Source organism: Rothia nasisuis (genome assembly GCF_928381405.1).
In the GTDB taxonomy this organism is placed as follows: Bacteria; Actinomycetota; Actinomycetes; order Actinomycetales; family Micrococcaceae; genus Rothia; species Rothia nasisuis.
Window position 1 is genome coordinate 57,672 of sequence record NZ_CAKMSB010000009.1, and the last position, 53,697, is coordinate 111,368.

Annotated in this window: 42 protein-coding genes, 1 tRNA gene and 1 pseudogene; 16 read left to right on the forward strand and 28 right to left on the reverse strand. The window is 59.4% G+C overall.

Features of this window, described 5'->3' with window-relative positions; translation table 11 throughout:
- Positions 1-48 precede the first annotated feature (48 nt).
- Positions 49-123, forward strand: coding sequence for a 50S ribosomal protein bL37 (locus L6966_RS12250; RefSeq protein ID WP_371518435.1), 75 nt, complete (start codon positions 49-51; stop codon positions 121-123).
- An 86-nt stretch (positions 124-209) separates the two neighbouring features.
- Here the strand turns inward: L6966_RS12250 and rsrA are convergent, their stop codons facing one another.
- Together rsrA and L6966_RS08445 are read right to left on the reverse strand one after the other, a co-directional pair.
- Entirely contained in the window at positions 210-485 is a 276-nt protein-coding gene (gene rsrA / locus L6966_RS08440) for a mycothiol system anti-sigma-R factor (protein WP_083093736.1), read from the reverse strand.
- 21 nt (positions 486-506) lie between these two features.
- Positions 507-1,166, reverse strand: a complete 660-nt coding sequence (locus tag L6966_RS08445) for a sigma-70 family RNA polymerase sigma factor (RefSeq protein WP_083093738.1) — start codon at positions 1,164-1,166, stop codon at positions 507-509.
- Between the two features lie 241 nt (positions 1,167-1,407).
- Here L6966_RS08445 and L6966_RS08450 point away from each other — a divergent pair, with 241 nt between their 5' ends.
- From L6966_RS08450 to hisN, 4 genes are all read left to right on the forward strand, one after another.
- Positions 1,408-1,941: a DoxX family membrane protein gene (locus L6966_RS08450; RefSeq protein WP_083093739.1), complete on the forward strand. Its 534-nt coding sequence runs from the start codon at positions 1,408-1,410 to the stop codon at positions 1,939-1,941.
- Between the two features lie 123 nt (positions 1,942-2,064).
- The gene (aroA, locus tag L6966_RS08455; protein WP_083093741.1) at positions 2,065-3,444 is read left to right on the forward strand and encodes a 3-phosphoshikimate 1-carboxyvinyltransferase; all 1,380 of its coding nucleotides are present in this window, start codon (positions 2,065-2,067) and stop codon (positions 3,442-3,444) included.
- Positions 3,444-4,532, forward strand: coding sequence for a ribosome small subunit-dependent GTPase A (gene rsgA / locus L6966_RS08460; RefSeq protein ID WP_237233201.1), 1,089 nt, complete (start codon positions 3,444-3,446; stop codon positions 4,530-4,532). The genes aroA and rsgA overlap by 1 nt, the downstream gene beginning before the upstream one ends.
- Positions 4,533-4,547: 15 nt before the next feature.
- Positions 4,548-5,342: a histidinol-phosphatase gene (gene hisN, locus L6966_RS08465; RefSeq protein ID WP_237233202.1), complete on the forward strand. Its 795-nt coding sequence runs from the start codon at positions 4,548-4,550 to the stop codon at positions 5,340-5,342.
- A gap of 67 nt (positions 5,343-5,409) precedes the next feature.
- Here hisN and secA read toward each other — a convergent pair whose 3' ends face one another.
- From secA to L6966_RS08515, 10 genes are all read right to left on the reverse strand, one after another.
- Complete coding sequence (gene secA, locus L6966_RS08470) at positions 5,410-8,061, reverse strand: preprotein translocase subunit SecA (protein ID WP_083093746.1); 2,652 nt, start codon at positions 8,059-8,061, stop codon at positions 5,410-5,412.
- Between the two features lie 232 nt (positions 8,062-8,293).
- A complete protein-coding gene (hpf, locus tag L6966_RS08475; protein ID WP_083093747.1) occupies positions 8,294-8,938 on the reverse strand; it encodes a ribosome hibernation-promoting factor, HPF/YfiA family in 645 nt (214 codons plus the stop codon).
- 181 nt (positions 8,939-9,119) lie between these two features.
- Entirely contained in the window at positions 9,120-9,944 is an 825-nt protein-coding gene (locus L6966_RS08480; protein WP_237233203.1) for a ComF family protein, read from the reverse strand.
- A gap of 70 nt (positions 9,945-10,014) precedes the next feature.
- Positions 10,015-11,706: an LpqB family beta-propeller domain-containing protein gene (locus L6966_RS08485; protein ID WP_237224843.1), complete on the reverse strand. Its 1,692-nt coding sequence runs from the start codon at positions 11,704-11,706 to the stop codon at positions 10,015-10,017.
- Complete coding sequence (mtrB, locus tag L6966_RS08490; RefSeq protein WP_083093752.1) at positions 11,699-13,360, reverse strand: MtrAB system histidine kinase MtrB; 1,662 nt, start codon at positions 13,358-13,360, stop codon at positions 11,699-11,701. The genes L6966_RS08485 and mtrB overlap by 8 nt, the downstream gene beginning before the upstream one ends.
- 3 nt (positions 13,361-13,363) lie before the next feature.
- A complete protein-coding gene (mtrA, locus tag L6966_RS08495; protein ID WP_237224844.1) occupies positions 13,364-14,047 on the reverse strand; it encodes an MtrAB system response regulator MtrA in 684 nt (227 codons plus the stop codon).
- A 67-nt stretch (positions 14,048-14,114) separates the two neighbouring features.
- Positions 14,115-15,221 carry a uroporphyrinogen decarboxylase/cobalamine-independent methonine synthase family protein gene (locus tag L6966_RS08500; RefSeq protein WP_237233204.1) on the reverse strand — a complete coding sequence of 369 codons (1,107 nt, stop codon included), beginning with the start codon at positions 15,219-15,221 and terminating at the stop codon, positions 14,115-14,117.
- Between the two features lie 36 nt (positions 15,222-15,257).
- Complete coding sequence (locus L6966_RS08505) at positions 15,258-15,638, reverse strand: chorismate mutase (RefSeq protein ID WP_237224846.1); 381 nt, start codon at positions 15,636-15,638, stop codon at positions 15,258-15,260.
- Between the two features lie 5 nt (positions 15,639-15,643).
- A complete protein-coding gene (gene mnmA, locus L6966_RS08510; RefSeq protein WP_237233205.1) occupies positions 15,644-16,903 on the reverse strand; it encodes a tRNA 2-thiouridine(34) synthase MnmA in 1,260 nt (419 codons plus the stop codon).
- Between the two features lie 208 nt (positions 16,904-17,111).
- Positions 17,112-18,344 carry a cysteine desulfurase family protein gene (locus L6966_RS08515; RefSeq protein WP_237233206.1) on the reverse strand — a complete coding sequence of 411 codons (1,233 nt, stop codon included), beginning with the start codon at positions 18,342-18,344 and terminating at the stop codon, positions 17,112-17,114.
- A 145-nt stretch (positions 18,345-18,489) separates the two neighbouring features.
- Between L6966_RS08515 and L6966_RS08520 the strand changes: the two genes are divergently transcribed.
- Entirely contained in the window at positions 18,490-18,957 is a 468-nt protein-coding gene (locus L6966_RS08520; RefSeq protein WP_237233207.1) for a tRNA (cytidine(34)-2'-O)-methyltransferase, read from the forward strand.
- Here the strand turns inward: L6966_RS08520 and L6966_RS08525 are convergent.
- Positions 18,954-20,366, reverse strand: a complete 1,413-nt coding sequence (locus L6966_RS08525; RefSeq protein WP_237233208.1) for a S1C family serine protease — start codon at positions 20,364-20,366, stop codon at positions 18,954-18,956. The genes L6966_RS08520 and L6966_RS08525 overlap by 4 nt on opposite strands.
- A gap of 276 nt (positions 20,367-20,642) precedes the next feature.
- Here L6966_RS08525 and L6966_RS08530 point away from each other — a divergent pair, with 276 nt between their 5' ends.
- Together L6966_RS08530 and L6966_RS08535 are read left to right on the forward strand one after the other, a co-directional pair.
- On the forward strand, positions 20,643-22,646 hold the full coding sequence (locus tag L6966_RS08530; RefSeq protein WP_237233209.1) for a TPM domain-containing protein: 2,004 nt from the start codon (positions 20,643-20,645) through the stop codon (positions 22,644-22,646).
- A 132-nt stretch (positions 22,647-22,778) separates the two neighbouring features.
- Positions 22,779-23,492, forward strand: a complete 714-nt coding sequence (locus L6966_RS08535) for a PspA/IM30 family protein (RefSeq protein WP_237224851.1) — start codon at positions 22,779-22,781, stop codon at positions 23,490-23,492.
- A 126-nt stretch (positions 23,493-23,618) separates the two neighbouring features.
- Here the strand turns inward: L6966_RS08535 and udk are convergent, their stop codons facing one another.
- The gene (gene udk / locus L6966_RS08540) at positions 23,619-24,245 is read right to left on the reverse strand and encodes a uridine kinase (RefSeq protein WP_083093765.1); all 627 of its coding nucleotides are present in this window, start codon (positions 24,243-24,245) and stop codon (positions 23,619-23,621) included.
- A gap of 405 nt (positions 24,246-24,650) precedes the next feature.
- On the opposite strand from udk, the gene L6966_RS08545 reads away from it, so the two are divergent.
- The 3 genes from L6966_RS08545 to L6966_RS08555 all read left to right on the forward strand — a co-directional run bounded on the left by L6966_RS08545 (position 24,651) and on the right by L6966_RS08555 (position 27,077).
- Positions 24,651-25,073, forward strand: coding sequence for a hypothetical protein (locus tag L6966_RS08545; protein ID WP_083093767.1), 423 nt, complete (start codon positions 24,651-24,653; stop codon positions 25,071-25,073).
- Between the two features lie 1,482 nt (positions 25,074-26,555).
- Positions 26,556-26,801 (forward strand): type II toxin-antitoxin system RelB family antitoxin, encoded by a 246-nt coding sequence (gene relB / locus L6966_RS08550; protein WP_180377918.1) that lies wholly within the window; start codon positions 26,556-26,558, stop codon positions 26,799-26,801.
- A gap of 3 nt (positions 26,802-26,804) precedes the next feature.
- Complete coding sequence (locus L6966_RS08555) at positions 26,805-27,077, forward strand: type II toxin-antitoxin system RelE family toxin (protein ID WP_083093771.1); 273 nt, start codon at positions 26,805-26,807, stop codon at positions 27,075-27,077.
- A gap of 275 nt (positions 27,078-27,352) precedes the next feature.
- On the opposite strand, the gene L6966_RS08560 is transcribed toward L6966_RS08555, so the two are convergent.
- Positions 27,353-27,751, reverse strand: coding sequence for a hypothetical protein (locus tag L6966_RS08560; RefSeq protein ID WP_237233210.1), 399 nt, complete (start codon positions 27,749-27,751; stop codon positions 27,353-27,355).
- A gap of 357 nt (positions 27,752-28,108) precedes the next feature.
- On the opposite strand from L6966_RS08560, the gene L6966_RS12255 reads away from it, so the two are divergent.
- Positions 28,109-28,480 carry a helix-turn-helix domain-containing protein gene (locus L6966_RS12255; protein WP_473828094.1) on the forward strand — a complete coding sequence of 124 codons (372 nt, stop codon included), beginning with the start codon at positions 28,109-28,111 and terminating at the stop codon, positions 28,478-28,480.
- Here L6966_RS12255 and L6966_RS08565 read toward each other — a convergent pair.
- The 3 genes from L6966_RS08565 to L6966_RS08575 form a co-directional block, all read right to left on the reverse strand.
- Positions 28,437-28,513: transfer RNA gene (locus L6966_RS08565), tRNA-Met, on the reverse strand. The genes L6966_RS12255 and L6966_RS08565 overlap by 44 nt on opposite strands.
- Positions 28,514-28,660: 147 nt before the next feature.
- The gene (locus L6966_RS08570) at positions 28,661-31,696 is read right to left on the reverse strand and encodes a UPF0182 family membrane protein (RefSeq protein WP_237233211.1); all 3,036 of its coding nucleotides are present in this window, start codon (positions 31,694-31,696) and stop codon (positions 28,661-28,663) included.
- 187 nt (positions 31,697-31,883) lie between these two features.
- Positions 31,884-32,972: a YlbL family protein gene (locus tag L6966_RS08575; protein WP_083093793.1), complete on the reverse strand. Its 1,089-nt coding sequence runs from the start codon at positions 32,970-32,972 to the stop codon at positions 31,884-31,886.
- Positions 32,973-33,131: 159 nt separating this feature from the next.
- Between L6966_RS08575 and L6966_RS08580 the strand changes: the two genes are divergently transcribed.
- Complete coding sequence (locus tag L6966_RS08580; protein WP_237233212.1) at positions 33,132-34,511, forward strand: zinc-dependent metalloprotease; 1,380 nt, start codon at positions 33,132-33,134, stop codon at positions 34,509-34,511.
- A 15-nt stretch (positions 34,512-34,526) separates the two neighbouring features.
- On the opposite strand, the gene L6966_RS08585 is transcribed toward L6966_RS08580, so the two are convergent.
- The 3 genes from L6966_RS08585 to nudC form a co-directional block, all read right to left on the reverse strand.
- On the reverse strand, positions 34,527-35,093 hold the full coding sequence (locus L6966_RS08585; RefSeq protein WP_237233213.1) for a M48 metallopeptidase family protein: 567 nt from the start codon (positions 35,091-35,093) through the stop codon (positions 34,527-34,529).
- Positions 35,093-36,919, reverse strand: coding sequence for an ATP-dependent helicase (locus L6966_RS08590; RefSeq protein WP_237233214.1), 1,827 nt, complete (start codon positions 36,917-36,919; stop codon positions 35,093-35,095). The genes L6966_RS08585 and L6966_RS08590 overlap by 1 nt, the downstream gene beginning before the upstream one ends.
- Before the next feature lie 90 nt (positions 36,920-37,009).
- Positions 37,010-38,263 (reverse strand): NAD(+) diphosphatase, encoded by a 1,254-nt coding sequence (gene nudC / locus L6966_RS08595; protein WP_237233215.1) that lies wholly within the window; start codon positions 38,261-38,263, stop codon positions 37,010-37,012.
- Positions 38,264-38,301: 38 nt separating this feature from the next.
- Here nudC and L6966_RS08600 point away from each other — a divergent pair, with 38 nt between their 5' ends.
- A complete protein-coding gene (locus tag L6966_RS08600) occupies positions 38,302-39,285 on the forward strand; it encodes a phosphotransferase (RefSeq protein WP_083093802.1) in 984 nt (327 codons plus the stop codon).
- 64 nt (positions 39,286-39,349) lie between these two features.
- On the opposite strand, the gene L6966_RS08605 is transcribed toward L6966_RS08600, so the two are convergent.
- Both L6966_RS08605 and L6966_RS08610 read right to left on the reverse strand, forming a co-directional pair.
- Positions 39,350-43,063, reverse strand: a complete 3,714-nt coding sequence (locus L6966_RS08605; RefSeq protein WP_237233216.1) for an ATP-dependent DNA helicase — start codon at positions 43,061-43,063, stop codon at positions 39,350-39,352.
- A gap of 80 nt (positions 43,064-43,143) precedes the next feature.
- Positions 43,144-46,659, reverse strand: coding sequence for a UrvD/REP family ATP-dependent DNA helicase (locus L6966_RS08610; RefSeq protein WP_237233217.1), 3,516 nt, complete (start codon positions 46,657-46,659; stop codon positions 43,144-43,146).
- Positions 46,660-46,785: 126 nt separating this feature from the next.
- Between L6966_RS08610 and L6966_RS08615 the strand changes: the two genes are divergently transcribed.
- Entirely contained in the window at positions 46,786-47,484 is a 699-nt protein-coding gene (locus L6966_RS08615; RefSeq protein ID WP_083093807.1) for a 3'-5' exonuclease, read from the forward strand.
- Positions 47,485-47,620: 136 nt separating this feature from the next.
- Positions 47,621-48,958, forward strand: a complete 1,338-nt coding sequence (locus L6966_RS08620) for a threonine/serine exporter family protein (protein ID WP_237233218.1) — start codon at positions 47,621-47,623, stop codon at positions 48,956-48,958.
- 169 nt (positions 48,959-49,127) lie between these two features.
- Here the strand turns inward: L6966_RS08620 and hemL are convergent, their stop codons facing one another.
- From hemL to L6966_RS08645, 5 genes and pseudogenes are all read right to left on the reverse strand, one after another.
- A complete protein-coding gene (hemL, locus tag L6966_RS08625) occupies positions 49,128-50,453 on the reverse strand; it encodes a glutamate-1-semialdehyde 2,1-aminomutase (RefSeq protein ID WP_237225267.1) in 1,326 nt (441 codons plus the stop codon).
- 63 nt (positions 50,454-50,516) lie between these two features.
- Positions 50,517-51,551, reverse strand: a complete 1,035-nt coding sequence (hemB, locus tag L6966_RS08630; protein ID WP_237233219.1) for a porphobilinogen synthase — start codon at positions 51,549-51,551, stop codon at positions 50,517-50,519.
- Positions 51,552-51,559: 8 nt separating this feature from the next.
- The gene (locus tag L6966_RS08635) at positions 51,560-52,375 is read right to left on the reverse strand and encodes a uroporphyrinogen-III synthase (protein ID WP_237233220.1); all 816 of its coding nucleotides are present in this window, start codon (positions 52,373-52,375) and stop codon (positions 51,560-51,562) included.
- 4 nt (positions 52,376-52,379) lie between these two features.
- A complete protein-coding gene (gene hemC / locus L6966_RS08640) occupies positions 52,380-53,396 on the reverse strand; it encodes a hydroxymethylbilane synthase (protein WP_237233221.1) in 1,017 nt (338 codons plus the stop codon).
- Between the two features lie 86 nt (positions 53,397-53,482).
- Positions 53,483-53,697, reverse strand: a pseudogene (locus L6966_RS08645) (ferrochelatase); the annotation flags it as partial.

A 53,697-nucleotide genomic window follows, 5' to 3' on the forward strand; every position in this document is an offset into this window, starting at 1 on the left:
TGGTGCCCCGGCAACCGGGGCGCTCTACCTTTAATCAAGGAGGCTCCCATGAGCAAGCGCGGTCGTAAGCGTAAGGATCGCCGCAAGAGCGGCGCTAACCACGGTAAGCGTCCTAACTCATAAGGCGGCAACAGGGCCCTCGCTCGAGTGACGAGCGAGGGCCCTGTTTCTATACCCAATTATCACAGGCGGTACCGAGATTGTTGAAGCTAGTTGGAGTGCTCTTCGGTGTGGAGCTCGTCAATGCAGGCGCGAATACGGCTTTTGAGATTGGTGGGCGCGGTTTCTTTGCAGGTGCGGCGCACAGCCTGGCGGATAATGCATTCTAAGTCATATTCTTTAGCGCAGGTACTACATTCGGCCAGGTGGGCCTGGAGTTCTTCAAGGTCCTGGCAGCTGAGCGGGTCATCGATGTATTCGTAGATGCGAGCCAGACGCTCAGCGCAGGGGTCAGTGGCGGATTCTTCGGGCGCGGTGGCGGTCATAGGAGCTCCTTTCGGGTCGGGTTACTTGCTGGTGGTGATGCCGCGTTCGGTTGCGTAGTCGGTGAGCTTATCGCGCAGGAGTTTACGGCCCCGGTGCAGGCGTGACATGACGGTGCCCATGGGGGTATCCATAATTTCTGAGATTTCCTTATAGGAGAAACCTTCAACATCTGAGTAATAAACGGCCATGCGGAAATCTTCTGGGATTGATTGCAAGGCCTCTTTGATGTCGCTATCGGGCAACCGTGCCAGGGCCTCATTTTCAGCGGAGGGTAGGCCCTTGGAGTCGTGCTCTCCAGCTTTAGCTAGCTGCCAGTCTTCGACCGTGTCGGTGTTAGCCTGATAGGGCTCTCTTTGGCGCTTGCGGTAAATGTTGATGTAGGTGTTGGTCAGAATACGGTAGAGCCAGGCCTTCAGATTGGTTCCCGGCTTGTACTGGTGGAAGGCTGAGAAAGCCTTCATATAGGCTTCCTGCACTAGGTCCTCTGCGTCCTGCGGATTACGGGCCATGCGGAGGGCGGCCGCGTAGAGCTGGTCGACGTAGAGCAGGGCCTCACGCTCAAAGCGGGATTTACGCTCTTCTTCTGTTTCGCTGGAGCGCACATCGTCTGTGGGGTTTGCGGTATCGGGGTGGACGCTGGTGCTCGGCTGCGCAGGCACTGCGGCGGTGGTGGCGGTCATGTCCCTCCAGGTGTGGTGGTCTTTGGTCTCCTACTGTACCGCCCCTACCCAGGGTGAGCGGTAGACCCGAGGCCCATATAGGTAGAACACACAGGTTTTTGTTCTATTCCCGGTACCGTATTTTTCTTACCTGAGCGGGGTGTTTATGGGTACTCCCACGGTTCTATATGTATGCTGAGTAACGTTAGGTATCTGAGATACACCGTGATGGGTCATAGCACCCCGCCCAAGGAGTAAAACCATGTCTCTGGTTCGCCGTTTTGCCCGCCCTCTGTTGGCCTCAAGCTTCATCGTTTCTGGTGTTGACCGTCTGCGCGACCCCGAGTCGTCCAGGCATCTGGCTAAGGCCGTCAACCTTGCTGCCTCCTCAACCCCGCAGCTTGCGGTGCTACGTGGGCAGGAGAAGTTGGTTGGTCAGGCTTTGGCTGGTTCCCAGGTAGTAGCAGGTACTCTCTTTGCCCTGGGTAGGCTACCCCGTTTCTCGTCTGCAGTCTTGTTGATGACCGGGGCTCTCAACTCCTACGTGGAGTATCGAGCCACCGAGGCTGAGACGAAAGAAGCCAAGACTGCCCGCCGTAACGCCGCACTGGTCAATGGTTCCCTGCTGGGGGCTATCGCTATCTCAGCTGTTGATACCGATGGCAGCCCGTCGCTGGCCTGGCGCGCTTCTAAGCTCAGTGACCAGGTCGCTAAGAAATCCCATCGTCTGGCCGCCGATGTACACGAAGCGGCCACCGATGCTCAGAAGAAGGTGGAAGATCTCTTCTCTGCCTAGAGGGATGACCCTACAACTTTTGCCGAAAACCCCGCGCCCCCGCGCGGGGTTTTCCCGTTTGACCAGCCAGCAACCTAAGATAGGTAGGGAGTACGCCTTCTATTGACACTGAGGTAGGTTTTTGTGGTTGAAGCGACCAAACTACAAACTGATACTGAACGGGACTGGCTGGCGCCCACCGTGCAGGTTCCTGCAGGGGCTGGGGCCAGGGTCGAGATTCCTGGGTCCAAGTCGCTGACCAACCGCTACCTCCTGCTGGCCGCATTGGCCGATAGCCCCTCTGTGATTCACGCTCCCCTGCACTCACGCGACTCGGCGCTGATGATTGAGGCGCTCACTGCCCTGGGTGCCCGATTCGAACCGATTGAAACCGGCAAGGCCTTTGGCCCTGACCTGCGCGTTATACCCCTTGATCTTTCTGCCCGAGCCAGGCGTGAGGCCTCCATCGATGTGGGTCTCGCCGGTACTGTCATGCGTTTTGTTCCCCCGGTCGCTACCCTACTCCCGGGCACCTTCCACTTTGATGGTGACGAACATGCTCGGGTGCGGCCGATGGGCCCGACTATTGAAGCACTCCGCGGACTGGGTGTGCAGGTTGAGGACGCCGGTACCGGTGCCCTGCCCTTCACCCTGGTCTCTGAGGGGGCTGTTACCGTACGTGCACTCACCCTGGATGCTTCGGGATCCTCGCAGTTTGTCTCGGCTCTGCTCCTGGCAGCCTGCCGCTTTGAAAACGGCTTGACTCTGCACCATCAGGGCGGGCCTATCCCCTCCATGCCCCATATCGAAATGACCTGCCAGACCATGAGCGAACTTGGCATTGACGTGAGCTTCGACGGTCACGCTACCTGGCAGGTAGCCCCCGGTAGCTTCTCAGGCTTTGAGGTCACTGTTGAACCTGACCTGTCGAACGCAGGCCCCTTCCTAGCCGCCGCTGTGGTTACCGGCTCAACCGTCACGGTGCCCAACTGGCCAGCAACAACCACCCAGGGTGGTGACTACTGGCGCCAGATTCTGCCTCTCTTCGGGGCTACGGTAGAGCTAAGCGACGGCGAACTCACGGTGACCGGCCCTCACGGCGGCGCCGCCTCTGGGCTACCCGGTATTGACCTCGACCTGGCTGAAGCGGGCGAGCTGGCCCCCACGGTTGCCGCGCTTATGGCCCTCTCACCCAATACCAGCGTCCTGCGCGGTATCGCCCATCTACGCGGCCACGAAACTGACCGCCTAGCTGCGCTCACAGCAGAGATTAACCGTCTAGGAGGTGCCGCTGAAGAAACTGAGGACGGTCTTCGCGTTACCTCGCCCGTGCACCGAGGCGGGCGATTCCGCACCTATGCTGACCACCGTATGGCTACGGCAGCTGCTATCATCGGCCTGCTCATACCCGGTCTCATGGTTGAAAACGTAGAGACCACCTCCAAGACCCTGCCCGGCTTCACCGGGCTCTGGCAAGACATGCTCACCGCCTGGGGGGCTAGCGGTACAGGCGGTGAGCGCTGATGCCCCGCACCTGGGATGAAAGTGACGTGCGAATCCGTCCCAATAAGAAGGGCACCCGCCCCCGAACCAAGGATCGCCCCGCTCACAAGGACGCCGAGGTAGGCCGCATTATCACCGTAGATCGTGGCCGCTACACCGCCGTCCTCGACGAAGGTAATCCCAGTGAGCGCTCAGTCACCGCAGTACGCGCCCGCGAGTTGCGCCGCAGCCCCGTGGTAGTCGGCGATAGGGTTTCCCTCGTGGGCGATACCTCCGGCAAGCCCGGCACCCTGGCCCGACTTGTGCGTATTGAGGCCCGCACCAGCCTGCTACGCCGCTCAGCCGACGACACTGACCCGGTTGAACGCGTGGTTGTGGCGAATGCCGACCAGCTCGTTATCGTGGTTGCCTCAGAGAACCCCGAGCCGCGCACCGGCTTCATTGACCGTTCCCTAGCCGCCGCCTTCGACGCCGGTCTCACCCCGCTCCTGTGCATCACCAAAACCGATCTGAAGCACCCAGCTTGGCTACTGGACTATTACAGGGACGTGGAGCTGACCATCCTGCTGTCGAAAGCGCAGGAGAACCGTACGCCCGGTAAAGAAGACTCCGTTGGGCTCGATCCCAGCCTGGTCGACCAGCTCTCAAAACACCTTGACGGGGCTGTTTCGGTTCTGCTGGGGCACTCGGGGGTAGGTAAATCTACGCTAGTCAACGCACTTACCGGTGCTGAACGGGCCACCGGCCACGTGAATGCCGTGACCGGCAGAGGCCGGCACACCTCGTCCTCAGCACTGGCCCTGCAGCCCCGGGAAGGGAGACCCGGAACGTGGATTATCGACACCCCCGGCATTCGCTCCTTCGGGCTAGCCCACATTAGCCCTGATACCCTAGTTGCCTCTTTTACCGACCTCGCTCCCGGCTCAGCCGACTGCCCCAAAGGCTGCACTCATTCTGCTACCGCCGAAAACTGCGGTATCACCGCCTATGTGGCGGCAGGTAGCGCCGGAGCTGCTGGCCCCGAACGACTCAACTCTCTGCGCAAACTCCTGCGCGTCGACGAAGAAACCGGAGACACCGAAAAAGAACTCGGCGTCGTAGACTCCTAACCCAAGGTATACACCATGACCAACTACACCGATGACCTGCGTTTAGCCCACATCATGGCTGATGCCGTTGACCGCCTCACCCTGACGCGCTTTAACGCCCATGACTTCAGCCTTGAAACTAAGCCCGACCTCACCCCCGTCACCGATGCCGATCGAGATGCCGAACAGCTCATCCGCTCCCAGCTCTCCCGCGTGCGTACCCGTGACTCTGTTCTCGGTGAGGAATTCGGTGAGACCGGCTCCTCACCCCGCCAGTGGGTGATTGATCCCATCGACGGTACCAAAAATTTTGTGCGTGGTGTACCGGTCTGGGCCACTCTCATTGCGCTGGTTGACCGCGGCAAGCCCGTTGTCGGCGTCGTTTCGGCCCCAGCCCTCCAGCGCCGCTGGTGGGCTGCCGAAGGCACCGGTGCCTACACCGGTCGTTCCCTAGCCAAGGCCACGAGAATCTCCGTCTCCTCCGTGCGTAGGCTCCAGGACGCTTCGCTCTCCTACTCCTCATTAACGGGCTGGCGCGACCTGGGCTTGCGTGAAAAGTTCATTGACCTGACAGACACGGTCTGGCGCACCCGAGCCTACGGTGATTTCTGGTCCTACATGATGGTTGCAGAAGGTGTAGTGGACGTAGCGGCTGAGCCCGACCTCGGTCTCTACGATATGGCGGCCCTGGTCCCCATACTCACCGAGGCGGGTGGGCGCTTCACCTCCCTGGCAGGTGAGGACGGCCCCCACGGCGGCAACGCTTTGGCAACCAATGGCAGGCTACACGAGAGCATCCTGAGCTACCTGGGAACAGAGCAGACCCTCTAACCAGGAGTCACGGAAAAGGCTGAGGCCCCGGACCCCCGTGAGGGGCGGGGCCTCAGTGCCAGGCTCGCTACTTCTTGCGCCGGTTCAGAATCGAAATTTGCTCGTTAGAGCGGTCATTCACAGGTTCGGTGCGCACCTCGGTCGAACCGCTCTCCGAGGGGGCAGAGTACTGTAAGAACTTGGGCTGGGCCGGAATTTTCAGCTGGATCTTGGACTGCTGAGTGCGCTGCTTGGAGAGGTCAACGCTGAAAAGGAGGGACACGGTCTCCTCTCGAACGCCACCCAGCATGCCCTGATACAGGGCGTACCCCTCACGCTGGTACTCAACCAGGGGGTCACGCTGGGCCATGGCGCGAAGGCCGATGCCCTCTTTAAGGTAGTCCATCTCATAGAGGTGTTCAGGCCAGCGCTTGCCAATCACTGACAGCACCACACGGCGCTCAATCTCTCGCATAGATTCCTCGCCCACGGATTCTTCACGCTCTGAGTACTGCATCTCGGCGTCAGCCAGCACTTCACGCACCATCAGGTCACGGGTAATCTTGGTCTTGTCACCCGCCTCTTCAGCTAGGTCCTCGGGGGTGATGGTCACAGGGAAGATGGTCCGCAGGTTTTCCCACAGCTTATCGAAGTCCCAGTCCTCTGCGTGCCCCTCGGCGACCTGAGCATCAATGGTAGAGGTAATCACCTCGGTGCGGAACTTCTCAATCTGTTCTTTGAGATCATCACCGGCTAGAATCTGGGCGCGGTCGGCGTACATGGCCTCGCGCTGACGGTTGAGAACATCGTCGTATTTCAGCACATTCTTGCGTTGTTCCGCGTTACGGGCTTCAACCTGCCCCTGTGCGTTAGCAATAACGCGGGAGACAATTCTAGCTTCCAGTGCGGTGTCATCAGGTGCACCGGCCATCAGGCGCGCTGCGGCCTGGCCGTTGAAGAGCCGCATCAAATCGTCGGAAAGTGACAGGTAGAAACGGGACTCACCGGGATCCCCTTGACGCCCAGAACGGCCGCGGAGCTGGTTATCGATACGGCGTGACTCGTGGCGCTCGGTACCCAGCACGTAGAGGCCCCCAAGTTCGGTAACCTCATCGTGCTCAGCGGCAGAAGCCTCTTCTGCTGCCTCAAGCACCTGGGGCCATTTGGCTTCGTATTCCTCAGGCTTCTCATTGGGGTCAAGACCCAAAGTCTTCATGGTTTCCACGGCCTCGAACTCGGGGTTGCCGCCGAGCATAATATCGGTACCGCGGCCGGCCATATTGGTTGCCACGGTGACCGCGCCCTTACGACCAGCCTGAGCCACAATAGCTGCCTCACGAGCGTGATTCTTAGCGTTGAGCACTTCATGCCGGATACCGGCCTTGACCAGTAGCTTTGATAGATACTCTGACTTTTCAACGCTGGTTGTACCCACCAACACGGGCTGGCCGGCCTTGTGGCGCTCCTCGATGTCTTTAACCACCGCATTGAACTTGGCGATTTCGTTCTTATACACCTTATCGGGCTGGTCGAGACGCTGCACTTCCTTATTGGTGGGGATAGGTACCACACCCAGCTCGTAGGTGTTCATAAACTCAGCTGCCTCTGTCTCAGCGGTACCGGTCATGCCCGAGAGCTTATCGTACATACGGAAGTAGTTCTGCAGGGTCACGGTCGCCATAGTCTGGTTCTCAGGCTTGACCTCGACCTCTTCTTTGGCTTCGATGGCCTGATGGATGCCGTCATTGTAACGGCGGCCTGCCAAGATGCGACCGGTGTGCTCATCAACGATCATGACTTCACCGTTCATGACCACGTAGTCCTTGTTGCCTTTGAAGAGCTCCTTGGCCTTGATAGCGTTATTGAGGAAACCGATGAGCGGAGTGTTCTGAGCGTCGTAGAGGTTATCGATACCCAGGTGATCTTCTATCTTGTCGATGCCCGGTTCCAGCACACCCACAGTGCGCTTCTTCTCATCCACCTCATAGTCCTGACCGGCAACCAGGGTCTTGGCTATACGGGCAAACTCACCGTACCAGCGGTTGGCTTCACCCATTGCCGGGCCAGAGATAATCAGCGGGGTGCGGGCTTCGTCAATCAGGATAGAATCAACCTCATCGACAATAGCGAAATTGTGGCCGCGCTGAACCTGCTCGTCCTTGGTCCAGGCCATGTTATCGCGCAGATAGTCAAAACCGAACTCGTTATTGGTGCCGTAGGTAATGTCAGCCTGGTACTGCTTACGGCGCACCTCAGGGGCCTGGTTAGACAGAATAACACCTGACTCCATACCCAAAAAGCGGAACACACGGCCCATCAGATTAGCCTGGTACTCGGCCAGGTAATCGTTAACGGTCACCACGTGCACACCCTTACCCGACAGCGCATTCAGGTAGGCCGGGGCAGTAGCAACAAGGGTTTTGCCTTCACCGGTCTTCATTTCTGCAATGTTACCCAGGTGCAAGGCGGCACCGCCCATCAGCTGCACATCGTAGTGACGCTTACCCAGGGTACGCTTCGATGCCTCACGTACCACAGCAAAAGCCTCGGGCAGGAGCAAATCAAGGGACTCGCCGTCCTGAGCCCGCTGGCGGAAGGAGTCCGTTTCAGCGCGGAGCTCAGCATCGGTCATCGCCGCGAAGCTATCTTCGAGTGAGTTCACCGCAACGGTATAAGCGCGCAACTGCTTGAGCACCTTTTTATCGCCGCTGCGGAGTAGCTTTTCCAAAAGAGATGCCACTGAAGTTTGCTCCTTGATGAGGTAGATGGGGGTTATGCGGGCACGGTTGACCCACCGTGCCCACTCTATTCTAGTTGAGACTCGCATGTAGAGACAGTGACGGGGCCCTCGGCCAAAAGTGAACATGGTTTTAACCGGCAGTTCTCAGGTATCTTGATACCTTGCACAGAAATCTGGCCCTCCCCGAATGCCGGGTAAGGGCCAGATGTCAACTCAGGTGAAGCAAAAGCTACTAAGCTGTGGAGTCCTCAAGGGTAATAACACCGTAGGACCACCCTTTACGGCGGTAGACGGCTGCGGGTGCCTTGGTCTCTTTGTCAACGTAGACGAAGAAATCGTGGCCAACCATCTCCATGCGGTCGACGGCCTCCTCTGGAGTTAGGTGGTCAGCCGCAAAACTCTTCTTGCGAATCTCAATCGGCGAGTCTGCTTCTTCATGCAAATCAAATTCGCCGGCAAAAGCGGCCTCTTCAACCGGCACGTCGTCAGTAGAAATCTCGGTAATCGCTACCTGGTCAGTAACGACCGGTAGTGAACCGGTTGCTTCAGAAACCGAGACAGGGTGCTTACCACCGGCTCGGCGAGACTTGCGGCGATCACGAGCTCGGCGGAGGCGCTCGAGTAGCTTGCCGTAGGTCTCATCAAAGACCGCGAACTTGTCTTGGCCGGTTGATTCGGCACGAAGCACGGGGCCACGACCAATCACGGTGATTTCAACTCGAATTGCTGCGGGGCCGCCTCGGCCCTCTTTCGTGAACTTGACTTCGATGTCAGTGACGTTATCGCCCAGGATCTCAAACTTGGTGATTTTACTTTCAACGTATTCCTGTAGGCGTTCGCTAACTTTCATGTTGCGGCCATTGACTTTGAGTTCCACAATTCCCTCCGTTCTCAGGGGGTGAATACCCAGCCCTGTGACTGCCGGGTATTGGGGAATCTGCCTTATGGATTCCTTAAGACCACAGTACGCCTATTTGTGTTCCAAGTCATTTTTTTAAGCTGTTTTTCGCCGAGCTTGCGCGAAAGCTCCCACATTTGATTTTTATCTCTCGGCTGTGCTAAAAATTGGTCGATATGCGGGGCACCCGAGCTACAGCAATTCCTCCGAGAACATGAGCACCCGCTTCGACAAGCAACCTCCTCCCCGCCTCCATAGAAGCACCTGTGGTGGCCACGTCATCAACAAGGATGCAGGGAACGCCGGTGAGGTCAAACCACTGCCCTAGGAACCAGAGCGGCGCCCGAGCCAGAACCAGGCGTCCTTGTACCGCCACAAGGCGCTGTTCAAAGCCCAAGGTTTTTTGGGCAGCTCCCGCTCCCAGGCCCCTCCCCGATGCAAGGCTCCGTACTGCGCCCTCCCATCGCGGCCTCGTCATCAGGGCCGGAAGGATCTTTATGCCGGACGCGGGCCCCAGCGCCTTCAAGCATGAGCGAGCCAAGCTAGGTGCCGGTTCATAGCCTCGCCGCCGCCGTGATGCTCGGCTGGAGGGCAGAGGTACCAGGTAGAGGGTACCTGGCGGGCAGGCAAGGCCCGGCTGATCGAGCAGAGCGGTGAGGGCGCGCACCAAAGCGGATGTCAGGTAGGGCGCCAGGTCAGTGCGGGCGGCATCTTTGAAAGCCAGCAGGCACCGGGCAAGCTCATACTCGTAGCGGCCTGCTGTGACCACCGGCAGATCTGTGGCCGGTAATTCTGTGAGCTCAACCTGCAGGGTGGCCAACCGAACCAGCCTATCGCAGAGCGGGCAGAGCGCCCCCGTTCCCCACAGGCCCCCCGCAACCATCATCGGCCCCACCGCCAGGCAGCTGGCGCAGGAGCGAGGGAAGAAGAGCTCCACCGTTTCACACCAGGAACGGTAAAGTAGCTGAGATACATGAAGGTTCATACCCCCAGCCTGAAGGAAGGGGCCCACCCCCCACAAGGGGTGTGGACAACGCTCTAGTACGGGCCCACAGTTACCCGGCGTAATTCACTTCGCTGAGACTGTTTTCAATACGGGTCCAGCTACGGCCTGCAACAATATACAGCCCGCCGTCGCGGGTCATCGCAACTGCCTGATCAATACCGTTACCGCTCACGATACGGTTGATACCCTGCAGGGAGTCGTAAACCGTGTTCTGCCCGGTTAAAGAGACCAGCTCAGTCTGAGTTGTCTCTGTATTCCATAGAAAAACCTCTACATCAGAAACCCAGGAGGCCCCTCTGGGATTAATCTCTGATCCCAGCCGGACGGGACTAATAAGCTCTACCGGGTTGCCGTCGTCCGACCTGCGAACAGCAGAAACCCAGGCGGAGAAATTACCGCCGTCCGATGAGGTGACAAGCAGGGCCCGGCATCCGTCACGAGAGATGTCGAGACTGTGCAGGGTGCCCCCCTCAAGCCACGTTGCTACTGTGTGTAGCGTATCGATTTCCCCACCTGCCGGGTGCACCCGCACGGTACCGTTTTGCTCAGCTATCCAAAGCCAGTTTTGGTGGCTGAAGCTCGGTTGCACAATGTGGGTTCCGCGGTAAACGGAGCTGGCGCTATTGGAATTTGCCAGCCAGACTTCGGTTTGAGAGTCGTTCGTGTAAGCGAAATAGTTACGCGTGTAATTCATAGCTGGCTGCGAGATAATTACCAGCGGCGATGTTTCGACGATGGTCTGCTGGCTAGCGGTGTCGCTGATAGTAGCGCGGCTCACCAGGCGGTTATTTTCGATACCCACAATATTGGGTGAGCCCTCAGGGTTGACCGCAGGTTCACGGTAATTCTCAAGGCTCTGCGGGGCTATCATCTGATCATTGAAGCTCATCTGCACTGAGGTGACCGTGGCAAGAGCCGAGAGCGTCTGCGTAAGCTGCGTGCGCAAACGCTCAGTGTTCAGAGCGCTAGCTGTGGCGAGAGCCTGCCCACCGGTCAGCTGCACATTGGCGGTTCCGTTGTCGATAGGGACCGAATTGCGTGCCAGATGGGTATCTTCAGGTACAGCGGTTACCACTGCCCCCTCCAGGTAGGGTGCCGGGCCTTCAAGAAGGACCCGCACCAGGGAGGTTGCCACAGTCGGCCGCTCCGCAAACCAGCGGATATCAGGTACCGCATAGGAAAAAGAGGGGTCGTAGAAATAAAGGGTGAAAGGGGTGAAAGTATCATCGAACTCGGTTCGGCTGAGCACAGTGCCATCAGGGGCAGCCGAAATACGCCACTCACCGTCCACCTGCTGCAACGTGAAGCTGATATCGGTATCGGCCACGGTAGTGAACGAGGTAGCCAGGCCCCGCTCATCAATCTGGGTTGAGGTGGGAACGGTAACGGTATATGAGGTTTCGTCGGCAGAGGACGCGCTAAAGGACGAGTTATACACCAAAGTACGACTATCGGGCCGCCAGGTTTGGGCCAATGACTCCGTCAGGTAAGAACGAGCTACGCTGTAGTCATCCCCAACGCCAACCCCCGCGTGCAAAAAGCCCTCGATGATTTCTGCCGGAGTGGCCCCGGGGGCCGGGCCGGCTGGTGCTTCGTTACGAGACGAAGAGCCTGAGCTGGCCTGGGGATCTGCGTAGTGGTTGACTTCTCCGTCGGTCGGAATCGCAGCGCAGGCGGTCAGGGCAGCGGCCAGTGCGCTCACACCCACACCTAGAGCGGTACGGCGAGTCACATTAGACATCTGTGGGTTCCTCTCGCGAAGTGGGCAAAGAGTCGGTTCTCAGTCCAGAGGGTGGAACGGGTTCACCGCTCATCAGCACGGGTGAGGGCCCCATCGGGACGTCCTGGTCAACTGGCAGAGTCATGCGGAAGCAGGCACCCTGGCCCTTGATCCCCCAGGCTTCTAACGTACCCTGGTGCAGACGCACGTCCTCAGCTGCAATTGAGAGCCCCAGCCCGGTGCCACCCAGGGTGCGTTTACGGGAGGTATCGGCGCGCCAGAAACGGTTGAAAACCTGCTCTGTTTCTTCGGGTGAGAGGCCGATGCCGTGGTCGCGGACGGCCACGCCCACAGCGGTATCGGTAACGTCAAGGTAGACATCGATCGGCTTACCCTCAGAATGCTCCACAGCGTTAAAAAGCAGGTTACGGAGCACCCGTTCGATACGGCGGTGATCCATATCGACCATAATCTCGGTGTGATTGGTGTGCACGGTCAGCGGCGTCCCGGTGCGTACCAGATGAGGCTCAACAGCTTTGAGCACCTCCTCAAGCACGGACATAAGGTTACCCGAGACAATATCGAGGGTCTGCGAGCCCGCGTCGAATCGGGAAATTTCAAGCAGGTCCGCCAGCAGGGAGTCAAAGCGGTCAACCTGTTCGTAGAGAAGCTCGGTAGAGCGCTTGTACAGAGGCTCCATGTTCTCACGGTTATCGTGCAACATGTCAGCTGCCATGCGGACGGTCGTGAGCGGCGTGCGCAGTTCGTGAGACACGTCAGAAACAAACCGCTGCTGCATGGTTGATAATTTCTCAAGGCGAGAAATTTGGTCCTGGAGCGAGTCTGCCATGCGGTTGAACGACATACCCAGGCGGGCTGTCTCGTTGTGCCCGCGTACGAGCACACGCTGATCCAGGTCACCGGCGGCCAGCTTCTCAGCGGTGATAGCCGTAGAGCTAATTGGGCGAATCACCAGGCGTGAGATAGCCCAGACAATCGTCAGTACAACCACTAGGAGAACACCAAAACCTACCCACACCACCAGGTTGATGTAGTTGACCGTTGTCTGTGAAGAACTGAGGTCATAGACCAGGTAGAGAGTGTAGTCGGGGTTCTGCGGAATGGTCAGGTCTGTTCCGACAACCAGGACGGGGGCGGTGCGCCCATCTGCTCCTACCATGGACGAAGACTGCCAGTAAATACCCGCTCCTTCACTGATGCTTTGAGCTAGCTCAGCAGGAATATCGGTGTTAGTCAGTGAGCCGCTTTGTGACTGCTCTTCGATGAACCCCTCTGTGGGTGCGTTCACGTCCTTAAGCAACACCCACTGGCGGTTTGACTGAGTGCTGGAGGTTTCTAGCACCGTGAGAAAACGGACGACGTCACGCTGAATCTCTGTCTGCCCCGTGGCATCTGAACTGTTGATGAGGGTCTGCACGTTAGAGAAACCCGCTGATGACTCTTCGAGAGCCTGTGACAGGTTGGCGCGGAACAGCGAGTTAGCAATCTGGTGCGAGATGAAGGAACCCACGAATATAAAGGCCAGCAGAAGCAGTCCCGCCGAAATCATGACAGCGCGAAGCTGCAGAGACTGCTGAAAGAGCCTGCGGAACGTGGTGAGTGGCTGCAGCAGGCGCTCTACGGCACCCGGCGCTGCCCGCTGTTGACGTGCCACGGTTTAACGGCTACCCGCTGCGGCCTTGTACCCCACGCCGCGCACAGTTAGCACAATCTCGGGGTTCTCGGGGTCACGTTCAATTTTGGCGCGCAGACGCTGGATGTGCACGTTCACCAACCGGGAGTCCACTGTTTTCTCATAGCCCCATACGTTACCTAGGAGGGCTTCGCGGGTCATGACCTGGCCAGGCTGGCGGGCTAGGTTAGCCAGAAGCTCAAATTCCAGGGGAGTCAGGCCAATCGTCTGCCCGTCGCGGCTGACCGTGTGGCCAGCCAAATCAATGACCAGGTTGCCAATGCGTAGCGGCTCGTTGTGGCGTTCTTCGCGCGGGCGCAGGCGTGCGCGGACGCGGGCGAGCAGTTCGGCAGGTTTAAAGGGCTTGGTCATGTAGTCGTCAGCGCCAGCTTCAAGGCCCTTAACAACGTCTTCTGTATCGCCCTTGGCTGTGAGCATGATAATGGGCACCTGAGACTCGGAGCGAATCTTGGTGCACACCTCGATACCGTTCATCCCCGGTAGCATGAAGTCCAGCAGAATCAGGTCGGGGTGATGCGTCGTAAAAGCTTCTATGGCGCGGTCGCCAGCATCACAAAATACCGTCTCGTAGCCCTCTTGGGCAAGCACGATACCGACCATCTCAGACAGGGCATCGTCGTCATCAACAACGAGGATGGTTTCTTTCACGTTCCTAGCTCTCCTGTATAGCTGGTGAGGTCATTCTCCACCTAGTTTAGCGGTTTTTTGTCAACGACTAGGCATCCTGCGCTATCTCAGATAGGGCCCGGGCGGTTTCAGTCAGGTGCCCCAGCACGGTGGTGGCCCGGGCCGGGTCAGTATCTGCCAGTGAGCCACGTTCTGTAAGTACGATTCGCTGGAGCAGGGTCTTGGGTAGACCCAGGTCACGCCAGGTGGCCCACATGCTGCGCGCTATATCCGAGGCCGGGCTATAGATGTGTGCATCAAGGGTTTCAAGGAACACCTCTCCCCCGGCTTCGAGCCGGGCGGCAATCGGTTCCCAGGCAGCGGTTGCCTTACCCGCCATATTGAGCACCGGGGTCTTGAGCACCGACTGGACCTCGGGGTGGAGGGCAAGCACATCGGTACGGACCAGCGGGTGGGCACCCAGCTGTTCAAGGCCTGCGTGTAGCCCGGTGAAAACAGCAATCAGCTCCTGCCGGGGTAGAGCCCGGTGGGTTCGGTAGCCGCTGGAGGTCGCAAGAGTTCCAGCGGAAGCAGCGACCACATCGGGTTCCTCAAACTGCACCAGCAGCTGGCTCCCTGGTACAGCCTCAGTGAGAAGGCCCAGCACCCCTTCGAGACCGGCAAGCAGGGATTCCAGCAGGTCGCGGCGGGCACCGGCGTCCTGAATAAGACGCTCACCGCTCGTCAGGTAGGTCTGTGCAGCCAGGCTCACCGGCCCCAACAACCGGATTTTCACGGCACCGGGCACAGCCCCACTCTCCCGGCCCACAGCGTCAGCAAGCACGTTGATATCTGACTCCAGCAGGGCGCGGGCGGCTCCCCCCTCCGCTGCGTAGCCCGTGGTCAGGCGCCAGCCTGATGCGGTGACGTCTGCGCCAAGCCCCTCAAGCGTGGCGATGGAACGGGCCAGCAGGGTCGCCCGGTAGCCTCGGTCGGCTAGTTCTGGCAGGTAGCTGATATGCGGGTGCCCAAGCTCACCGCGAACCCTAGCGACAGCATCTACCATTCGGTACCCGGCCCAGGGCCCCAGGCCGGTTGCACGCACGGTCAGAGACCGTTCAAAAGTCAGAGGCGTGTCAAGGTCTCGACGGGCAGCTAGCATTTCGGCATCAGTGGGTAGGTAGAGGGCGGGCCTGGAGGTTCGGTGAGCGGGCACAGCTACCTTTCGGGTGTCGGAGGACGGGGAGGGAAACTAGGTGAGGTGTTCTGTCTCAGCTGCAATTTTCTCGTGATGGCGAATCACCTCAGAGATGATAAACCCCAGGAACTTTTCTGCAAATTCAGGGTCAAGGTGGGCAGCCTCGGCCAGGCCTCGCAGGCGCTTAATCTGGGCTTCCTCACGGCCGGGGTCACCGGCAGGTAGGTTGTGTTCTGCCTTGAGATGACCAACCCGCTGAGTGGCTCGGAAACGTTCAGCCAGTATGTGAACGAGCGCGGCGTCCATATTGTCAATGGTCTGACGCATCACAAACAGTTCTTCGAGAACCTCTGGGTCAACCCCAGTCATGGAGGTCGCGCGAGTGTTGAACTGGGCGTGGGCTTGCACGTCGTGGGAGATGTTGGGTGTGCTCATGTGCTCTAGTCTAAAAAGCTTTGAGGGGTAGCACCCCGATATTCCACGCTGTGGACTTCTGCGGTGTCGTTGTACGATGCCGCAATGTCTGCACGGTCCAGCGAGTAGGCCCGGGAGATGGTGGACTGCCCCAGCACGCGGGTGCCCTGATAGATGACCATCGTCTGGCCGGGGGCAACACCGCGCAGTTTCTCGTGCAGGCGCACCACGGTCTCACAGCGTAGGGCACCTGGCTCGCTAGCTTCATCGTCTGCTACCCATTCCAGGTGGGCCGTGGCGGGTACAGGATCGGCGTGCGCGCGCACCTGGGCAGTCACATCAAAGGACGCGCTTCGGGCATCTTCAGCAGGTTCTTTGGCGAAAAAAGCTACGGCCTCGGCTACAGGCAGACCCGCCCAGGTCTCGCGGATACCGCGAATCTCATCAATAGCTAGCAGATCCCTACCTCCCACAATCACCTCGTTGGTCTTGGGGTGAATCTCCAGCACAAATCGAGGCTTGCCATCTGGGGCCGGGCGGCCAATAGCCAGTCCCTTGCGCTGCCCCACGGTGAAGGCCTGCGCCCCCCGGTGTTTGCCGAGCACGCGTCCCTCGGTATCTTTGATGTCACCCTCGGTCATCTGAATATGCTCTTCGAGCCATTCGCGGGTGTCACCCTCAGGGATGAAACAGATATCGTAGGAATCAGGCTTCTTAGCCACCGAGAAACCGCGTTCTGCGGCCTCGGCCCGCACCTCGTCCTTGGAGGGGGTATCTGCCAACGGGAACCAGGCGTGACGCAGCTGCTCATGGGTCAGTACTCCTAAGACGTAAGACTGATCCTTGGCCCAGGTGGCGGCACGGTGTAGCTCCCGGTTGCCGTTCTCGTCCGTAATGACCTTGGCGTAGTGGCCGGTTACGACCGCGTCAAAGCCCAGGGCAACCGCCTTCTCAAGAAGGGCAGCGAACTTAATCTTCTCGTTACAGCGCATGCAGGGATTGGGGGTGCGGCCGTGCTCGTACTCGGAGATGAAATCATCGACCACGTCCTCCTTGAAGCGCTCCGAGAAGTCCCACACATAAAAGGGGATACCGAGCTGGTCGCAGACCCGGCGGGCATCCATGGAGTCCTCAATGGTGCAGCAGCCGCGAGAACCGGTACGCAAGGTACCCGGCATACGAGAGAGAGCTAAATGCACACCGACCACCTCGTGGCCGGCCTCAACGGCGCGGGCAGCAGCAACGGCCGAGTCCACGCCGCCGCTCATTGCAGCAAGAATTTTCATAGTCTGTCCTCAATATCGATCAAAGTTTGGTGGTGGGCTCGGCAGGACGCGGCCCCGACCGCGACCCTCTCACTCCTCGCCTGGGGGCTCGTCGCGATTCACGCCAGCCCCGAGCCAGCGGTCGGTCAGCCGCGTCCTGCCCTCGCCCAGCCGGGTTCAGTTCCAGTAGGTAGCGGCCAGTGCCTGCCCTGACTACCACCTTATCGAGCTAGTTCCAGCGGGCGGCGTCCGGGGCGTGGCCCGCCATGCCCGCCTTTTTAGCCTGGGCCCAGGCACCGGGCAGGGCGTCCAGTAGGGCGGTGACGTCATCTTCGGTGCTGGTGTGCCCCAGGGTGAAACGCTGGGCTCCGCGAGCCTCCTCCTCACTCAGCCCCATAGCTAGCAGGACGTGGGAGGGGCGGGGTACCCCCGCGTTACAGGCAGAGCCTGTCGAGGATTCAACTCCCGCCATATCCAGTAAAAAGAGCAGAGAATCACCCTCGCAGCCAGGAAAAGTGAAGTGGGCGTTACCGGGTAGACGGGTGAAGTGACCGGCGGCTCGTTGCTCGGCTGACTCAGGCACAGGCCCGCGCAGCTGGGCCTCGGGCACAACGGCACGGATGCCTGCCACCAGTTTGTCACGCAGGGTAGCGAGCCGCTCACCTTCTGCCGTCAGGTGGTCAGCAACCTCGGCTGCAGCAGCACCAAAGCCCGCAATCGAGGCGGCATCGACGGTGCCAGAGCGCACAGAGCGTTCCTGCCCGCCGCCGTGAAGCACTGGCATGAGCTGGGCGCTCCGAGTGGCAATCAGGGCGCCAATTCCCATGGGCCCACCCATCTTATGGGCAGAAATCGCCATGGTGGTAGCACCGACCTCGCGAAAGTTAACCGGTAGCGTGCCGAAGGCCTGCACGGCATCCGTATGAAAAGGGATTTCAAGTTCGGCGGCGAGCGCAGCAAGCTCGGCCACGGGTTGGACGGTGCCGACCTCGTTATTGGCCCACATGACAGCGATAAGGGCGACCGTTTCTGGGTTCTCGCCCACCGCCTCACGCACAGAATCGGCAGTTACCTGCCCGGTAGCGTCCGGGTAAACCCAACTGATGTCGGCGCCCTCGTGGGTTTGGAGCCATTCAGCGGCATCTGCCACAGCGTGATGTTCAACGGCCGAAACAATCAGGCGGGTGGCCGCCGGGTTAGCCTCACGACGCTTCCAAAAAAGACCCTTGACAGCCAGGTTGTCTGCTTCAGTGCCGCCGGAGGTAAAAATAATTTCTGCCGAGTCACACCCGGCTACACGAGCGATTTGTTCACGGGCGTACTCAACGGCGGCTCGAGCCCGCCGCCCGGCTGAATGCAAGGACGAGGGGTTGCCGCCAGTTTGCATCTGGTCAACCATGGCATCAACGGCTGCTGGGAGCATAGGGGCGGTGGCGGCATAATCCATGTAGACCCGGGGCATAGGTGCGTCTCTCATCGTATCTGGGGTGCGGGGTTGTGCGTCAGCCCTCCATCATACTCCCACTTACTGGCAGGGGCTGTGGACTGTTTCACCCCTATAACCGGGGCGGCACACCTTTTATTTCGACGGGCCGTACACTGGGGAGGTGTTTAAGATTCTTTTCTATACTCCCGAGATTCCTGGCAACACCGGCAACGCCATTCGTTTGGCGGCTATTACCGGCGCGGAACTGCACCTGGTCAAGCCTTTAGGCTTCAATTTTGAGGATGCCAACCTGCGCCGCGCCGGGCTTGACTACCACGATTTGGCTGTGATGACCGTCCATGAAACCCTCGAAGACGCCTGGGCGGCACTCTCACCAGCCCGCGTCTTCGCCTTCACCACCACGGCGTCCACCAGCTTCGCCGATATCGAGTATCGCGAGGGGGACGTGCTCATGTTTGGCCCCGAATCTCAGGGGCTCCCCCAGGAAGTACAAAACAATGAGCACGTCACTGAACGCGTCAAAATTCCTATGGTGCCCGGCCGCCGCTCACTGAACCTGGCCAACAGCGCCGCCATCGCGGTCTTCGAAGCGTGGAGGCAACAGGGCTTTAGGGGCGGATCGGTTTAGGATTCTGCCGCATCCAGGGTCACCGTGACCTCCTGGGTTGAGCTGCCGCGCAAAACGGTCAGGGTGACCTCGGAGCCAGCTGTGGCCTGGCGGACAGCAGCAGTCAGCTCGGTTGCCTCGCTGATGGTGCGGCCGTTGACGGCGGTAACCACGTCACCGGCGCGCAGACCGGCCTTTTCTGCTGCTCCCCCACTGGTGACTTCTTGGATGAGCGCACCATCACCAAAGGCCTGTGACTCATCGTTGTTTGCGGGTGAGGTGGAGACCTGCGCCCCCAGCAGGCCGTGAGTCGCAGAGCCATCCTCAATGATTTCGTTCGCGACGCGCTGGGCGTAGTTGATGGGGATAGCAAAGCCCACACCGATGTTGCCGCTGGTTGATGAGCTGGAGGTATCGGTGGATGCAATCGCTACGTTGATGCCAATGACCTCACCAGCGGAGTTGACCAGGGCACCGCCGGAGTTACCGGGGTTCACCGCGGCATCAGTCTGAATAACGTTCAGGGAAATGGTGGCTGCCTGTGCGTCTGACTGAGACTGCTGGCCAGGAATCTCGAACTGGAAGGGGGAGGTGCCGAAAGTGTCGTCGCTGCTGTCATTTCCCGTATCGGTGCCCTGCGGGGCAGCGGATGAGGCCACTTCGATGGTGCGCACCAGGTTAGAGACAACACCGGTGGTGACGGTGTTGGAGAGCCCCAGGGGTGCACCGATGGCTACAGTGGTATCGCCAACGTTGAGGTTATCTGAGTTACCAAGGGTTGCAGGGGTCAGATTGAGCTCGGCGGCATCATCCACTTTAATGACGGCCAAATCGCTGGCGGGGTCGGTGCCAACCACAGTGGCAGTGTGAACGCTGCCGTCAGCGAGTTGAACCTCAATGGTGGCGTTGGCGCTCGCTCCGTCAAGGGTGACCACGTGGGTGTTGGTGAGAATATGCCCCTGCGTGTCAAGGATGACCCCTGACCCGGACCCGGATGCGTTACTCGCGGTGGCAGAAATGGTCACAGTCGAAGGAGTTGCCTTAGCGGCTGCGGCGGTGACGGCGTTGACCGAATCTGTATTGTTGACGATGGTGGTCCCGGAACTCAGGGAACTGATGGTGGAAGCTGGCCCGGTGGAGGTTGCAGCAACGATGCCGCCGCCAACCCCGCCGCCAACTAGAGCTGCAAGTGCCGTTGCGGCCAGCACAGTTTTGGTGGTGTGCTTACCCTTCTTCTCAGCGTTGGGCTGGTTCTGGTGGATATAGGGCTGATTATAAGAGTAGGACGCCGGCGCCCCGTTCCCAGCGGCCCCGCCACCGGGAGCCCCGTACTGGCTAGCGTTGCCAGCTTGAACCTGCTGGGGGTTGAGGGGCACTGTGCGATCATCTGCTGCGGTATGAGGGGTCTGTTCCCAGGAGTTCTGTGACACGGTATAACTTTCAGGTGATGTCTATATTTGTTTGGTGAGGCGCGAGTACCGCCGTGTTTTCGTAGCTCAACTATGCTCCACAGGCCTGTGTTAGAGATGAACCAACACTGTGAGTTCGCTGTGCACCCACCCCTTGAACCGGTGCGGGCTGACGATTTCACGGGAGAATGTGTGAGTGTGCTGTGGGTGAACCTTACGCGGGCTTGCCTCGTGGCGGGTGGTGAGCGGGGCTACAATGGTGCTCAAGCCATGCTCGCCCGCCTGAAGAGAGAGCCTATGTCACGCAAACCCCTAGCCACTGCCCTTCTGGTTGCGTCGCTATCAGTGGGAGTCACTCCGGTAGCTTTAGCGGTAGCTCCCTATGATTTGGATGCCGGTGTTCGAATCAGCGATACCACATCGGCGCTCGGGAACACAGCAGGCCTGGACGAGAGCATCAAGCAACTCGCTACTGACAGGCAGGTCAACCTCTTCGTGGTCACAATTGACCGCTTTGAAGACCCCTCCTCCTCAAGCCAGTGGACCGGTGATTTCGCAACGCTCAATAACATGGGCAGCAACGATGTGGTACTGGTGATTGCAACAGAAGCCCGCCAGGCCTACTTTATGGCAGGATCCACCTCCGTGCTTTCCCAGAGCCAGCAGGAACGAATCTATCAAAACTACGTATACCCTGAACTCGCTAACTCTAACTACAGCGCCGCCGCACAGGCTGCGGTAACGGGCATCGACGCTGAATTGGGTTCAGGTAGCGGCCTTGGCCTAGCCGCCGGTGGAGCAGCCGCACTTCTGGGCGTAGCAGCGGTGGCAGGCGGCGGTGCCTGGCTATTCAACCGATCACGAGCGTCCCGCCGCTCACAGGCCTCTGGCACACAGCAGCAGAGCCAGCCCACCAACCGCGGTCAGACGCCACCCATAAACCAGCCCTCTCTCACGGAGCTACGAACCACAGCAGGGCAACACCTTGTTACTACAGACGACGCCATCGCCCACTCCCTCCAAGAAGTCGAATTTGCGCGCCTACAGTACGGCGAAAAAGAAGTTGCGCCCTTTGTAGCCGCTATCGACAACGCCAAAGCCCATCTGCAACGTTCCTTCCAGTTACAAAAACAGCTAGACGATGAGGTTCCCGACACCGAAGAGGACCAGAGGGCCTGGCTGACCGAAATCATCGCACGTACCGAGGACGCTCAGCAGGCCCTGAACGAGCAGGTCACCAACTTCACTCGGCTACGCAAGCTCGCAGAGAGCGCGCCTCAGGCGCTCGCAACTCTGCGTCAAGAAATTGACTCAGCAGAACCGCTCTTTGCCCCGGCTGAAGCTGCACTGGCTCGGCTGGGGAAGCTCTACTCCCCCAGCGCTTTCGGTGCCGTTGCTGACAACGTCACCGAAGCACGCACCCGTCTGAGTTTTGCCCGCGAAGAGGCCGACGAAACTGAGCAACTCCTCACGGACGACAACCGCAACCAGGCCATCCTCGCTCTACGCGCTGGGGAGGAGGCCCTCGGGCAAGCGAAAGGTCTCCTCGAAGCGGTTCACCATGCCGAAAGAGACCTAGGCGCTATGTCCGCCAGCCTCGACAACGCCCTCATCATCGCTGAGCGTGACGTGGCCTCAGCCCAAGAACTGGCCCGCACCGGTGCCGGTAGCTCCAGCCAACTCTCCGGTGCGGCGGCTGGTGTGCAGGCGGTTCTCGGCCAGATTCAATCGCAGCGGTCTGCCGGACTCATTGACCCCTACCAGCTCAACCAGCGTCTACACGAAGTTCGCTCCGAACTGGATACCGCCCTTGATGCTGTGCGCCAGACCCATGAGCAAGAACGCAGCGCTCGCGAAACCCTCAACCATGCCCTGGTATCGGCTCAGGCACAGATTTCTTCTGCCAATGATTACGTCTGGGCCCGCCGCGGCGGTGTGCGCGCTGAGGCGCGCACCCGTCTACGTGAGGCCGAGCGCCACCTGGCTGAAGCCCAGCGCCTCCACCAGAGTGAGCCGGTGACGGCGCTCTCTCACGCCAACGATGCAATCCGTTTAGCGAGCGACGCCCAGCGTCTTGCTCGTAATGATGTGGATCGTTTCAATCAAACCACAGGCTATAACCGTGGCAGCAATAGAAACTATAATTCGGCCATGCTCGGCGGTATTCTGCTCGGCACCCTGCTCGGCGGCAGTTCCGGGCCTGGGGGCTTTGGTGGCGGGACGTTCGGCGGCGGTTTCGGCGGCGGCGGTTTCAGCGGCGGCGGTTTCAGCGGCGGCGGTGGAGCCGGCGGTAACTTCTAAAGATCTCTCATTTCGCTGACAACGTAGACCCGGGGCCGCGTTGAATCATGCTCCTGCATTGTTAATGAGAAAATAAAACTAAAAGTAGCGCAGACTCCCTGCTACTTTTCAACCCCACCGAAAGGTAGATTCATGGCTAAGCAGACCATTTTCAGCCGCATTGCACAGCTTACCAAAGCAAATATCAACGCCCTCATCGATGCCGCTGAGGATCCTCAGAAGATGCTTGACCAGATGGTGCGCGACTACACCAACAACATTGCCGAAGCTGAACAGGCTGTTGCTCAGACCATCGGCAACCTGCGCATGCTCGAAGCCGACTACGCAGAAGATCAGCGTGAAGCCGAGGAGTGGGGCGCTAAGGCTCTGGCTGCCTCCAACAAGGCCGACGAATTCCGTGGCTCAGGTGATGCAGCCAACGCAGACAAGTTCGACAACCTGGCCAAGGTGGCTTTGGGCCGCCAAATGCAGGCTGAGAATGAGGCCGCTACCATCAAACCCCAGATTGACTCTCAGACCGCTGTGGTAGAGCAGCTCAAGAACGGCCTGACTCAGATGAAGGAGAAGCTGAACGAAATCAAGCGCAAGCGCGATGAGCTGGTTGCCCGTCAAAAGTCAGCCAACGCGCAGTCTCAGGTCAACGACGCGCTCAAGGCCTTCGACGTCATGGATCCTACCAGCGAAATCTCTCGCTTTGAAGACAAGGTCCGCCGTGAAGAGGCCAAGGTGCGCGGCCAGCAGGAACTTGCGGCTTCTTCGCTCGATGCTCAGTTCAATGATCTTGAGGAACTCGGCCGCCAGTCAGAGCTTGAAGCTCGCCTAGCTGCGCTCAAGGCTGGCAAATAAGTTCTCAACTGTACAACACAGCTTTAGAGCACTGAGGCCCCCACCTGTAGGTGGGGGCCTCACATCCTTGTGATGATCCCGCCTCCTTGCGGGCCTCGGGGGGGGGTTAGAAGGCAGCTCCTAGCCTTAGCTGGGGGTGGCCGCCGCAGAAATCTGCCCGGTAATCCGGTGGAAGAGCATATCGAGTGCCACCACGTTAACGCCCTCCGGAATAATCATGTCAACGTATTTCTTAGACGGTTCTACATGGAGCTCATGCATGGGCTTGACCGTGGTCAGATACTGGGCTTCCACAGATTCAATGGTGCGGCCCCGCTCAATCACGTCGCGGCGGAGACGACGCAGGATGCGCACATCTGCGTCCGTGTCAACGAACAGTTTGATGTCGCAGAGTTCTCGAAGGGCCGGTTCTGCAAAAATGAGGATGCCCTCCACGATGATAATGGGCTGGGGCTCAACGATGAGCGTCTCATCCGAGCGATTATGGTCAGCGAAATCATAGACCGGAGTTTCAATGGTTTGCCCTGCACCAAGTGCCTTGAGGTGGGTGACCAGCAAGTCATTATCAAAGGCCTCAGGGGAATCGTAGTTGAGCAGGCAACGCTGCTCATAGGTCAGGTGGTCATTTCGTCTGTAGTAGTTATCGTGGTAAATCACACCGACCTGACCTTCGAAGCGCTCCAGCAGGGAGTTCGTCAGTGTGGTTTTTCCTGAGCCGGTACCACCAGCAATACCGATAATCATGGGTTTCATATCAATAGCCCGACCCTTCCGTCCGAATAAACACTGCTCTCTATTGTGGCATGACCTCACCCAGACCGGGCTTTCTGAAACTAGCGTGGGGGCCTGCCATTCCAGCTGTAAGGCGTAGCAGCTGTGACACACCGAGCTCTAGAGTGCACAGATAGGTTTGTCCCCTAAAAATCGGATATGTCAGTTTGTTAACCGGGCTTCACTTATTTTATGAGGTAAATTTTTGGCGAACTTTTACCTCTGTCTTTCTACGTAGTCCGTGGTGACAAGCTGATACATACGTCAATTGAATCACCTGGGTTAATGAGCCACCAACTTTCCCCACACAGCTGCACTTTAGGGGACAAATCTGTGTGTATAGTGAATACTGCGTACCCAATCTGACCCTAGCAGAGGACGATTACCGTGATTTTTGAAAACTGGGCAACCGGCACCTTTACCAATGCCTCACTCAATTCTGCCGTACGCCGTCATCTAGCCGATGGATCGCTCAAAAAGTTTCATAAGGCACTGCATATGGCTGACTCTATGGTGCAGAACGAGACCGTGGTTCATCTCGCCACCGGCAAGCTGGGCAGCTTTGGCGACTCCCTGTTGGTGATTACCAACCAGCGCATCTTGGTTCTGAAAAATACTTTTCAGTCGGGCAACACACTGTCCCTCAGTCTGCAGGCTCTTGACCAGGCTAAGCTGACCTACCTGCCGTTCTTAGGGAACACTCTGGTACTCGATACCTACCGTTTCACCCGCATTCCCTCCGCCCAGACTGAGATTCTGCGTAGCCTACTCACAGCCGACTTAGCTGACCACTGGGCCCGCGCTGCCTAGCTACCGCTTTCTAAGAGCCGTGCTGGGGAGACTCCTTGGGCCCTCCCCAGCACGGCTTAGAGGCTTATTTAGCTTAGAAGCTTATGTATAGGTGCTCTGGTTGGTGGCGATGATCAACCTGGTTTACCCCTGTGCCGAAGGCCCCCTCTTGCCGAATGCCCCTCTCTAGCCAGTACTTTCGGCAAGAAGTGGGGCATTCGAGCCAGAGCACAGGGCACCTGGGGTGTAATGCCTGGGAGCGGTGCCTCTTGCTCGTCCGGGTGTTCTATCGGAGTTGGCTGCTTCGCTGTGAGCCTGCGGAATCACCTGCGGCCTTCCGAATTATCAGCCCCGAGTTACCGGGAGTTGATGAAGTATCTTCTTATTCTTCAAAATCTGACCGCTCTGTTGCGTACTGTGCGCGCACCCTCATCGAGGAACACATCGCAGAAACAGAATACGCTGCCAAACTCCATGCGAAAGTAAAGACAATCAAAAGCGGAGAACGTCGTGCTTAAACGGCAGAAGAAGCACGGAAAGAGCCAGAACTCTAATTCATGTCAGTCTCCTCTTGGAGCCTTACAGCCAGGACTGCATCAAAGCACTCAAAAAAGCTAGATAAGCCAACCCGACGTAGAATTATGGACGCGCTTGACCGGCTTGCAGCGTCACCAACCCCACTGCATAGCACTCACCGGGAATTTACCGATAAGTTAAGCTACCCATAGCTGGTTTCTTCGTGACCGGTGAGGGCGGGGTTGGGGTGGTCATGGTCGGTGACATGCCCGGGGTGAGACACACTTTTTGTCCTATAACCCCCTATAACCTAACCCTGAACTCAGCAATGATGGGGAAAAGAAAATCGCCCCGATCGGATTCAATCCGAACGGGGCGACTTATGTGGTTGCGGGGGCAGGATTTGAACCTGCGGCCTCCGGGTTATCAGTCCCAAGCTACAGGGAACTGGTGAAGTATCTACTTATTCTTCAAAAATTCTACTACGCATAGCCCGTAACTTGTGTGTGGCAGTTTATCGTTCCCCAGCCCGCCAGACTTTCCACGGAATCTCGCCAATGATTCTATTGACATGGAAAAAGAGATGCTGTGGTGATGCCACCATACAGGCTCAGTCCCCGGCCCACGCCAAAACCCTTGCACAATATAGACCTTTTTGGCATCTGGCCATGCGCCATGAAACCATATGTCACAAGGTTGCCCACTGTGCACATGCAAGCCATAGCCCTTTTCCCCAGTGCGCGCCTTCTGGTACACGCGATCAAGCCGAACAACATCAAGGTTGTTAGTGCGAACAAAACGTAAGTGCTGTTCAAGCTCTGCCCGTCTACGGGCGCGACGCTTAGCTATCCCGAATGGGTCATCCCATTGAAACCCCATCATTCGCTTCTTTCTATGCGACGTAGTACGGAAATATTCAAGGGTTGTATCTTCTAGTGATTCAACCTACTACTGTTCAGGCTAGCATGGATGTCATACAATGAATACATGACTACAACAACCATATCGGACAGCGTACTCACCATCCGAGTCCCATCATCTCTTAAAGAGCGACTAGCCAACTTAGCAGCCGCATCTGACCGTTCTGTTGCTTACTGTGCACGCACCCTCATTGAGGAACACATCGCAGAAGCAGAATACGCCGCCGAGCTCCATGCAAAAGTAAAAGCAATCAAAAGCGGGGAACGTCGTGCTTACACAGTTGAAGAAGCACGGAAAGAACTAGGACTCTAATTTATGTCAGCCTCCTCTTGGAGCCTTATCTATGACAAGGACTGCATCAAAGCACTCAAAAAGCTAGATAAACCAACCCGGCGTAGAATCATGGACGCGCTCGACTGGCTTGCATCATCACCAACTCCACAAGCCCACTGCAAAGCGCTTACCGGGGAATTTACCGGCCTTTGGAGATACCGTATAGGTAACTACAGGGTCATCCTCGACCTTGACCAAGGTGAGCTCATCATCATTGCTCTTAACGCCGGTCATCGTTCTAAAATTTATCGATAAGTCCAGGTACTCACAGCACCAGTTGCACCTACAGAAAATCTAATTTGTAGAAAGGTCATCACGTGAGTACCTGGACTTCTTACATATCACTGGGATAGTCCGCGCGCGTTCCTATTAAGGCAGTCCCCTCTGCTTGTGCCAGAGTGGCACCTAAGTCGTGCCGTTCTGGCACCCAGCTATCATTAGGTGTCAGAGTGGAACCTAGTTTCTGACTAGGAGTTTCATAGCTAGGTGCCAGAGTGGCACCTAGTGTAAGACCTGAGTTATCCACAGCCTCAGTTGCATACTCCCCCCTCAATGGGTGCTCCATAATGAGCCTGACCTGCCTTGTGAATCTGCTTCAACGTCTTGAGGGTGCGCCAAGGAATTTTAGTGCCAGTATTGTAAAGATGCAGAACGATGAGGTCAGTCGGACGTCCACCAAACCCCTTGTACGGGCGGCGCTCACGGTGGAGCAAGTCAGCCTCTTCAAATTCCTTTAGCGTGCGGATGACGGTACGCTTACCGGCAGCTGTTTCGTGCATTATGAAGGCAACACCCTTATCGCCCTCATGGTCTGCAATGTAGCCGTCATCATCGGCCTGCTCTGCAAGAAATCGCAAAATTGCTGTGCGAGCAACAGCGCCATTTTCAAACTCATGAGTTCGAGCCCATTCAAGTGCTTTACTGCTCATTGGGCACCCACGGCTTCCTGATGTTGCACAGGTGTGGCATCAACTCTAAGGAGTTCACAAAGCTCTGTCTCTAGTACTAAAGCCGCTAGCTCTACTTCCTTTACCCGCCATTCAACACGGCCACTCAATCTGTTTTGCAGAGCTGGCAGTGTCATGCCGAGACGGTCGGCCAGGATTCTTTGAGTAGTTTTGCGCCGCAAGATGGAGACGCGGATGTTGGTTGAGATTACTTCCTCAATGTCCATGAAACATAGATTACGTTATTTCGACGTAATGCACAACAAGATATATGTCTTTTCAATATATTTACTTCATGTTTCAATTGGTTTTTTCTCTCCACGCTGTAGGATCATCTTTATGGAAACTACAACACTTACAGCAGATATAGCTTTGGCCGCAGAGGTTCGTGCATGGATGGGTCGCCGGCAGGTAACGCAGACAAAATTAGGTAAAATTCTGGGAGTCCCCCAGGCCAGTATCTACAGACGCCTAAAGGGTGAGATTAGTTTTAGCTTTAATGAATTACTCATCATCGCCTCATATTTTGGGATTACCGTGGCTGAACTTGTGGGCTCCGCCCTGTTAAATGCAAAAAGCCCCGCCCCCTTGCAGGTATCACAAGAAGGAAGGGCTAAAAAGAAAATCGCCCCTGTGGAACTAGTTCCATCAGGAGCGACTTATCAAGTGGTTGCGGGGGCAGGATTTGAACCTGCGGCCTCCGGGTTATGAGCCCGGCGAGCTACCGAACTGCTCCACCCCGCGGCGACTCATACAACTATACGCAGAAGTTTATCTATAGGCAAGCCACATCCTGCTGTTGTGAGGTACTCTACACGGCCGGGCGCTATCACCCGCGGGTGATAGCGCCCTCGTGCCCCCCAGCTGAAACTGCTGACCGATGCTCCTTTGCTAGTTAGAAGGTGACGGGGTAGGCGTTGCGTCGGTAGTAGCGGTTCCCTGCAGCCCTTCAGCATCAATAGCGCGTTGCAGAGCCTCATTGAGGCGGTTCTGAGCTTCGCCGTACGCTGCCCAGTCACCGGCTTTCATCGCAGCGTCAGCGTCCTGCATAGCCGCACGAGCATCCTGCAATGCACTGGTCAAATCAGCCGAATCGACGGGGGGTGCTGTCTCGTCAGTCGCCTGAGCGGCCTCGGTTTCGTTAACGCCGGCATCTGTCGCAGTCTCTGCGCCGGAGGAACCGCTAAAGAGCTCGTCCAAGGCCTCCTCCAAGGTGGGAGCGAAGCCTACCTTCTCGCCAAAGCCCACCAAGACACGGCGTAAGGAGGGGTAGGCGGCATCGCCAGAGGACTGCACATAGACCGGTTGCACATAGAGAATACCGCCGCCTACAGGCAGGGTGAGCAGGTTGCCGTTAATAACATCTGAGGCTCCCTGGCGTAGCAGGTTCAACTCGGTTGACACGGCTGTATCAGAATTGAACACGTTCTGAGCCTGGCCCGGCCCGGGAACAACAGATGAGCGGGGCAGCTCAAGCAGGGTAAGTTTTCCGTAGTCCTCGTGCTTCTCGCCGTCCTTGCCGGTACCGGCATCACCATTAGCAGAGAGGAAACCATACATCACGTTACGTGTGTTGGAGTCTGACTGCTGCGGGATGAAGCTAGTGGTCAACGAGAAAGCCGCTGATTCGGCACCGGGCATCTGCAGTGACATGTAGTAAGGAGGAAGGGGACGGCCAGACTCGTTAGTCGGATCATTAGGGATAGACCAGAGGTCATCACCCGCGTACAAGCTGTTGGCATTAGTAACGTGGTAGGCATTCAGCACCTCACGCTGCACTTTAAACAAATCCTGGGGGTAGCGTACATGCTCAATGAGCGACGCGCTCATCTCGCTGTAGGGGCGCACAGTCTCAGGGTACACCTTCTGCCAGCTCTTCAACACAGGGTCCTGGTCATCCCAGGCGTAAAGAGTCACCGAACCGTCGTAGGCGTTGACGGTTGCCTTGACCGAGTTACGAATGTAATTGACCTGCTTGTTAGGTAGGGCCTGAGAAACACCAGTTGCCGTTTCCGAGTCAGCGGTAGCGTTTTCAAGTTCCGCTGCCTGCGCGTAAGGGTACTGGTCGGAGGTGGTGTAAGCATCTACAATCCACAAGACCTGACCATCGATGATAGCCGGGTAAGGGTTGCCGTCAACAGTCAGGTAGGGCGCTACCTTTTTGACGCGATCTGAGGGATCTCGATTATAGAGAACCTGAGACTCAGGGCGTACAGCATCTGAGAGCAAAATATCTGAGGACTGGAATTTGATGGCGTAGGCCAGCCGGTTGAAGGCATTGCCGATATTGGGCCCACCGTTGCCGCTAAAGGTGTATTTGGCGTCTGAACCAGACTGGTCATCAGCGGTCTGGGGGCGGTCAAGCTCCAGAGGCTCGTCCTCAGCAGCACCACCAACAATGGAGTAGTCAGGTGAAGACTGACCAAAGTAGATGCGGGGCTCGTAGTCGCCGCTGATAGCACCAGTCGCCTGAATACCTGACTGGATGAACTTAGGTTTACCATCAGCCTCAACCTGGTTGCCATAGGCAGCAATGACGCCAAACCCGTGAGTGTAGACCACATGCTGATTAACCCAGGACGACCCGGCGTTCTGAGCAGGGTTGAGCTCACGGGCCGCAATGACTGTGTCAGTTTCCGTTCCGTTGATGGAGTAACGGTCAACGGAGAGATTCTGCCCAAACTGGTAGTAGGGGCGGAACTGCTGTAGCTGAGCAAAGGCACCGGAAACCACATTGGGGTCAAGCAGACGGATATTAGAAATAGTCTCACTCTCACCGCGCAGGGCACCGGCCTCAGTCGACGTGGTGGCATCGTAGTTCTGCACATCGATGCTATCTAGCCCGTAGGCTACACGGGTAGCATCGATGTTGCGCTGGATGTAGGGGGCTTCGGTAGCCTGTTCGTTGGGTACTACCTGAAAGCGCTGAACGACCCAGGGGTAAAGACCACCGGCAACCAGTGAGGCAATCACGAGCACTACGGTGCCGATGATGGGTAGGCGGAAGTTTCCCTTGAAGGCTGCTACAACGAAGAGGGCAGCCACCAGAAGCGAAGCCAGAGCCAAAATAGCGTTGACCGGAATAATGGCGTTGACGTCGCTGTACATAGCACCTGCCCAGGAGCCAGACTGATCCTGAGTAGCGTTGTATCGGGCCAGCCAGAGGGTGATGGCACGCACCAGAATGAACAGGGCACCGAGCACAGCAAAGTGACGGCGGAAGTAGACGGTGGTAGTCATACCCTTCTCGCTCACCATCAGCCCACCGTAGAAGTAGTGCATAGCGAGCGCCGCCATGGCCGAGAAGATGATGACGGTAGATAGCAGCCCGGCGATGAAGTTAAGGAAGGGCAGAGTAAAGAGGAAGTACCCTAGGTCTAGCCCAAACTCTGGGTCTGTAGCACCAAAAGGCTCACCGTTGAAGAAAAGCAGGACGGTTTCCCATTGGGTCATAGCGCCTGCACCCACAAAAGCTCCCAGCAATACGGGCACCAGGATGAGCATAGCCTTGCGCATCTTATCGATGCCTTGGCGGTAACGCTCCATGTTCTGGTTAAACAGGTCTTGAATATCTGCGTAAGGGCCCGGCAGGGGGTTGCCGTTCTCGTCAACCCGCGGACCGGCTGGGCGGCTGCGCGGGGTGGGGGCCTGGGGGGTGCCTCTCTTGTAGGCATAGTAGAGGCTGGCCCAGACGGCTAGGCCAGCTATGAGCGCGGCGGCTACAAAGACGGCGGCTCGGGTCAGGTTCTGGGTAATGAATACCGTAAGGTAGCCTAGCTGGTCGTACCAGAGAATGTCGGTATAAACCTGGGTTGCGAAGACGAAGGCTACGATCAGTGCGGCAATAATTGCCACAGTGACCAGAAGAGGCCTGTTCTGTCGCCTGGGAGCGCGTGGTGTACGGGGAGGTGTGCTTCCGGTGCTCACGGGTTTCCTTTAGCTGTGTTTGATGTGTGCCGTGTAGGGCGGTTAGTCTGCTTGCACCCGAAGAAAAGATGGTGCAATTTATAACACACTATTGTGCCAAAGAAACCTGGGAGTTTCGAGAGCAGGCTGAGCTTTCAGCTCTCAGATAGCGCCTGTGACCGCATGATGAGAGACAGCGGGGCGGTAGCTAGTTTTCGCAGGTGGGGAAGGTTGCAGGGTTCTCACCTTGGCCGATACGGGTCACCGCATCTTCCGCTTCGGCCAGAGTAGCGACCTTGACGACGTTGAGGTTACGTGGAACATTGCCCACCACTTCATCGCAGTTGGCTTCAGGGGCTAGGAAGACGGTGGCACCGGCGTCCGCAGCGCCCCACATCTTCTGCTCAACACCCCCGATGGGGCCCACTGTGCCATCTGAATCGATGGTTCCCGTGCCCGCAAAATGCACACCCCCGGTCATCTCACCCGGGGTGAGCTCGTCCATAATACCCAGAGCAAACATCATGCCCGCTGAGGGGCCGCCGACCTCTTCCAGGCCGTAGTTGACGGTCAGGGGAAAGTCAAAGGAGCGGGCAATGTAGAGCCCCAGAACGTAGCTCTCACTCTGCTCGTTGTAAGTGGGAGTGATGGTCACGGTACGTTCTTGACCATCTCGGCTGAGGGTAAGATCAACAGGCTCTCCGCCGGCGGCGTTAACACCCTCCGTCAGTTTCGTGTACCCCGTTAACGTTTGGCCATTGATGGCGATTACCAGGTCATCGGTCTCTACCAGGCCCGTGCTGGGGCTACCTTCAACTAAACCTGAAACCTTCAGGGTCTCGGTATAGCCAATGCCCAGCTGGGTGAGAGCAGCAGCCTGCGCAACCTCCTGTGAGTTGGTCATGTCGGCGGTGTTCTGGGCCGTCACTTCCTCGTGGGTCAGCGCGGGATCGTAGACCAAGTCACTCGGAAGCACGGTAGTGGAGTCCTCGAGCCAGGTAGCTAGAGCACCAATCGCGAACATCGAAGAGTTCGGCCCACCTGCTACGGATACAGTGGTCATATCAAGGTTGCCGCTAACAGGGTAGGTCTGGGCGCCCTCAATCTCAATGAGATTCTTGTTATTGAATTCTCCAATGGTATTGAACGCAGGGCCAGGTGATTCGGTAACAAAATTAACCGGCATCATCAGGGCAACCGCAGTGAGGCCCACTGTACCCAAAGCCGCTACCCTGCCAAGATTCAAACCGCGGGCACGGTTGTGCTGCGGTGTCTGTTCCCTGCTCGATAAAACCATAGAAACAAGGTTACTCGAAAACCCGGAGCTCCCCTCGCCCCTCAGTAAATTCTCACTCGGCTCACGGCTAAAAGCAGAGACCTACCGTTGTGCAGGCAAGTAGGCTAGAAGACAGGTACGGGCGCGAAGCGCCGCAGCGACGTGGAAAAGAGGCTGACCGTGAATTCCAACCCCCATGACCCTTCAGGGCGCGACCCCCTTGAAGAGTTCATCAAGCGCCTAACCGAACAGGGCTTTGACCTCTCAGCCATGGATGGCACAGCAGGTTTCGATGCCGATGCCTTCAGAAACATGGGTATGCCTCTTGACCCCGCCATGCTCTCGGGTATCTTCGCGCAGATTAACTCCATGATGAGCGCCCAGGGGTCTGACGAGCCTGTCAACTGGGACATGGCCAAGCAGCATGCCCGCCAAGTGCTGGCTATGGGCGAGGACCCCTCCATTACGTCCTCACAGGTAGGGGCTGTTCGTGACGCTGCCGCCCTGGCTGATCTCTGGCTCGACCCCGTCACCCTCTTTGAGCGCCCCAACTTCGGTGTTGAAGCCTGGTCAAAGGCCGAATGGGTGGAGAACTCGTTTACCACCTGGAAAGACATCGCCGGGCCGGTTGCTGAAGAGGTCTCCTCTGCCATGAATTCTTCGATTCAGCAACAGATGCCCGAAGAGATGGCCAGCCTGCTCGGTGGGGGTGCTATCTTTACGGGACTGGGCGGCATGATGTTTGGCATGCAGATGGGTCAGGCCATTGGCAGGCTCGCTGAGGAGGTCGTGTCATCAACAGATATTGGTATACCTCTGGCTCAGGGGCGATCTGCCCTGCTTCCCGGTGGCGTCGCTGCCTTTGGTGAAGGCCTTGAGGTTCCAGCCCAGGAGGTGGCGCTCTATCTGGCCGTACGCGAGGCCGCCCTGATTCGTCTGCACAAGGCTCACCCCTGGTTACGCGAGGATATCATTGAGCTCATTAAGCGTTTCTCACGCGGTATCCATGTAGACGTCGAACGGATGCAGCAGGCGGCCAACGATATCGACTTTGACCCTGCCAACCCCGAGGCCATGATGGAAGCCTTTGGCGGCGACATGTTCAAGCCCCAGCTCACCGAGGATCAGCAGCTCGCTCTTGACCGCCTCGAAACCCTGCTCGCTCTCATCGAAGGCTGGGTCGGCCTCATCACTGAGCAGGCCACCCAAAACCTGCCGATGGCACCCCAGCTGGCTGAGACTATGGCCCGCCGCCGAGCCACCGGCGGCCCCGCTGAGCATGCTTTCTCCCAACTCGTTGGCCTTGAGCTCCGCCCCCGTAAAATGCGTGAGGCCCTAGCCTTCTGGCGTCATTACGAAGAACAGCACGGCTTCGAGGCTCGCGATCAGCTCTGGGAAGGCCCCGAAACTCTACCTACCGGAGAAGACCTGGACGATCCTGCTGGCTTCACCTCCCGCCGCGCCCTGCTCACCGCCAGCGAAGATGAGTTCGACGCCGCGCTCGAGAAGCTCCTGGCAGGCGGGTACGATGAGCCACATGAAAGCAAGGACGAGCAGTAGCAGCCGCGGGTACTACTAGCTACCTTCCTGTGGCCGCTGCCCGAAGGTCACACCCTCCAGAAAGCCCCGCGCTTTCTCCAGATGCGGGTAGCGGGCTTCAAGTACGCGGAAAGCCGAAGAATGGTTAGGTTCCACAAGATGGCACAGCTCGTGGAAAATCACCGAGTCGAGAGCATAGTCAGGTGCCCCCTGGAGAACGTGCGAGATACGGATGGTGCGCCCGCCAGGGGTCGCTGACCCCCAGCGGTACTTCTGGTTAGTGACCCAGCGAACTGAAGCCGGCGCAGGAGCTTCTGGCAGGTAGGTCTCACGAAGGTACCGTGCCCGCTCCCCCAAGAAGTCATCTGAGGCATCGCGGCGCGAACGGGCGGCCAGGTGAGCCCGGCGGGCAGCCACCTTGGGAAGCAGATGAGCCAGGTACTCCTCAACCTCACCGCGAGTAGCCCGCGCAGGAACCAACAGCCGTACCCTCCCACCCGGGAGCGGCTGCGCCTGCACCGTGCGGGTACGGCGAGCGGAGCGGACGACCTCTACCTCGGGCCGGTTCTCGGTCGCAGGGAGCACCTCGGTACGGGTAGCCATCAGACTCCCCGCGGTGCAAGGTCGTCAATGAACCGGGAACGCCTGCGGCTGGCGCGCCCTCCCGGTGTGCGTGAGCGGGACCAGGTGAGAGTCACATGAGAACGGGCGCGGGTAATTCCCACATAGAAAAGACGGCGCTCCTCATCGATTTCATCTGAAGTCTGGGCAAAGGAGATAGGCATGAGTCCCTCAGAGAGCCCCACCAGAAAAACAGCCTCCCATTCCAGGCCCTTAGCCGAGTGCAAGGAGGCCAGGGTCACCCCGTTCAGCGAAGGTGCATCGCGGTGCTGCGACCGTTGAATCAGTACCGCTACCAGTTCATAGATGGTCAGGGCAGGTGGCAGCTCACTGGCCCCGTTGGCACGGGCCTGTTCACGGGCGTCCTCGCGCTCAGCAACCAGCCGGTCAGCCAAAGAAACGAGCGTCTCTAAGGACTCCCAGCGGGCGCGCTCCTGCCCGCTACGCTGCGGGGCTTGGGCAGACCAGCCCAGATTTTTGAGATTGTCACGCACCAGCTGGGGCACAGAGTCGGACGCTTCGGCCCCCTTCGCCGCCCCCTGTAGCATGGATAGGGCGGCGCGGACCTCTGCCCGGTCAAAGAACTGTTCGGCACCGCGAAGCTGATAACTGATACCCGCGTCGGTGAGGGCCTGTTCAATAGCTGCTGACTGGGAGTTAGTGCGGTAGAGTACAGCGATATCAGCGGGCGCGACCCCGCCCCTGTCTATGAGGTCTTTGATGTCCTCGGCAACGCCGAGGGCCTCCTGTTCGTCGTCCGCGTACTCAAACCACTCAGGGGCTGCCCCCGCCGGACGCTGTGACACCAGTTGCAGAGGCGGAGCCCAGGAGAATTTGGTTGAATCTGGCTGAGCCTTGCGGGTGGCTAGGAGCCTGTTAGCCAGGTCGACGACCTGTGGGGTGGAGCGGTAGTCGCGCACTAGTTTGACCAGGGTAGCACCCTCAAAACGGGTACGAAATTCAAGGAGGTGGCGGCTGGTGGCCCCGGCAAAGGAATAGATGGTCTGCGAGGCATCTCCCACCACGCAGATATCATCGCGGCGGCCCAGCCAGGCCTCAAGGAGTCGCTGTTGAAGGGGCGAGACGTCCTGATACTCATCGACCACGAAATGGCGGTATTGCTGATGAATCTGCGCGGCTATATCAGGATTTTCCTCAATAATCGCAACGGTCAGAAGCAGAATATCTTCGAAGTCTATGACGTTGCGTTCGTCCTTAAGTTCCTCGTAGGTGCGGAGCAGACGCACCAGGTCGACAGGCGAGAGGTTAGAGGGCAGCTCACGGTCAGCCAGGTGGGGCCTGAGGGTGTCAGCGGTCAGCATGGAGACTTTGGCCCACTCAATCTCGCTGGCCACATCGCGCACAACAGCGCGGTCCGTCGCCAGCCCCAGTCGCCTGGCTGCCTCAATAATAAACTGGGACTTGTTTTTCATAATCTCCGGTAGAGCACCGCCGATGGCCTGGGGCCAGAAGTAGCGCAGCTGTGACAGTGCGGCAGAGTGGAAGGTTCGGGCAACCACCCCGGCTGCACCCAGTTGCCGTAGACGCACCTTCATCTCCTCGGCCGCGCGCGTGGTGAAGGTCAGGGCCAAGACTGCTTGCGGGTTGTAGCGGTTAATAGCGATACCGTAGGCGATGCGGTGGGTAATGGCTCGGGTCTTACCCGTACCGGCGCCCGCCATCACGCACATGGGGCCGGTTAGCTCGGTAGCCACGCGGCGTTGCTCAGGGTCAAGCCCCTCAAGAATGGCCTCGGGGTTTGGCGGAGCCAGAGCGATAGCCTGGGCTCGCAAACGATCCTGTCTCATGGTTCCTCCCCGTGCTCTCGCGCAACCGCGCCTGATGTGCCGGTGCTGCCCATCAGCGTCACACACCGGCTCTCTAGTCTACCGCCTCTCTCAGCTCTCGGTATCGAGCGAGAAACCCAACCACAACTCAATTAGACGGCGGGAGATAGAGCTGGGCCCGGGTAGAATCACCTGCTGGTGACGGTAGGCAGCCACCAGCTCATCGCGGGAAAACCAGCGGAGTGTTTCAATCTCGGCGCCGTCTGCCCGCACCTGCTGCGGGTTGGAAAGTTCAGCTAGAAAGCCACACATGAGCGAGCGCGGGAAGGGCCAGGGCTGCGAACCCACATAACGCAGGCTGGCTACGTGCCCGCCACATTCCTCGTAGACCTCCCGTAACACAGCTGTTTCAAGGGCCTCGCCGCCCTCCACGAACCCGGCGAAGGTTGAAAAACGCCCCGGCCCCCAGGCTCGTGCCTGGCCAAGCAGGATTTTTTCGGTGCCCTCGCTCTGGGCGGTGACGGCCGTGATGACAGCGGGGTCTGTGCGGGGGAAGAGTTCCCTGCCGTTCTCAGCGCTGCGAACCCACCCCCCACAGCGGGCGTAGGTGGGCTGGCCGGTTGCGGCATCGAATCCAGTGGCCCTGTGCCAGGAGGCCAAGGACGCTGCCGCTACTAGGACTTCTCCCCACTCAAACGCCGGGCCCTGCCCCGAGTAGCCATAACCGGCATAGTCACGCACCGGCACCCAGGTTCCCCCGGTGCGGGCGGCAAGCACATCGGCGGTGCTCTCTTCTTCGTTCTCAAGGCCCTGCAGGTTGAGCTGGCCGAGGTCAAGAAAGCGTTCGAAAGCTCCGGTGAGGGCCAGCGTTGGCTGTTCATCTGAAATATCGGTGAGCAAGCCGGACGCTGGTGCCCGGCACCCAGCCCACAAGAGAGTGGGATGCTGGTGATAGTCGGCTTCCGTATAGTTGAGCAGGTCATGACTTTTCAGTTTGAAGGCGGTAGCTAGGTCGAGGGGCTCTGCAGCCTGCCCGTCGGAGCCTTCAACAGATTCTGCCGGGCCCAGCAGGATTCGCCCTTGATCGAGAGCCAGCAGAACCGGGCGGTGCCCCCAGGGGTAGCTAGCTCGCTGCCGTCCGCTCAGCTGCTCCGGCCCCATCACCAGAGCCCTACCCACGGCACCGAAGAAGCCGGGGGCCTCTTTTAACACCCCGGTTCTACGTACTCGGTCGGTGACTAGAGGGAGACGCCCCAGCGGCGAAAACCAGCTGTGTTCACGGCCCTGGGCATCGGCGTCCTCGCTCCCGGTTGTATCTGTGGCCTGCGAGTTACCCGCTAAATCCCTAACATTTTGGCCCCGCATCAGCTGCACCCCTTTAAATCTCTTGTACCCTTGAATATGTGACATCAACACCGCTTCAACTTGCCGCAATCGTATCAGCTGGGGTGCCCGGTCTCTACCCCGTTGCTGCCCTGCCCTCAGCTGACGACGCCTTGGACTTTGACTCAGCTATCATCATTGACTCAGCTAACAAGCGCTGGCGTGTGCGTGCCCCCAAACACCCCGAAGCCAGTGTGCGTCTCGAAGCTGAGCACGTCATCTTACAATCTTTCACACCCGGCCTGCGTGCCCGGCTCCCCTTCTTAGTGCCCACCATCGTTGGCACTGTACCGCTAGACGGGCGGCATGCTTTTATCTACTCCCACAATCCCGGCAGTCACTACGACATTGACGGCCTCGCTGGCCTCTGCCAGAACATACAGGACGGGCCGGGCAACATTGCCGACGATATCGCCCACACCATTGCCACTATCCACGCCTTTCCCACCACAATCGTGGAGAGCGCTGACTTGCCGGTCTACACCTGCCAGCAGATTCGCGAGCGCCGCCTGGCGGAACTCGATTTAGCGGTAGCTACCGGTAAGGTGCCCTCGGGCCTGCTCACTCGCTGGGAGCAGCAACTCAATAATTCTGCTCTGTGGAGCTTCAACCCCCGCGTTGTCCACGGTGACTTCAACGAAGATAATCTGGTACTTGACCAGAAGAAGATTGTTGAAATCACGGGCTGGTCTGAGGTCTGCGTGGGTGACCCCGCAACAGACTTCACCTGGCTTTTTGCCAGCGAGGACCCTCTCTTCCGCGAACGCGTTTTCGAGGCCTACCGCAGGGAGATGCCCCAGGAGCCAGACCGCCACCTTGAAACCCGCGCCAATCTCTACGCAGAGTTCGGCCTGGCTCAGTGGCTTATTCGCGGTGTGGAACTCGAAGACCGGGTCATGGTTTCAGAGGCTGTTTCTATGCTGAATCACCTCGAAGCTGACTTGCGTGCCGTGGACGCTCTCGATCCTCCCCTTCCCGAAGAGAAGCCGCAGCCGCTGGACTAAAATCTAGCTCCCCTCTTCGTGTGTGCTGCGGCCCTGCCCGCTGGTACCCACCAGTGAAAACTTTTCACCGATTCAGTTTTTCGGCTTTGGCTAGGGCACGGGCTAGCTCCTCTCGTGTTGAGAAATGGGTGACCTCAACGGTCTGCCCGGTTGATGCGTAAAAGAAAAAGGCCTCAACGTTTTCTGTGGTTACTCCCATGAGCTGGGCAAAACCCAAGCGGTAGAAGGAGAGCTGCACCGACCGGTTCTTGAGCTCCTTCTTAGTCCGGGGGGGCCGGCCTGTTTTCCAGTCAACGAGCTGCCAGACGATCTTATCTTCACCGTCTGTCCGCGTGAAAATAGCGTCGATGCGGCCGCGCACAGTTACTCCGCCCACCGGGCTTTCGATGGGGTACTCCAGGGCCCAGGGCTGGCGGTCTGCCCACTCACTGGATAAGAAGTTTTCGCGGAGGGCGGGCAGGTTGAGTTCTTCGTCGCTGGCGTCATCGTCAAAGTCCTCATCGATATCAAGCATGCCGCTCATTCCGAAGTGTTCCTCTACCCAGGCGTGGAAGATGGTGCCCTGGCGGGCGGCGATGCCGGGGCGGGCTGGCATGGGGCGGCGGAGACGGTCTACCACCTGTTGAGGGTCAGCGACGAGGTTGACGAGCAGGGACGCTGACAGGTGCCCCGGTAGCTGGAAGGCCTGCTGTTCAGATGGGGCAGCTAGCAGACTCAGAAGGAGCTCGGTCTCTTCTTGCCAGTTCTCAATGATTCTTGCCTGGTCAGAGAGCTCTCTGTCTGAGAGTTCGGGCAGAGAATCCGCGCCTTCAAGTGCCCGAGGGTTCAGCCCACCGCGCAGGACGTTCTGTGCGGCGCGCTCCACAACCTGGCGAGGGGTCAAGCCGGTGTGGCGGCCGACTGCTGTTCCGTGCGCCTGTTGGCCGGCGGAGGCTCCGGCTGCTTCCAGCTCTTCGAGGGACTCCCAGGTGGTAGCGGCTGGTCCGTTGAAGGGATCATAGGGCCAGGAGGCTACCGTGATAGCCGCTGACTGGGGGTTGCTCTCCCCTACCTGCTCTTCGGGCAGAGTTGAGATGCGCTGAGCAAGGGGGCAGTCAGTCTCGTAGAGTTCGCTGAGGAAGGGTGAGGCGGCACGCGGTTTGGTGCCGGTTCCCTTCCACGCAGAAGTGGTAAGCACCAGCAGGCTCCGGGCACGGGTAAATCCCACGTAGGCTAGGCGCCGTTCTTCATAGGTGCGGTGTTCAACGGCTTCCTCGGCGAGCTGGCTCATGAAGTCACCAAAATCGCTGAGGTTCTCGAAATCCTGACGCCAGCCCGGCAGATGGGTAAAGTCCCCGCGCAGAGGCCAGGGCAGGGTGTCGCCCCTCTTGGTCCAGCGTTCGTCCTTACGGTCGGGGAACTCACCCGCTGCGAGCCCCGGGATATAGACGTGATCCCATTCCAGCCCTTTTGAGGCGTGAACGGTCAGTAGCTGAACAGCGTCGTGCCGAGGGGCCTCAGCTGCCATTTCAAGGCCAGCCTCTTGGGCGGCAGCCGCATCGACCCAGGCTAGGAACCCGGTGATGCCGCTGGCGGATGCACCGGTAGCGCTCAGCGAGAACTGTACGGCCTCTTCACCTGCCTCAGGGTCAAGACCCGAGGCTGCGGCCTGGAGCAGGGCCGTCACCCGCGGGGCAGAGGACTCATAGGCCGCAGCCACATCGTAGAAGGCATCTAGATGCCGGCGGGCTGTGGTAGAGCGAGCGCCCGGGCGGGCCGCAAGTTCAATGTCGAGGAGCAGGGTACGCTCAATTTCGGTCAGTAGCGTGGTGAGATGGTCAGTGGTGAACTGCCTCAGATGGGCTAGTTCGCCGGCAACCGAGCGGAGGCGGGCTAGCCCTTCGTCAGTGATAGTGCGCCCGGTGCGGGTTGAAGCCCATCCGGGCTGAGGCAGGTTTTCGAGCGCTTCAATCAGCGAGGAGCCGTCTGTGACATCTGGGGCAGCTGCCTCAAGTAGGCTGGTGAAATCGCGGACGGTTTGCGGCTGAGGGGCCTGCCGCTTATCGGCCTGGGTTGTTCCGCGTTCTGCCTCCTGCATCGCATCCAGCATCTCCTGCTCAGCGCGCAGGGCGGCAGCGTCGGTTGTCATGCCGAATCTGATTTCGAGCTCGCGCCTGCGTTTGAGCTCGCTGGCCCACTCGCCGAAGGCCAGCAGGTCCGAAACCCCAAGGCGCCAGCGGGCGCCTGACAGAAGGCGCATGAGGGCATCCGAGCGGCCGGGGTCGCTCAGCACCCGCAAGACCGCCACGACATCAACAATTTCGGGGGTATCGAGCAGACCTCCCAGGCCAACTACCTGGTAGGGGACGCCCAGCTCATCAAAGGCTTCTTGCAGGGGCCCCATCATAGCACGCTTCTTGCAAAGCACAGCCATGGTTGGCATCTCGGCTAATGGCCGCTGAGCCAAAGGGGCGCGCTGGTCTGCGATGAGCCGAGCAATGGCTCTGGCCTCATCCTGATCGGTCAGATACTCACCTGCAAGAACCTGCCCCTCGGTAGCTTGAGGCCGGGGCACGAGGTCTGGCACGCCGATACGTTGAGGGACGCTGACCCAGGTGGGGGCTACGGCCAGGGGTGCGGCAACCCGGTTGGCTGTAGCCAGAATTGAAGCGTCATTACGCCAGGCCACGGTTAGGTAGCTGGCGGTGGGATCCTCGGCGGGGAAATAGTCGTAGAAGCTAAAGAGCTGGCCGTCAGAGGCCCCCCGAAAGCCGTAGATGGACTGTTTGGGGTCGCCCACAGCCATCACGGGGTGCGGCTCTCGCCCGTGAGTAGCTCCGAAGAGGTCAGAGAAGAGTTGCATCTGGGCATGGGAGGTATCTTGGAATTCATCGAGCAGAACAACTTTGAATCGCTGCCGTTCGGTAGCTGTTGCCTGGGGAACCCGCCTGGCGATCCGGGCCGCATGTGCGAGCAGGTCACCGTAGTCTATCACCTGCATACGACGTTTGACGGTGAGATACCTTTTGACCAGTTCAGCATAGAAAATACGGAGCTGCAAACCCTGCACCAGTTTCCTCTGCTCATCCGTTGCCCCTCTGACCGTGGGGCGGCCAAGGTGTTCAACCGTGGCCAGCGCCCTGCGGCACCACTCGATGACCTGGTCGGGGTCCACGAGGTGTTCAGAGCATTCTGAGGCAAGATTAATCACAGAGTCAACAATGGTTGCTTTGGCCACCTCCTTCTCGGGGAGCTTGCCTTCGTAGTGCTCGACGACTTGGGCGACCAGCTGCCAGGTTTGAGCGCCACCTAGCATGTGGGAGTCATCTTCAATCCCCAGGCGTAGACCGTACTGAGCGACCAGGGTGTTGGCATAGGAGTGATAGGTCAAGATGGTGGGGTCACCGGCCACCTCTTCGCCTGCCTGACCGGGCACTTCACGCACAAGTCCCTGCCGTCGGAGTTCTTCGAGCCGGGAGCGCATACGTTCCCGTAGCTCACCGGCAGCCTTACGGGTAAAGGTCACGCCGAGCACCTGGTCTGCGCGCACCAGCCCGTTAGCTACCAACCAGACCACACGGTCAACCATGGTGGCAGTTTTACCGGAGCCAGCGCCAGCAACAACAAGACGGGGCACGAGGGGCGATGCAATGATGGCAGCTTGCTCCGGCGTCGGCGCTGGCCGCCCCAGGGCCTGAGCAATCTGCTCGGGTGTCAGCCAAGGCCGACCGGAGCTATCAGGGCCCGGGCCGGTGGTTCTTGGGCCGCTGTTACCTGGAGTGTTGGTATCTGAAGTCATGGTCTTTTCGGTGATCTGCGTCGTGGTCAGCTGCCCAGCTCAGAGGCAGCGATGGGTAGGCTGGGGGATTCGTGGCGGGCCTACTGCGGGGGCCGAACGGTGATAGCACGGCCTCGCGAGCAGAGCGGGCAGATATCGGGGAGGGCACAACCCACACCAAAGGGCCCCTCGGAGGTATGGCGCGCCTGTAACTCCTTGCCCGCGATGAGTTCAGCGGCCCGTTGAATGAGCTCAACTGCCCAGGTACTCTCAGGCGTGAGTGGCTTTTGCTCCTGCTCACCGTACCTGGCGGTCTCGCCCCCGATTTGGAGTAAGAGAGCACCGCCCGAAAGTTCCTGGAGGCCGCCCAACACAGGTAGGTCGCCCCCGGTAGGACGAGGACGGGCGGCGGCTGAGTCATCTGCCTCACCTTTGATGAGTTGCTCTTGCATCATCTGACCGGCACCGGCTTCAAGCGCCACCTGATAGGCCGCAAGCTGGGGGTGGTGCTCTAACTCCGCGCGGGTGGGCTTCTGTTTACCGGTCTTGAGATCAATAATGACGAAACGGCCCAGCTGGTCAACTTCAATGCGGTCTACTCGGCCCGAGAGCAGGGCGTCACGGGCCGGGCCGGGCACCAGCACGCTAAAGGAACCCTCAACCCCGACCAGCGAACGCCCCTTGTCTTTAAGGTCACGTACATAGTCAGCGAATTTCTGAATCATCCGCTCTGCCCGCTCGATGATTTTTTGGGACTCCCAGCTCTCGGGCAGCCCCAGCTCGGGCAAGCGGCGGCGTAGCTCATCTCGGAGCGTGATGCCGTCTGCCTCGGGCATGGCCTCACAGATGGAATGGATCAGCGTTCCCAGCGAGCGGGAGGCGTCAGTGGCCGCTTCGGCCTGTGAGGCAGAAACAAACCAGTCCAGGGGTGAGCGGTGGATTTTCTCAATCTGGGAGGGTGAGACGGGCACGGGCCCGCCTCCTGCAAAAGCAGGTGTATCGGAGGAAGGCGGTAGCAAGCCCCACCAGGAGCGGGGGTGGGCTCCCGGTAGCTCAAAACCGGAGGTCTGGCGGGTATCTGAAAGCCGTTTCAACAACCGGGCCGCGGCATCTGCCCGTGCCGGTGATAGGTGCTGAGCTTCTGCCGCCTGCCGGAGCTCTGCGACCAGAGAACGCAGGGTCATAGGTCTACGGACCTCGGTCAGGGCGCGTTCACCACCCGGGGCGGGGGCATAGATGTCGAGGAGCTCACTGGGGGCCGCATCAACAGAAGACACCGCCGTGCATACGACCCGTTCCCGGGCACGCGAAACAGCTGTTGAGAACATGCGGAATTCATCGAAGCGGTTGGAGCGCAGACGGTCAAGGAGAGTGCTCCCCCGGTTCTCGTTGTGGGGTGAGGGCCCGCCCTGGGCTACTCGCCCGGTAACGATATCAACCAGGTCAAGAGTACCGAGCAGGGAACCGCGGACGGTGGTGTTGGGCCAGCTACCATCTTGTAGCCCCGCGACGTAGACGGTATCCCACTCCCTGCCCGCTGCGAGAGCAGGAGTCATAATTTCGATGGCATCACGGTAACTGGTGCGCTCGGCCAGGGTGTCCATGGGTAAATCTTGGGCGTCGATGTAGGTGAGGAACTGTTCAGCTGTAGCTCCCGGCATCTGGTCTGTGTAGCGGGCGGCGGCCTCAAAGAGCCCAATCATAGCGTCAATGTCTCTGCCTGCCCGGTCAGCCCCGGTGCCGCCTGCCCGAGCCTGAGCCTCCCAGAGGGGGGCTAGGCCGGACGCGTCCCAGAGCGCCCAGAGAACGGTCTCAGCGGTTGCTCCGGGCTCATCGAGAGCCCGCTCCCCAGCCGCTAGCACAGCGGCTAGTCTTGTGGCGGCCTGGCCAGCCCCGCTACCGGGTAGCAGGTGGGGGTTCATGAGCGCCTCAACGAGCAGGGCATCGCTATCTCGGGTACCCCCTGACCGTAGCTCTTCAGCGCGCAACCGCTGGCGCAGGCGGCGAATTTCTATAGAGGAAGCGCCCCCTAAACGCGAGGTGAGCAGGGCAATTGCGGTTTCAACACCCAGGCCCCAGGCAGCGCCTGCTTTTTCTACGAAGGGTGACGGGGGAGCTGTCTCTGCACCCGGCTCTGTCTCAGCAGGCGCAGATTCTTGCTCCTGCAACCTCACCTGTTGAGCTCGAACTAATCGGGTGTGCACAATGAGCCCCAGGGCATCAAGGAAGGGGCGGACGGCCGGTTCGTCACGGATGGGGGTGATAGAGGCTGCTGTTTGTACCGGTAGGCCCAGGTTGGTCAGCGCTCGTTTGAGTCGGGTGACATCTGACCCGTTACGCACAATCACCGCACTCCGCCGGTATGCCCTACCCCGATAGAGGTAATCTTCGAGGATCATCTGGGCCAGTAACTGATTCTCCTGCTGGGGTGTCTCTACCACCAGCCCCAAAACCTGGGCTCGGGCATCCTGGGCCTTCTCGGGATTAAGCAGGGCGCCGTCATCTCCCAGCGGGAGAAGGGCCTGCTCCTGTGGGTTTTGAGGCGCTGGCTCTAGCTGACGGATGTGCGCAGCTCTGGGCATCAGCGGCAGGCGGCGAGCCACTTCTGCCCACCGCTGCGCAAGCTGGTGCACCATGCGCCAGGAGGTACGCAGGTGCTCGGTCGTGAGGGCCCCAGCGAAAACATCGGGGAGGGTCGAGACGAGCTGTGGGGTGGCGCCGCGGAAGCCCTGCACCACGGTATCGGTGCAGCAGGTGATGGTGACTGCGGGTGCAGTGTTGAGCGCGGTCTCAAGCTCCTCCCGGTCGGTTTCGCTCTCGTCTGTGAGACTTCCCTCATTGCCAGAGAGAATTGTCTCAGTTGACCGCCCTACCAGCACGGCCAGGAGCCTGTGAATAGAGGGGGTCAGCTCCTGGGCATCATCGATGAGCACCAGGTCAAAACGGGCGCGTTCCTCAGCCAGCAGAGCGGGATTTTTTAGAAGTGCCCGAACGGCCTCGTGAATCAGGGAGGCAGGGTCAAAGGCGTTGGGGGCGCGCAGGGCCCGCACCTGCCGGTATTCGGTGTAGAGGCGGGACAGCGCCTTCCACTCGGGCCGGTTGGTGCTTTCGCCTAGGCTGTAGACCCGGTCAGCGGTCAAATCGTATTCCGCTATACGGTCGAAGAAGTCACGAATCTCGTGCCGAAATCCCCGTGTCTCGAGGGCTTCGCGCAGGTCGTCCGGCCAGACTATCGCACTCCCCTGCCCCTGCCGGTGGCCGTCAAGGAGCTCTTTGAGCATGACGTCTTGTTCGGGGCCGCTCAGTAGCCTGGGCGCAAAATCAACTCCGGTCAGGTAGCCCTGAATCTGCGCGCGACGGAGTAGGTCAAAGGCATAGGCCTGCCAGGCACGGACCGGCGCGGTGGAGACAGCAGCTGTAATCTGCGCTGAGAGAGCTTCACGAAAGCGGGTAGCACTTACGCGCGAGGGAGTGAGTACCAGCAGACGAGCGGGGTCAGCACCCGAGTTGACCCAGGTTGCGGCTTTCTCGAGCAGGGTGTGTGTCTTGCCAGTGCCGGGCGCACCCAAAAGCAGGGTGGCGGGAGGCGAGACTTGAGGTGCTGACCTATCGCTCACGACTGCTCCTGGGGTTTCGGGTTTCTGTGCCGTATAGTCCATCATAGGTGGCTGTTGATCTAAGAGTCTGAATGTTTCGCCCAGCAAATATTTTCGGCTAGCCCGTAGAGAGGCTACTATCGGTGTATGACTTCACAGACCGCACCCTGGACGGAGCTACCCCGCGCCACCTTTGATCTTGAGACCACTGGTGTTGACCCCAGGACAGCTCGCATTGTCACAGCTTCTCTGGTGTTGGTTTCACCGGATGGTGACGTGCTCCGTGCCGGGGAATGGTTGGCTGACCCAGGGGTAGAAATCCCCGAGCAGGCATCAGCTATTCACGGCATCACCACCGAGTATGCCCGGCAACACGGCAAGCCCGGGCAGCAGGTAGCCTACGAGGTTGCGATGGCTCTGGGCGGTCTGTTTGCCGACGGCGTTCCCGTCATCGCCTTTAACGCTGCCTATGACTTCTCGGTTCTGCATTTTGAGCTGGCCCGCTACGGCTACCCTCCGCTGGTCTGCTCTCCGGTGCTTGATCCGCTCGTCATCAATAAGCACGTGCACAAGTTCAAGAAGGGCAAGCGCACCCTTGAGGTGCTGGCCAGCGAGTACAGTGTGGAGCTAGAGAACGCTCATACCTCCAAGGACGATGCCCTAGCCGCTGAGCGCCTGCTCACGGCTATGAGCTTTGAGTACGAAGAAATTGAACAGCCCGCTACGGCCCTGCACGAGCAGCAGATTACCTGGGCGGCTGAGCAGGCTGCTGAACTGCAGGAGTACTTCAACCGTATTGGTAAGCAGGCGGACGTCAGCGGCGCCTGGCCGGTGCGCACCGACTAGCTCATTTCCCTCCCGACAAGGGCTCCGTCAGGCCAGACGATGCCGTTGACACCATCCTCTGCGCCACCGGCGTCCTTTTCTGCCTTTCCGCTACTAGATTTAAAGAAGCAAATACACCTCAACTTCAAGGACGACCGTGAACGAGCCCACGCCCACCAACAGCATCTACCTCGGCTCAACCCCCACCCAGCATCAGCGCCTCACCACCCAGTCAGCCGTCGTCCTCAAACTGGGCCTGCTCCTGATGAAATCTGGGGCCAGCGCCTACCGCGTCAAAGCATCTATGGCGCGCCTTGCCAAGGCCGTTGGCCTCGACGAACACCACGCCCAAGTGCACTTCACCGAAATTTCCACCACCGCCTACGCACACGGCCATTTTCGAACCGAAATTGCAGAGACCCGTATCAAGGGTATTTCAGCCTTTAAAATCGACCTACTCGGTGACTTCGTCTCTTCTCTGCCTCCACGTATCGACCCGGCCGTGGCCTCAGCCACCCTCACCCGCATCGATAGGGAAAAACCCCTCTATACCTTCTGGCTGCTGGCGCTAGCCTCAGGGCTGGCCTGCGCCGCCTTCGCCTTTCTCAACGGGGGCGGCATCCTCGAATGCAGCGTCGTTCTCCTTGCAGCCTTCGCAGGCCAACTATTGCGCTCCACCCTCACCCAACGAGGGATCAACCACATGATGGTCTGGATGCTCTGCGGCCTACTCTCTACAGGGCTCTATGTGGGGGCCATGAACACCCTCATAGCCCCGGGGCTGATTGCAGATAACCACCTTGTGGGGTTCATCTCCTCCATCCTCTACCTCATCCCAGGTTTCCCCCTGGTCACCGGCATGCTAGAGATAGCCCGCATGGATTTTTCATCGGGCCTACCCCGCCTCACCTATGTGGCGCTACTCCTCGGGTCGGCCTCTTTCTCGGTCTGGCTACTGGCCCTGCTCTTTAGTCTTCCGCTCCAGCAGGCCCCAGAACCTACGCTAGCCCCCTGGGTGCTCGTAGCCTTCCAAGTGCTCGCCTCATTCACTGCGGCTTTCGGGTTTGCCATGCTCTTTATGGCCACTCCCCTCTCCTGCATCTGGGCCGGCCTGATTGCGGCCCTGGTCAACCCGGCCCGTATCTGGCTGATTGAAGCTGGCTGGGCTCCCCACCTGGCTATTGCTCTGGCAGTTTTTACCGCCGGGGTCTTGTCAGAGGTGGTTGCGCCCCTGCACGCGCGGCGGGTCTCGCGTGTCTCCCTGGCAGTACCAGCTACCGTCACCATGGTTCCCGGCGTCATGTTTTATATGTCCATGGCCCACTTCTCCAACGGCAACGTGAACGAGGCCCTAGCCAGCCTTGTGCAGGTCCTGCTCATCTTCGCAGCCTTAGGCATGGGCCTGGCCCTCTCCCGCCTGTTCATGGACAAGAACTGGCTCTATGACCGCGACACCCAGAACCTGGCGGCCCTGCCGCAAGGCCACATGAGATAAGGAAACTTACACTCAGAAGTAGGCGAAGCAGGCTCGCGCTCGCTGCCGACCCTCTCGCTGGTTCGCTTCGCTCACAAGCGATTCACGCCAGCCGCCGAGCCAGCAGCTTCGCTGCGAGCCTGCTTCACCTCACCATCTAACGTTCCGTACTGATTTAATTCGGCCCCCTCTAGGCTGTTGCCTCTGCCGCTGCGCGGGCTGCCTCGGGCAGTGCTGAGATGATTCGGTCCATGGCGGCGTCATCGTGCGCTGCTGAGAGGAACCAGGCCTCAAATGCGCTGGGGGGCAAGTAGATGCCGGACTTCAACATGGAGTGGAAGAAGGCCTTGTAACGGTAGGTTTCTGACGCCTTGACGTCTTCGTAGTTGCGTACACCCATCTCAGCAGTGCCGAAGGCAACGGAGAAGAGGTTGCCTGCGGTCTGGATTGAGTGGTTGACTCCAGCTGCCTTGAAGGCTTCAACCAGGGCAGCCTGGAGCTGGGCTGAGCGGGCGTCAATGGTTTCGTAGACGCTGGCGTCAGCGGCCTTAAGGGTTGCAAGACCAGCGGCCATAGCGATGGGGTTGCCTGAGAGGGTACCTGCCTGGTAGACCGGGCCGGTCGGAGCCAGGTACTCCATAACCTCGCGCTTGCCGCCCAAGGCAGCCATGGGCATACCGCCGCCAATGACCTTGCCGAAGGTGAAGATATCGGGGGCCCAGTTGCCTTCTGCGGGAGCTGAGTAGCCCCAGTAGCCTGCGGAGGAGACACGGAAGCCGGTCAGCACCTCGTCAAAAATCATGAGGGCACCCTCTTCGCGGGTAATCTCGCGCAGGAAGGCGTTGAAGCCCTCAGCGGGGGTCAGCACGCCCATGTTACAGGGGGCTGCTTCTGTGATGATGGCGGCGATCTCGCCGGGGTTGGCGGCGAAAGCTGCGCGGACGGCGTCCTCGTCATTGTAGGGCAGCACGATAGTTTCGGCGGCGGTGGCGGCGGTGACGCCCGCCGAACCGGGCAGGGCAAGGGTTGCAACGCCGGAGCCGGCTTCTGAAAGCAGGGCGTCAACGTGGCCATGGTAGCAGCCTGCGAACTTAATGACCTTGTCGCGCCCGGTGTAGCCGCGGGCCAGACGGATAGCGGTCATAGTCGCCTCAGTACCGGTAGAGACCATGCGGATCTGGTCAATGGTGCCGGGAGCTACGGCGTTGATGCGGTCGACCACCAGTTCAGCCAGTTCGGTTTCGGCAGCAGTAGAAGCACCGAAAGAAAGACCGTGTTCAACGGCAGCGTGGACGGCCTCAATCACACCGGGGTGCTTGTGGCCCAGCAGGGCAGGCCCCCAGGAGCAGACCAGGTCAACGTAGTTGTGGCCGTCGGCGTCGGTCAGGTAGGGGCCGGAGGCCTCCACCATGAAAGCGGGGGTTCCACCTACGGAGTTGAAGGCGCGCACCGGGGAGTTCACACCGCCGGGAATGACGCGGACTGAGCGGGCAAAGAGGTCTTGGGAAACGGTCAAGGGGTATACCTTTCGTGGGGTCGGTGGCACCAGGACGCCGGGCGTGGCTGGGCGGTCTGTGAGCTAGTTTAGCGTGCCTTGGTTTAACCAGCCTGCGGCTTCGGTGGCGTAGTAGGTCAGGATGATGGAGGCACCGGCGCGGCGGATACCCATGAGGGCTTCAAGGGCTACAGCCTTGCGGTCAATCCAGCCAGCGGCGGCTGCCGCCTCAATCATGGCGTATTCACCGGAGACGTGGTAGGCGGCCACGGGCACGGGCGAGAAATCGGCAACCTCGCGCACGATGTCCAGATAGGCGGTGGCGGGTTTGACCATGACCATGTCTGCCCCCTGCTCTATATCAAGCTGTACTTCGTAGAGGGATTCGCGGCGGTTAGCGGGGTTCTGCTGGTAGGTTTTGCGGTCGCCGGTGAAGGTAGAGCCGACCGCGTCGCGGAAAGGCCCGAAGAAGGCGGAGGCGTATTTGGCGGAGTAGGCCAGGATAGAAACGTCGGTGAAACCGGCTTCATCGAGGGCGGTACGCATGGCACCGATTTGGCCGTCCATCATGCCGGAGGGGCTGACGGTGTGGGCACCGGCGCGAGCCTGAGAGACCGCCATGAGACAGTAGGATTCTACAGCCGCATCATTATCGACCACGGTCTTGCCCAAGGCGTCCTGGGTTAGGGGGCCGCAGTGACCGTGGTCGGTAAATTCATCCAGGCAGGTATCGGCCATGACCACCACAGAATCACCAAAGTGTTGGCGCACAGCCCGGATGGCCCGGTTGAGAATGCCACCCTCGGCCCAGGCAGCTGAGCCAGTCGCGTCCTTATCCTCGTCGCGAGGCACACCGAAGAGATCGATACAGCGCACACCGGCATTGACGGCTTTCTGTACCTCACCTATGACGGTCTCCAGGGTGTGCTGGTACTGGCCCGGCATGGACTCGATCGCAACGGGCTTATCGATGCCGTCACGCACGAAGAGAACCTGCACCAGGTTGGCAGGGGTCAGGGTGGTTTCGGCGGTCAACGCCCGGATGGGGGCGGTGGTGCGCATCCGGCGCGGGCGGACGGGCAGGGCTGAGGGGGCAAAGAGAGCGGAAGAATCGGTCATGATGTTCCTTAAGTCTGGGTCAGAGCAAAGGCTACGGCAGCCAGGTCGGCCGGGGCAGGGCTGGTAGGGGTACTGACTGTCGCCGGGCGCACCGCCGAGTCAAGCTTTTGGGTAGCGGCCGCTGTGCTGGCACCGATAGCTACCGTGGGAGGTAGCCGGGTACCTGCGGCCTCAGCCAGGGTGCGCAGTAGTAGGGGCGAGGTAGCGACCAGGACGTCGGCTCCAGCAAGCGCTGCCACTGCAGCATCGAGGGTGAGGGCATCCGCATCGGCCTCGGTAGCTGCAACCAGGGGGTGGGAAGCCGGGTAGGGCTCCATCGTGTAAACCGGCAGAGTGACTACTGTATAGCCGTAGTCGGTCAGGCCCTCTTCAAGCACCGGTGAGGCGGTGGTGCCCTGCACAGCCAGGACGGTCTCGCTCATGGAGTTATCCCACTCTTCATCAAGCAGCCATTCATCAACCATGCCCGCTGCCGACTGGGTTTCAGGCACAAAATCTACCAGCAGCCCGCGCTCGGTCAGGGCGGCCTCTGTAGCCCGCCCCACCGCAGCGAGTTGGGCAGCGCCCAGTAGCTGCCCCAGGGACTGGCCGATTCCCTGAGCCAAGGCATCGAGGCCCAGCACCCCGTTGACCGAGGTAAAAGTAACCCAGGAGAATTCCCCCCGGATCAAGGCGAAGGCAACCTCACCCCAGTCCTCCGGTTCGGTGCCCACAGCCTCAAGTAGCGGGGCGGTAAGAACCCGGGCGGTGGCGTCCTGCCCGGCCATCTCGCGGGTGAAACCGGCTGCCTTGGCCGGGGAGCGGGTTATCAGGTAGGTCGCCACGGTTCTACTCCTCCCCGCCCTCAGTGCCCAATCCGGCCAGCGCGGTGGCCCCCATACCCAGCACATCTTCAGCTGCGCGGGTACCGAGAAAGGCAGCTGACTCAGGTGACAGGGTTTCGGTTTCAACAGTGTGGCGAAGCAGCTCAGTTCCGTCAGGGCTAGCCACGGCAACGGTCAGTATCAGCTGCCCAGCGACCAGGTAGGCGTAGGCCCCAATAGGGGCGGCACAGCCAGCTTCAAGGCGGCGGAGCAAGGCGCGTTCGGCGGTAACCGCCAGCTGGGTTTCGGTGTGATTAACAGCGGCCACAGCGGCACCGAGCTCTGAGCTCTCGGCAGTATCGCCCGTGCGAATCTCAATCGCCAGAGCCCCCTGACCCGGGGCAGGGACAACCTGCTCAACACTGAGATACTCAGTAATGGTCTCTTCTAACCCCAGACGGTGCAGGCCCGCAGCGGCCAAAACGACCGCGTCGCAGTCACCGGTGAGAGCACCTAGCTTCTTCTCACCGTACAAGCCGTGGGCGCCCACCCCGTAACGCTCCTTGCCCGGGACGCGAGCCAGGCGGGTTCCCACGTTGCCGCGAATATCAACGATGGTCACATCGGGGCGCAGGGCCAGCAGCTGGGCAGCGCGACGCGGCGAGCCGGTACCTACTCTGGCCCCCTGAGGCAGGGTTTCTAGGGTCAGCCCATCCCGGGCGCAGAGGGCGTCCCTGGGGTCCTCCCGTTCCGGGGTCGCGGCGACGGTCAGCCCCGGGCAGGGGGCACTGGGGAGATCCTTGAGCGAATGCACCGCTATATCTACTCCCCCGTCGAGCAGGCGGGAGCGCAGGGTGGCGGCAAAGACGCCGGTACCGCCCAGCTGTGAGAGCGGGCCGGTGAGCACATCTCCCTCGGTTTTGACAGTGACGGTCTCTAGCTCAATGCCGGTTGCCTCTCGCATACGCTGGGCAGCCCAGGCAGTCTGGGTGGTCGCAAGCGCCGACCCGCGCGTGCCTACGAAAAATGTTCGAGCTGCCACTTGAGCGTCCTTTCGTGCAATCTTTGTCAGAGTATTAGTCCCGAGGTTAGGGGGCTTGGGTTCAGGGGCTTCGGGAGCGGAGCGGGCTACCCCTTGTAGTTGGCAATCACCGGCTTCTCGGAGCCGGGGCGCAGTGACTTACAGCAGTCGGGGTCACAGGCGTCGAACCAGCCCGGCCCACCGCAAACTGACTGGCGGGCGGCCTGGACGCCCTCGGCGTCCGGAGCGGGAGCGCTGGCGGCGACGCGTTCGGCGATAAGCTGGCGCAGGCCCTCAACGTAGGCGGGGTGGGTGCCGGGGG

Bases quoted from the DNA above. Each gene is read 5' to 3' on its own strand.
- L6966_RS08505 (WP_237224846.1), bottom strand. From the start codon at position 15,638: ATGAGCACACCCAACATCTCCCACGACGTGCAAGCCCACGCCCAGTTC.
- L6966_RS08450 (WP_083093739.1), top strand. From the start codon at position 1,408: ATGTCTCTGGTTCGCCGTTTTGCCCGCCCTCTGTTGGCCTCAAGCTTC.
- L6966_RS08590 (WP_237233214.1), bottom strand. From the start codon at position 36,919: ATGAGACAGGATCGTTTGCGAGCCCAGGCTATCGCTCTGGCTCCGCCA.
- L6966_RS08575 (WP_083093793.1), bottom strand. From the start codon at position 32,972: ATGGTTTTATCGAGCAGGGAACAGACACCGCAGCACAACCGTGCCCGC.
- L6966_RS08555 (WP_083093771.1), top strand. From the start codon at position 26,805: ATGTCAGCCTCCTCTTGGAGCCTTATCTATGACAAGGACTGCATCAAA.
- relB (WP_180377918.1), top strand. From the start codon at position 26,556: ATGACTACAACAACCATATCGGACAGCGTACTCACCATCCGAGTCCCA.
- L6966_RS08585 (WP_237233213.1), bottom strand. From the start codon at position 35,093: ATGGCTACCCGTACCGAGGTGCTCCCTGCGACCGAGAACCGGCCCGAG.
- rsgA (WP_237233201.1), top strand. From the start codon at position 3,444: ATGCCCCGCACCTGGGATGAAAGTGACGTGCGAATCCGTCCCAATAAG.
- L6966_RS12255 (WP_473828094.1), top strand. From the start codon at position 28,109: ATGGAAACTACAACACTTACAGCAGATATAGCTTTGGCCGCAGAGGTT.
- L6966_RS08605 (WP_237233216.1), bottom strand. From the start codon at position 43,063: ATGACTTCAGATACCAACACTCCAGGTAACAGCGGCCCAAGAACCACC.
- hisN (WP_237233202.1), top strand. From the start codon at position 4,548: ATGACCAACTACACCGATGACCTGCGTTTAGCCCACATCATGGCTGAT.
- L6966_RS08535 (WP_237224851.1), top strand. From the start codon at position 22,779: ATGGCTAAGCAGACCATTTTCAGCCGCATTGCACAGCTTACCAAAGCA.
- hemB (WP_237233219.1), bottom strand. From the start codon at position 51,551: ATGACCGATTCTTCCGCTCTCTTTGCCCCCTCAGCCCTGCCCGTCCGC.
- rsrA (WP_083093736.1), bottom strand. From the start codon at position 485: ATGACCGCCACCGCGCCCGAAGAATCCGCCACTGACCCCTGCGCTGAG.
- L6966_RS08515 (WP_237233206.1), bottom strand. From the start codon at position 18,344: ATGCCCCGGGTCTACATGGATTATGCCGCCACCGCCCCTATGCTCCCA.
- L6966_RS08480 (WP_237233203.1), bottom strand. From the start codon at position 9,944: ATGAACCTTCATGTATCTCAGCTACTTTACCGTTCCTGGTGTGAAACG.
- L6966_RS08445 (WP_083093738.1), bottom strand. From the start codon at position 1,166: ATGACCGCCACCACCGCCGCAGTGCCTGCGCAGCCGAGCACCAGCGTC.
- L6966_RS08615 (WP_083093807.1), top strand. From the start codon at position 46,786: ATGACTTCACAGACCGCACCCTGGACGGAGCTACCCCGCGCCACCTTT.
- L6966_RS08560 (WP_237233210.1), bottom strand. From the start codon at position 27,751: ATGAGCAGTAAAGCACTTGAATGGGCTCGAACTCATGAGTTTGAAAAT.
- L6966_RS08485 (WP_237224843.1), bottom strand. From the start codon at position 11,706: ATGTCTAATGTGACTCGCCGTACCGCTCTAGGTGTGGGTGTGAGCGCA.
- L6966_RS08530 (WP_237233209.1), top strand. From the start codon at position 20,643: ATGTCACGCAAACCCCTAGCCACTGCCCTTCTGGTTGCGTCGCTATCA.
- mnmA (WP_237233205.1), bottom strand. From the start codon at position 16,903: ATGAAAATTCTTGCTGCAATGAGCGGCGGCGTGGACTCGGCCGTTGCT.
- nudC (WP_237233215.1), bottom strand. From the start codon at position 38,263: ATGCGGGGCCAAAATGTTAGGGATTTAGCGGGTAACTCGCAGGCCACA.
- udk (WP_083093765.1), bottom strand. From the start codon at position 24,245: ATGAAACCCATGATTATCGGTATTGCTGGTGGTACCGGCTCAGGAAAA.